This window comes from Mycetocola sp. Y442, from assembly GCF_056898615.1.
Genome location: NZ_JBXHBV010000001.1, coordinates 972803 through 1027801, shown reverse-complemented (window position 1 = coordinate 1027801; position 54999 = coordinate 972803). Strand labels below are relative to the sequence as shown.

Sequence of the window (54999 nt, the reverse complement as noted above, 5' to 3'; positions counted from 1 at the left end):
CAGCTCCCGCCGCTCGACACTGGGGCTGTCCAGGATCGTCCGTCCGAAGTGCGCAGCGTCACCGTCGCTCCCGGGTAGCCCGACCCCTCGAGTAATCCACTCGAGAGCTCCGAGCTGCGGGAGTTGATGGTCGGAGGCAGGAGTACCCGAATCGGCGTGCTCGATGTCGACGGTTCGAATCCGGCCTGGAGCTGGACCGCCGTCAGCCTCACCGCCGGGCCCTGCGGGATCGAGGCCACGGTGCACGAGAAAGTCGTCGAATCGTCGGCGCGAACGATGCAGACGGGGTTGCCGCTGTCGCCGGCGTGCAGCTGGATCGTCGATCCGGCGGCCTTGGTGCCAGACACCGTAAACGGGACGGAGTCGATGAACTGACCGTCAACCGGAGAGATGAGTGTGACCGGGGCTGCAACGGGCGGCGGGGAGGGGGCGGGCGGCGCCGGCTCCGCGAACGCGGGCGCCGGGCCAAGGGCGGCGAAGAGCGAAAGGGTGAGCGAGACGACGATCGTCGCAACGAGTCGCGCGCGTCCCGACCCGGGGGATCGCGGAAGCCGCCCTGTCGACAACGCCGACGAGCCCCCCGGTTGCTGTGTTGCTGAAAAGATCCCCACCTTCCTCCCATTTGAAGCCGATTGCCCCGACAAGTCAACAGCGCCACACCCAGTTGGAGGGCCTTTCTCAGATTGTGCGGCATCCGATTCGCCGGGGTCGGCATACTGGGTATGACGGGGAGGATTCAGATGGCCATAACACTCTCTGCCAACGGGCGCGCAGAGAGCTCGCCCGCCCCCTGGCTCACCCCCGAACTGTTCTGGCCGGAAATCGACGCCGCGACGAGATCGATCGAGACTCCGTCGGGCGTGCTCCACCTTGGCGCGCTTCGGTTCAACGCCCACGACATGGTCCGCCGGGCAGGCGGAAAGCCGATCAGGGTGGCCACCAAATCCGTTCGCGTCCGTTCGGTCATTGATTCACTGCTGGCGACTGACGGGTATCGCGGTGTGCTCGCTTTTACCCTTCCAGAGGCGATCTGGCTCGCGGATGACATAGATGATGTCGTTGTCGGGTATCCGACCATGGACAGACAGGCCCTCGGCCAGCTCGCGTCCGATGAGAAGCTCGCTGCCCGGATCACGCTCATGGTGGACTCCGTCGAGCAACTGGACTTCATCGATGCCTGCATTCCCCCGAACGCGCGCGCTCGCATCCGGGTGTGCATCGAGTTCGATGTCGCGTGGCGGACGGCGGGTCCGCTCGGCACCATCGGGGTCCTGCGATCGCCGATCTGCACCGCCGCCGACGCTGAGCGTTTCGCGCGGGTCATCGTTCGCCGACCGGGATTCGAACTCGTCGGGATGATGGCGTACGAAGCGCAGATAGCCGGACTTGTCGACGACGTACCATCGCGGAATGCGCGCTCTGCGGGAATGCGGTGGCTGAAACAGCGGTCGATCGGTGAGCTCACCGAGCGTCGTGCCGACGCCGTCGCGGCGGTCCGCCGCGTTGCCGACCTCGAGTTCGTCAACGGGGGAGGGACCGGCTCGCTGGAATCGACGAGTGCCGACGATTCGGTGACGGAGATCGCGGCGGGGTCCGGACTGTTCGGCGGCCATCTCTTCGACGACTACAGAAACTTCAACCCAGCGCCGGCCGCGAGCTTTGCGTTGTCGGTCGTGCGGAAACCGAGGGAAGACACGGTGACCCTGCTCGGAGGGGGATGGGCGGCCTCCGGCCCGCCAGGGCGCGATCGCCTCCCGCGACCTGTCTGGCCCGAAGGGCTCAGTATGCTCCCGCGGGAGATGGCGGGTGAGGTCCAGACGCCGTTGGTCGGGCGCCGAGCGGCAGCGCTGCACCCCGGCGACCGGGTCTGGTTCCGGCACACTAAATCCGGCGAGCTGAGTGAGCACCTCAATTCCTTCTCCGTCGTCGACGGCGGTCGGATAATCGACACGCTGCCCACCTATCGGGGCGAGGGGAAGGCCTTTCTGTGACGGCAACCGGAGCCATGTGGCACAACTGGGCGCGGACCGAGAAGGTCGTGCCGCTACGAGTGGAGCGGCCGAGGACGACGGCGGCCCTGCAGCGCGCCGTCCGCGCCGCAGCGGGCAGCGGGATTCCCATCAAGGCGGTCGGGGCCGGGCATTCCTTCACGGGAATAGCAGTAGCCCCCGGCATCCAGCTCGAACTTGAGGACCTGAGCGGGTTGAGCGGAGAGCCGACGGGCGACGGGCTCGTCACCTTCCTGGCCGGTACGCGACTGCACGACATCCCTCGGCTGCTCGCGCCGTACGGACTGGCGATGGAGAACCTCGGTGACATTGCTGCGCAGAGCATCAGCGGTGCAATCTCCACCGGCACGCACGGCACCGGTGCGCGGTTCGGCGGCATCGCCGGCCAGGTGCGCGGGGTGGTTATGGTTACGGCATCCGGTGACCTGCTCGAGATCAACCGCGACTCTCACGCCGACCTGCTTCCCGGCGTTGCACTCGGCCTCGGGGCACTCGGCATCCTCGCCGAGATTACGGTCCAGTGCGTGCCTCGCTTCGTGCTGCACGCTGTCGAGCGACCGGAGCCGCTCGACGACGTGCTTGACACCGTGCTCGACAGGGCCGCGGCCGCCGACCACTTCGAGTTCTACTGGTTTCCGCACACCCGGACGGCGCTGACCAAGACCAACACCCGCATGCCATCCGGGACGCAGGCGAAACCGCTCGGCCGCGTGTCCCGATTCGTGGATGAAACGGTGCTGGCCAACGGCGTCTACCGCGTGACCTGTGCGACTGCTGTCGTCGTGCCTGCCATCATCCCTCGCGTGAATCTCCTGGCGGACAAGCTCACGGGAAACCGGACGTTCACCGATGTGTCCCACCGGGTCTTCACGACCAGGCGGACCGTCAAGTTTCGCGAAATGGAATATGGCATCCCCGCTGAGCTCGTCCCCGCAGCGGTCCGCGATATCGAGGCGCTCATCGAACGCAAGGGATGGCGGATCAGCTTCCCCATCGAGGTGCGATTCGCCGCGGCCGACGAACTGTGGCTGTCGACCGCGTACGGCCGCGCGACCGGCTACATCGCCGTGCACAAGTACTACCGCGAGCGCTCGACGGCATACTTTTCCGCGGTCGAGTCGATCCTCCGTGGCTACGGCGGACGGCCGCACTGGGGAAAGATCCACAGCCAGAATGCCGCCGATCTCGCTGAGAGTTACCCGCACTTCGGTGACTTCCTGGCAGCGCGCGATCGGCTGGACCCGCGCCGGCTGTTCAGCAACCCGTATCTGGAGAGGGTGCTCGGTGCCTGAACGTCCCCGCCGAGGATTTGCCCTGAAAGAGGGCGGATCGTCGGGCCCGGGACAGACGGTCACCGGTAGAATAGAGAGACCAGTCGAGTTCGAACCGCTAGCAAACCTTTAGGAGCACACGCATGGAATGGCTCATTCCTGTACTCATCATCGTCGCGCTGGCGGTTATCGTCGGCATTTACTTCTGGGTCACCTACAACTCACTGGTGTCTCTGAACGTACGCGTTGACGAGGCGTGGAGCGACATCACGGTTCAGCTCAAGCGCCGTGCCGACCTTATCCCCAACCTGATCGAGTCGGTCAAGGGATACGCGGCTCACGAGAAGGCCGTCTTCGAGAATGTGACGCGCGCGAGGGCCGAAACGCTCTCTGCGCAGGGTCCGCACGATGCATCCGCCGCTGAGAACCACATGCAGCAGGCCCTCAAGTCGATTTTTGCCGTGGCCGAGGCCTACCCGCAGTTGCAGGCGAGCCAGAACTACCTGCAGCTTCAGGGTGAGCTGGTCGACACCGAAGACAAGATCCAGGCCTCTCGCCGGTTCTACAACGGTGGCGTTCGCGAACTCAACACGAAGATCAAGGTCTTCCCGAACAACCTCATCGCAAAGAACCTCGGATTCAGCGAACGCGAGTTCTTCGAGGTCACTGACAACGCAGCGATCGCCGAGCCGCCTCGCGTGCAGTTCTAGCGAAGCAAGACTTTATCCTCACAGGGGCTCGGGCGCGGCGGAAGCTGCGCGCTCGAGCCTTTGTTGTATCCACTGACTTTGTCGTATCCGTTGAAAGGACACTGAATGTACAGGGCGATCCGTAAGAACAAGGTGAACACAGTGCTCATCATCCTGTTCTTTCTGCTGATCATCGGCGGACTCGGAGCCCTGGCCGGGTATGTCTACAACAGCCCGAGCATCACGGTACTGACCCTCGTCGGTGCGACGCTGTATGCCGTCTTCCAGTACTTCTTCGCCGCGAGCCAGACCATCGCCATGAGCGGTGGGCGCGAGATCGAGAAGCGGGACAACCCGCGGCTCTACCGGATCGTGGAGAACCTCGCGATCACGACCGGTTCGCCGATGCCGAAGGTCTATCTCATCGATGACCCCGCGCCGAACGCCTTCGCCACCGGTCGCGACCCGGAACATGCGTCGGTAGCCGCCACGACGGGGCTGCTCGAGATTCTCACTGATTCCGAGCTTGAGGGAGTCATGGCCCACGAGCTGGGACACGTGCGCAACTATGACATCAGGGTCTCGATGATCGTCTTCGGTCTCGTGGTTGCCGTTGGTTTTATCGCCGACATGTTCCTTCGCCTCGCGTGGTTTGGCGGGGGCAACCGCAACAACAACTCGGGCGGTAACCCGATCGTGCTGATCTTCGGGCTCGTCGCCATGATCATCGCGCCGTTGCTCGCGAGCCTCGTCCAACTGGCTGTTTCTCGCCAGCGCGAGTACCTCGCCGACGCGACAGCGGCGCTGACGACGCGGCACCCGGATGCCCTCGCGAGCGCGTTGCAGAAGCTTGAGGCGTACGGCAGGCCGATGAGGCGCCAGAACACGTCGATGGCACACCTGTGGATCGCAGACCCGGCAAAGCCGAGCAGGGTCGAGCGCCTGTTCTCGACGCACCCGCCGATTGCGGACCGGGTCGCCCGACTTCGCGAAATCGGCGGCGGTTTCTAACGCCGCTCACAGAAAAAGACGGGACGAGCCTTTCGGCTCGCCCCGTCTTTCTTTTGGTGCTATCGGTTAGTAGACATCCTCGATTTTGACGTCGTCTCCGTCGATGACGATGCTGCCGTTGATCGCCCAGTCGTCCCACGGGTAAACGTAGGTGCCCTGGCCGCCCGGGTAGGACAGTTCGCCCGTTGCTGTTCCGGTGACCTTGCCCTGCTTGGCGGTGAAGTACGCGCCGGACTCATCGACCGTAACCACCGGGTACTTGTCGACCTTGTATGAGAAGGTCGGCTCACCGCTGAAGTCGAAGTAGTACAGGCTGCGAAGGCCACAGTTCTCCGGGTTCGGAACGGTCTGTGTCGCGCAGGTGTCGAGGTAGGCGTTGACCTGCTCCTGGACCGCGGCGGTCAGTTCCTCGGTCGGCGTGAGCTCGAGGTCGATCGAGTCGTAGGACGCCTTCGAACCTGTGGCAGCGACGAAGGTCTGCGCCTCGGCCTCGAAGAAGCTGCTCTCCGGAGCCCCGATCTCGTATGCGGCCGGGTAGGCGAGAAGTTCGTAGTTCTTACCGAAGCTGACGTCGGTGCCGTTGACCGACACCATCTCGCCCTCGTTGGTGTAGACGAAGACGGAGGCCAGCAGTGGCTTGTCGATGGTCCACTTGTCGAAGAAGAGACCCTGCTTGCCGTCCTTGCTGAGCTGCACGATTCCGTCATAGGCGGTGCCGTCGACGCTGTAGCTGACCTCGACGTCCGCAGAGTCGCCCCGGGTGCTGACGTCCACAATCTTCGGGTTCTTCATCAGCGCCTTCGACTCCTTGAGGATGTCGTCGGAGAGAAGGGCTGCTGCGTCCTTCTTGACACCGGGGTCGACGAGCTTGTTTGCGGTCGATGCCTTGCCCTGGCTGATCGCCGTCAGGTAGCTCTTGACGGTCGCCTCTGGGCCGTACTGGCTCTTGTTCACCATGTTGATCACAACGATCGCGATGACGAGCAGAAGAACCAGTGCGCCGGCGATGGCGCTGAAGAGGATGATCTTCTTCTTCTTCTTGGGGTCAGCCGGTGGGCGAGGGCTGCTCTGGGGGAAGGATCCTCCACCCTGTCCGCCGTACGCACCGGGCTGGGGGAACCCGCTCTGGCCAGCGCCCTGTCCATAGGGTTGCTGCGGTGCGGACGCGTTCGGGTCTCCCTGGCCGTATGGCGGTGTAGCCCCCGCTGGTGTCGATGCCGGCTGCCCCGGAGCCTGGCCGTACGCGTTCTGTGCGTAGTTCTGGCCCTGCGAGTACGCCTGGTCCGAGGGGTTGGCTCCCGTGCCATCCGTTGGCTGCTGTGGCGCATTAGGGGTATTCCCGTTCGGCACCGAGCTGTCGCCCCCGTGAGAATCTGGTGTCTTGTCATCCATGACCATTGGGAAAGTGCTGCCTTTCGTCGGAGTGTGATCGAAGCAAACCTAACACCAGTGCGGATGGCCCCGTGGCCGCTTCAGCCGCGAAAACACGCCAAATTATGGGGAGTTGTCCCCATCTGGCCCGACAGGTACGCGGAGTGCGCTGGCGAGACCCCCAGATAGGGTGCCACGCCCCGTGACGGTGACCTGCTCGGCACCCTGCCAGCGGGCAGTTTCGGTGATCAGCGCGGCCAGGCGGTCAGCGGTGTCTGGCGGTGCGCCGGGTTCGAGCCAGGCCGCTTGAACGCGAAGCGTCTTCGACTGGCGGTCGTTCTTGAGATCAACCCGGGCGGCGATGGTGTCGTCGAGGAGGACAGGAAGCACGTAATAGCCGTGGACGCGCTTGTGCCTGGGGGTGTAGATCTCGATCCGGTAATGGAACCCGAACAGCCGCTCGGCCCGCGGCCGTGCCCAGACCACCGGGTCGAAGGGAGAGAGCAGGGCATCCGCTGAGATCGACCGCGGGCGGCGTGCCGCACTCGCGAGCCAGGCCGGTCGCGGCCGGGCACCGCGCATCCAGCCCGGGACCGTGACGGGGACCAGATCGCCCGCATCCTCGAGTTCGGCGACCGCTGTCTTCGCATCGGCGAGAGGCAGCCGGAAGTAGTCGGCGATATCGTCCAGGGTTCCGACGCCGTGGGCGGTGGCCCCCTTCCTCACGAGCTCACGGATAGCGTCGCCGCGACTGACGTCACGGTTGAGGATGCTCTGGGGCAGGATTTGTGAGGCGAGCGCGTACCGCCGCTCGAATCCGGACCGGCCGGCCGACACTATCTCGCCCCAGCGGAACAGTGTTTCGAGCCCGATTTTCACGTCAGACCAGCCCCACCACGGACCGGTTCGCCGGTTCGCGTCGTGCTCGATCTCACTCGCCGCGAGCGGCCCCTTATCCGCCAACTCGCAGCGGAGCCACTCGAGGAACGGCCCGTTGGCATTCGCCCAGCTGTCGGGATCTGCCATGCTCCGCTCTCGAAAGGCGTCCATCCGCCAGCGGAACAGGGGCCAGGAATCCACGGGCATCACTGTCGCCTCGTGACCCCAGTACTCGATGTAGCGCCCCGGTCGAAAAGTGAGCCGATCGAGCGCCTGTTTGTCGTACGCACCGAGCCGCGCGAACACCGGAAGGTAGTGGCTGCGTTCGAAGACGTTGACGGAGTCGATCTGAAGAACCTCCGCGCGCTCGATCACGGCGTTCAGCTGGCGCGTGCCGACGGTAGCGGGCCGCGGACGCCCGAACCCCTGTGCGGCGAGAGCGATCCGGCGGGCAAGAGAGGGTGAGAGCGAGTCAGTCATCGGCACGAGGTTAGCGGTTAGCGCAGACAGCTGTCGCATTCTCCACACGGAAAGCCGAGCGGCATAGACTGATCCGGTGGCCAGGTCGACGGAGGAATCGTGGTGGGGGCGAGTGTTCTCACGGGTATCCGGAGCGCCCGCGGAGAGCGTCGCCGAGCCGGTGGCCGAGCGCGTTGCGGACTCTGCCGTTAGTCCCGCCGGCGGGCAGGCAACTGCCCCGCAGGACCAAACGTCGCTGGCCCTGACGGACGCGCTCGATACAGACAACACCGACAATAACGACGTCCCACGCCCGGTGCGGATAGCGGCCGCATGGGCGTGGCGGTTCCTCGTGATCGCTGCGGCCATCGCTGTGGTTGTCCTCGTCGTCATCCAGCTGCGGCTCATCGTCATTCCACTTTTCATCGCGGTCATCGTCGCGGCCCTGCTCAGCCCGCTCATCACCTTCCTCGTTCGCCATCGGTGGCCACGCGGCCTCGCGATCGCGACGGCTATCCTCGGGGCGATAGCCGTTGTCGGCGGGCTGCTCTGGCTTGCCATCTGGCAGATCACGCGAGATTTCAGCGAGGTACGGACCCGCTCTGTCGAGTCGTTCAACGACCTGCGGACCGCGCTCCTTCAGTCTCCGTTCGGCATCACCGAGACCCAGCTCAACGACCTGATCTCGGATGTCACGCGAAGCGTGCAGGAGGACGGCAGCGCCCTGTGGAGTGGGGCGCTTTCGATCGGTACGACGCTCGGCCACGGCGTCGCTGGGTTGTTTCTCGCCCTGTTCTGCCTGCTTTTCGTGCTCATCGACGGCGACGGTATCTGGCGGTGGATCGTACGGCTCGGGCCGAAGAAGGCGAGACCGGCGATCGACGGCGCAGGCAGGGCGGGCTGGTCCACCCTCACGAACTACGCACGGACGCAGATCCTCGTCGCATCGATTGACGCTTTCGGAATCGGTCTCGGCGCGGCGATCCTCGGCGTGCCCCTCGCCATTCCCATCGCCGTGCTTGTGTTCCTCGGCTCGTTCGTCCCGATCGTCGGTGCCGTGATCACCGGGACGATTGCCGCGTTCATCGCGCTCGTCTACAACGGCTGGGTGATCGCGCTCATCATGATCGGCGTGGTCCTCCTGGTGCAACAGCTCGAGGGGCACGTGCTCCAGCCGCTCCTCATGGGCGCCGCTGTCAAGGTCCACCCGCTCGGCGTTGTCCTCGTCGTCGCCGCCGGCAGCTTCCTTGCCGGCATCCCCGGTGCCCTTTTCGCGGTTCCGCTTGCCGCCATGATCAACGTGATGACGCGATACATCTCCTCGGGCGCGTGGCGAATCACCCCTGGCACGCCACTGGTCTTCAGTGATGTGCTCTGGCAGACCGTCCCTGCCGCCCGCCGCATACGCAAACCGCGCGCCGGCCGCGTCCCACTCTCTCCAGCCCCTTCGCCGCACAACACGACAGACACAGACAAGGTCGACCCGGATGCCTGAAACCTCCCTCGCTGGTCCAACACTCGAACAGCTGGAGGCGGCCAGGCGGCTCGTCAGCCGGGTCGCCGACCAGACACCGATGGAGAGTTCGCGATACCTCGCTGAGTTGCTCGGGGCTCCGGTCTATCTCAAATGCGAGAACCTCCAGAGGACCGGGTCATACAAGATCCGTGGAGCGTATAACCGGATGGCGCAGCTCTCCGATGAGGAGAAGGCCAGGGGAGTGGTCGCGGCTTCCGCGGGCAACCACGCGCAGGGCGTCGCCTTCGCCGCGCGGGAACTCGGGATCGCCGCGACGATCTTCATGCCCGTTGGGGTTCCACTGCCCAAGCTGCAGGCGACCAAAAGCTACGGGGCCGAGGTCGTCCTCCGGGGACACACCGTCGCTGAACCGCTGCTCGCTGCGGCCGAATACGCCGTCGAAACCGGCGCGGTCTTCATCCCGCCGTACGACCACATCGACGTCATCACCGGGCAGGGCACGCTCGGACTCGAAATCTACGACGAAACCCCCGACGTGCAGACAGTGATCGTTCCAATCGGTGGAGGTGGACTCATCTCCGGCGTCGCCGCTGCGGTCAAGCAGCGCGCTGCGGCCGAGGGCAGGACGGTCCGCGTGATCGGAGTGCAGGCAGCGAACGCCTCTGCCTATCCCGCTTCGCTCGAGGCCGGCTACCCCGTCGACGTGGCAATCATGCCGACCATCGCTGACGGCATCGCCGTCGGCCGACCCGGCATCCTCAACTTCGACCTCATCCGCGAACTCGTCGACGAGATCGTGACGGTCAGCGAAGACGACATGGCCAAGGCCCTGCTCGTGCTTCTCGAGCGGGCCAAGCTCGTTGTCGAGCCCGCTGGTGCAGCGGGTGTCGCGGCCATCCTCGCCGGAAAGGTGGCACCGGAGGGACCAACTGTCGTGGTGCTCTCCGGCGGCAACATCGACCCGCTGCTGATGCAGAGCGTCATCAGCCACGGCCTCGCGGCATCCGATCGCTACCTGACGCTTCGGATCCCGCTGCCCGACCGTCCTGGCCAGCTGGCGCGCACCTCCGAGCTCGTGGCACAGGCCAATGCGAACGTCATCGAGGTCCTCCACACACGCCACGGCCACGGCCTGAAGATCGGCGAGGTTGAACTCGAACTCAGTGTCGAGACCAGGGGGCCCGAGCATCGCGACCTCGTCGTGGAGACGCTCCGCGCCGCGGGATACGACCCGCACATCGTCGAGGACTAAAAATGAACAACGCGCCCGGCCGACGAATCGGGCGGGCGCGTTGGGACGTCGCTGACGGCTGGATTCAGCCGGTGTAGGTCTCGACCTTGAGGATCGTGACTGAAATTTCTTTACCGTTCGGTGCGGCGTACGTGGTCGATTCACCGATCTTCATGCCGAGGATCGCGCTGCCGAGCGGGCTCTGCTCACTGTAGACATCGACATCGGAGTCCGCGGCGATCTCGCGGTTGCCGAGCAGGAAGACCTCTTCGCCGCCGGCGACGGTCGCCGTGATGACGGTTCCTGATTCGACGACACCGTGGCTCGTCGGCGCTTCGGACACCGTGGCGTCGCGCAGCAGCTGGGTCAGGGTGCGGATTCGCGCCTCCTGCTTGCCCTGCTCATCTTTCGCGGCGTGGTAGCCGCCGTTTTCCTTGAGGTCGCCTTCTTCGCGAGCCGATTCGATCTTCTTGGCGATCTCTTCGCGTCCGACCGACGACAGCTCTGCGAGTTCAGCGGCGAGTCGATCGTAAGCTTCCTGTGTCAGGAAGGTGACCTGCGTCGTCTCTGCAGCCATGGGAAACTCCTCACTAAAAACGGACGCCCTGACGTGTGAGTCAGGGCGAATCATTCACCCGCGTTGCGGGTATCAGGAGAGCTTAGGCCAGCCAACAGCGATAAATCAAACCCGTATTCGCCAGCTCCGTGGTTCTCAACCCCTCGGTGAGGGTTCTGGTCCGCATCTCGGACGGCGGCACTTCGATAATCTTCCAGCCGACGACGGCGAAGCGTTCATTGAGGGCCTGAACGGCGCAGTACGTCGTCGATTCGGGCTCGACTGTCAGCTGGAACGTCACCTCGACCGAGGTGTCGGAGACCACCGAGTGTGCAACGTCCCTGGTCTCCATTGAGGAACCCGCCGCGTCGAGGCTTGCCCACGTGACCCAGGCGACGAGGACGACGGCAAATGCCGCAGCGACAGCGATGCCAAGTCTCTTCTCGCGCTGGTGAGTACCGGGTGATCGGCCGTATCGTTCCGCGAGGACGTCGGGCTCTCGTGAACTGTCCGAAACCATCAATCCTCTTCTGCGCAACCGTTTAGTCTGTAGGTACAAGGATATCGTCTCCCGCGTGACAAGCGACCGGGCACGGACCTTGCCATTACCCCACCAACTACAAGAAGCAGGCGACACAGTGACTCTCCGGCTCCTGTCGGTCCATGCCCACCCGGACGACGAGTCCAGCAAGGGTGCCGCGACGACCGCGTACTACCGCTCTCGAGGTGTCGACGTTCTCGTCGTCAGCTGCACAGGGGGCGAGCGTGGCGACATCCTCAACGACGCTCTCCCGGATCGCCCACACGCCGAGCGCGACATCGCGGGACTCCGCCGGCGGGAGATGGCCGAGGCCGCACGAATTCTCGATGTCGAGCATCGCTGGCTCGGCTACGTCGACTCGGGAATGCCCAACGACGACGGAAGCCTGCCGGTGAACTCCTTCGCTTCGGTGCCGCTGGAGATCTCGGCCGAGGCCCTCGTGAGGATCGTTCGACGGTTCAAGCCGCACGTCATGGTGACCTACGACGAAAATGGCGGTTACCCGCATCCCGATCACATTCGCAGCCACCAGATCGCCGTCGCGGCTTTCGAGGCTGCGTCTGACGGCGAGGCATACCCCGACGCCGGTGAGCCCTGGCAGGTATCGAAGCTCTATTACGACCAGGTATTCAACTACCAGCGGTTGAAGGCCAACGCAGACACTCTGCTGTCTGAGGACCCCGAGTCGCCACTCGCCGCGCAACTCGAGGAGATGCTGTCGTGGCGGAAAGACAGGCCCGACCGCGCGACGACGCACGTTCCCGCCGGTGATTTCTTCGAGGTGCGCGATGCGGCGCTCCGGGCCCACGCGAGCCAGGTGGCACCGGATTCGAGTTTCTTCTTCTGGTCGAATGACCTGCAGAGGCGTTCCTGGCCGTTTGAAGACTTTGAGCTGGCCCGAAGCACCGTGCCGACCGACGACAACGAGAGCGACCTGTTCGCCGGAATCGAGGACACTGAATGAATGCCGTTCTGAACGTAATGACGGATGCCGCGTGGCGCCTGGCCACGACGCCGTCACCGTCGCCGTCAGGGGTCGACGCGAACGATGTCACCCCGGGCGTGTGGGGGTTTGTGGTCACGTTCCTCATCGCCGGCGCGGTCGTGGCTCTCATCTTCGACATGCAGCGTCGTGTCCGCCGGGTCAACTACAAGGCGGAGATCGACGAAAGGCTGCAGGAAGAACTCGCAGCGCAGTCCGGCCAGCCGACCGTGCCAGGACAGCCGGCGGCACCCCGCCAGCAGGACGGCCCGATGGACCCCGACGACACGACGGGCGATACCGCGCGCCGCTAGGTCAACCGCTGTCCCGCACGGGCGGTCAGTGCGTCGGGGTCGACACCCCAGCTGCGTAGTTTTCTCCGGAACTGCTGTGCCGCGCCAGCGACGTCTCTGACAGCGGCATCCGCCGCCACGAACCCGTCTGGACGAATCAGGTAGAGGCGGCCGGGTTTCAGCGCGGTGGCGCCGACGGTCGAGAAGGTGTGCAGTTCGAGCGGCAGGAGTCGGGCGAATCGCACGAGGGTCCTGGCATCGGCTGGCCCGTAGCTGTGCACCTGCCAGTCGGCAGACCTGAGCACGCCGAAATTCGATCCCGTCCACGGTAGCCGTCTGCCCAGGACGGCATCCCGCCGACCGCTCGCCGCTCGTCGCTCATTGTCGCTCATCCAGTAGTGGATCCTGATCTGGGAAACGTAACCGAACAGTCGCGACGCCACCGGCAGACGCGGCACCACCCGGGCAATGACGGGAACGATACGTCGCGCGCCGACCCTCCGCAGCAGAACAAGTGGGCCGCTGGCACTCGTCACCGCGCCGAAGACACGATCGGTGGTCGCGGTGAGGTGCTTCGCCACCGGGCGGCGCTCGGCCTCGTAGCGCTCGAGGTAACGTTCATCCGCTGTGCCCGACAGCACATCGACGAGCTTGAGTGCGAGGTTGTGCGCGTCCTGGAGTCCGGTGTTCATGCCCTGCGCGCCGACGGGGGAGTGCACGTGCCCCGCGTCGCCGGCCAGGAACACGGCTCCGTCCCTGAACCTGGCTGCCACCCGGTGGTGCACACGGTACGTCGCAAACCATGTCGATGTTCCGTAGTCGACGCTGAAGACGTCTCGCATTTTTGCGCGGGCAGCGACTTCGGTGACGTCGCTCGAGCCGGTCCGGTCTGCGAGCCGGACGGTTCCCAGGAGCCGGTAGTGGCCCCCGGATGCCATCGGAAACGCGAGGAGGAACGCGTCGGTGCCGAATCGAATGCTCACGGTCTGGTTCCGGAGGCCCGTGACGTCGTGGGCGTCTGCAACGTAGAAGATGTGCTCGTTCGTCACCCCGTCGAACGGGATGCCGCGGAGCCTGCGAACGGCGGATGATCCGCCGTCAGCCCCGACGACGTACCGCGCCCGGATCCGGCTGATCCCCGCGGGGCCAGCGACCGTGGCGACGCAGCCACCAGCCGGGTGGTCTGCGAGAGCGGTGAGTTCGGTGAGCCAGTGCACCGATCCGCCGAATCTCCCCAGGCTTTCGACGAGCGCGCGCTCGGTCTTCGACTGCTCGAGCACGAAGATGCCGGGGAATGGGGTGAGGCCTGTGCCCAGTTGGGCGAGCGGGACAGGTGCGTATGACCGGGACTCAAACCCGGGGGCAATGTGTGTCGCTCTGAACGCATCGGCGAGGATCGCTTCCACCACGCCGAGCTGGTCGTAGATCTCCATGGTTCGCGCCTGTACGCCGAGGGCCCGTGACTCGAGCGTAGGTCCCGCCTTGCCATCGAGAGTGACCACACCGACACCGGACTTCTGCAACCAGTTGGCGAGCATCAGCCCGGTCGGACCGGCACCGACGACGAGGACGTCGGTTTCTTCGTGGTTCGACATCTCATCCACGGGACCATGCTAGGCACAACCGGTTGAGGAGTGCACTGCCAGAATCGGTGGCTAAGCTGTGGCGGGGCGCACGAGCGTCCGCGCAGCGCAACGGAGAAAACATGCCGCTCACCGGAGAATATGCACCGTCGACGTCCGAATTCGCCCGCAAACAGGCCGAGGTCTACGAGCAGTCGGGTGGAACAGAGGGCACGATGCTCCACGGGCGACCTGTCGTGATTCTGACCACCGTCGGGGCGCGCTCGGGAAAGCTCCGGAAGACGGCGCTCATGCGGGTGGAGCACGACGGCGACTACGCGGTCGTCGCCTCCCTCGGTGGTGCGCCGAAGCATCCGGTCTGGTACTTCAACATTCTGGCCCAGCCACACGTGGAACTGCAGGACGGTCCGGAGAAGCACGACTACCTGGCCCGCGAGGTCACCGGCGAGGAGAAGCGCGTGTGGTGGGAACGAGCCGTTGAGGCCTTCCCGAACTACGCCGGCTACCAGGAAAAGACCGACAGGGAGATCCCGGTTTTCGTGCTCGAGCGCATGTCGGACGACACCGCGTCCTGACCCGGGCCCGCTGCGCCGGACCTTCTGGCGTCAGCCGGCGTTGTAGACGGGGTTTACCGCGAGCAGCATGATGCCGGTCCAGTGGCAGAGGAACGCGAGAACCGTGCAGACGTGGAAGATCTCGTGGAAGCCGAAATGCCCGGGTACCGGGTTCGGCTTCTTGAGGGCATAGACGATCGCGCCGCCCGTGTAGAGGAGTCCACCGACGATGATGAGTGTCATTGTCACCGGGTTCGCCTCGAAGATGTCGACCAGGAACATCACCGCGGCCCAGCCCAGCGCGATGTAGAGCATGACGTACAGCCAGCGGGGCGCGTGGATCCAGAAGACCCGGAACCCGATGCCGACGAGCGCCCCCGACCACACGAGGATCAGGAGAAGGTTGCCTTTCTCGGGCGGAAGCGCGAGTGTCGCAATCGGTGTGTAGCTGCCGGCTATGAGCAGGAAGATGTTCGCGTGGTCCATGCGCTTGAGCAGGATGCGGGCGCGGGGCGACCAGTTGAGCCGGTGATACAGGGCGCTGATGCCGAAGAGCAGGAATGACGTCAACGCAAACACAGCTGTGCTCAGTTTGGCCGGAGTGCCGTGCGCGAGTGTCACGAGCACGATGCCTGCGATGACGGTGATCGGTGTCGTCGCTGCGTGGATCCAGCCGCGCCACGTCGGTTTGACCTCTGCCTCCGTCGGTACCGAGGCATCGATGACCGGGATGTTTGGCAGGTCAGGTCCACGGGCCTCGTCGGCGCTGACCGCGGCATCTGACGCTGTGTGTGGGTGCCGAAGCGCGTCTGCCGTGTCGGAGACACCGTCGGGGCGCGCGGCCTCTTTGTCGGACATAGAACACAGGATACAAGTCAGTGAGATCGGCCCGTGACGCAAAGTGCACTAACGTAACTGTGTGACGAAGAGTGGGACGAAGCCTGGTTCCGGCTTTCTTTACAACCTGTACCAGAAGCGACTGCGCCGCGGTTTGAACGGTGCGGTGCTGCCGCACCACGTGGCGATGATCATCGACGGCAACCGGCGCTGGGCCAGGCAGCTCGGTTACGAGACCGCAGCGCACGGGCACAGGGCCGGCGCGGCGAAGATGCGCGAGTTCCTCGAGTGGTGCGATGACCTCGGGGTCGAGATGGTCACCCTGTACCTGCTGTCGAGCGATAACCTCACCTCGCGGTCGACCGACGAACTGCACGACCTCGTGGAGATCATCGCGGACCTGGCCGAGGAACTCTCGCACTACCGGGACTGGCGGGTCAAGCACGTCGGATCCACCGATGGACTTCCCGAGCCGCTCGTTGCGACCCTGACCGCGGCCGAGGCCCGCACCGCCAAGAAGGGCGGGCTGCACATCAACCTGGCCGTCGGGTACGGGGGCCGCACCGAGATCGTGGATGCCATGCGAAGCATCGTTGAGGCGCATTCCCGCAAGGGCGGCAACCTGGAGACCCTCGCCGAGCTGTTGACTCCCGATTTGATCGGCCAGCACCTGTACACCGGTGGGCAGCCGGATCCCGACCTCGTGATCCGCACGTCGGGGGAGCAGCGGCTCAGCGATTTCATGCTCTGGCAGAGCGCACACAGTGAGTTCTACTTCGTCGAGGCCCTCGGACCGGACCTCCGGGAAGTGGACTTCCTTCGCGCGGTTCGCGACTACTCCCGACGTCAACGCCGGTACGGCGGGTAAGGATCGCACGTGGCGCCCCTCAGTGATTTTCTCGACGGCTTCGACTCGGAACCCGGATACCTCGACTACGCGAGGGTGGGACCGCTCGCTCGCGCCGTGCAGGCCGAACAATGGATCTCGATCGACGCGCTCGCGCGCGCACGGTTCGGCGGTCTCGACGCCTTCGGCGCGCAGGACGAACGCATGCGCAACGCCGTCGCCTCGCTCACCGGATTCGAGCCATCCCACATCGTTGCGCAGCCGAATACCAGCATGGGTCTCATGCACACGATGTTCGGCATGACCGGCGGTGTCCTTGTCTCGCCGGCAGACTTCCCCAGCGTGACTTTCGCCGCGGTTCGCGCGGCCGAATCGATGCACGTCCTCACCCCGACGTGGCTCGAGACCGACGGTGGCCGGGTGACGCCGCACGCAATCAAGGAACAGCTGACGCCGAGCATCACAGCTGTCGCGGTGAGCCTCGTCGACCCGCGTACCGGCTACCTCGCGGATATCGACGGCATCCGCCAGGTGATCGGCGACCGCCTTCTCGTGGTTGATGCCATCCAGGGCTTCACCGTGGTCGACGCGCCGTTCGAGGTTGCCGACGTTGTGGTGTCCGGTGGGCAGAAATGGGCGAGGGCGGGGTGGGGCACCGGCTTCCTCGCGCTCAGCGACAGCGCACTCGAGCACCTCGTTCCCGTGATGAGCGGATACACCGGCACAGACGAAGACCTGCCGTGGGACTCGGTGCCGCCGCCGAGCTCCGGCGCCGGCGCCTACTCGGTGACCAACCCGGATCCGGCCGCGCAGGCGAGGTTCGCCGCTTCTCTCGAGCAGGTGGCATCCGTTGGTGTCTCCGCGATCTCGGATGCCGTGTCGCAGCGGGTCAGCGAGGTGATCGAGATCGCCGACGAGTTCGGGATCGCCATCGCGTCGTCGCGTGCCGAGAACGAACGCGCGGGCATCGTGGTCCTCGACCCTCCCGATGACCAGGTGAGTCTTCTCGTCGCCTCCCTGCACAACCACGGCGTGACGGCGACGGCTCGCCAGAACCGGATCCGGCTGTCGATCCACGCCGGGACGAGCGATGACACCCTCGGAATGCTGCGCGACTCGCTCGTCTCGTATCAAACGGCTGTCGCGTACTGAGCCCGGGGCATCCCGAACTGGGGGAATTGTTTACCTGCCCGCAATCCAGGCTCTGCGTGTCGCGTTGTTCAGGGCAGTCGGGCAGTCGTAACGTCTCAGTTATCAGGTACCGCACCTGATCGAGACGGCCACATAAGTTCGACTCGAAATCCGTTGTGTGGCTGCTCGTCTGAGAAAACCGGACTCGATGTCCGGCTGGGAGTGGCTATGACCGCGACACGAACCTCAGCACCATCACAGCGACAGGAAAGAGAAGACCCCAGCACACGTCCACACGATTCCACCTCACAGACCGAGCGTACCTATGTCCTGGATACCTCGGTTTTGTTGTCTGATCCAAAGGCGTTCTTCCGGTTTGCCGAACACGCCGTCGTCATTCCCGTCGTCGTGATCTCCGAACTCGAGGGAAAGCGGCACGACCCCGAGATCGGGTATTTCGCCAGGCAGGCCCTCCGGATCCTCGACGAACTGCGGATCGAACACGAGCGGCTCGATTTCCCGGTTCCCGTCGGTGAGGGCGGATCGCTCCGGGTGGAACTCAACCACTCGAACCAGGGTGTTCTGCCAAGCGGACTGCAACTCGGCGATAACGACTCGCGGATCCTCGCGGTGGCGCTCAACCTGGCCAATGACGGGCTCGCGGTCACCGTTGTGTCGAAGGATCTCCCGCTCCGGGTGAAGGCCGCCTCCATCGGCCTCAGCGCCGAGGAGTACCTCGCGGAGCAGGCCGTCGACTCCGGTTGGACAGGGATGGCGGACCTCCGGATCTCACCTGAGGCGATGAGCGACCTGTACGAGAAAGAGGTGGGCGAGTCTGCCGCCGTCGAGGGGCTTCCGCTCAACACCGGGCTCGTCATTCACTCCGACCGCGGCTCAGCGCTCGGGAGGGTCGTCGGGAAGCGAGAATTCAAGCTCGTTCGAGGCGACAGGGACGTCTTCGGTCTTCACGGGAGGAGCGCGGAGCAGAGACTCGCCATCGACATGCTCCTCGATCCTGAGGTGGGCATTGTGTCGCTCGGAGGTCGAGCGGGGACGGGGAAGTCTGCTCTCGCCCTCTGTGCGGGCCTTGAGGCTGTGCTCGAGCGTCAGCAGCACCGGAAGATCATGGTGTTCCGTCCGCTGTACGCGGTCGGTGGTCAGGAGCTGGGCTACCTGCCGGGCGACCAGGGCGACAAGATGAGCCCGTGGGGTCAGGCCGTCTTCGACACCCTCGGTTCGGTGGTGTCGCAAAACGTGCTGGACGAGGTGATCGAACGCGACCTCCTCGAGGTCCTGCCGCTCACCCACATCCGTGGCCGGTCGCTGCACGACGCCTATGTGATCGTCGACGAGGCGCAGTCACTTGAGCGCAACGTTCTCCTGACCGTGCTCTCCCGGATCGGACAGAACTCGCGCGTGATCCTGACCCACGATGTTGCTCAGCGCGACAACCTGCGGGTCGGTCGGCACGACGGCGTTGCATCGGTGATCGAGGCGCTCAAGGGTCACGACCTGTTTGCGCACATCACGCTCACGAGGTCAGAGCGCAGCTCCATCGCCGCTCTCGTGACCGAACTCCTGGAGGGAAACGAACTGGCCTGAGCCCCGGCAGCCGGGCTGTGGATAACCCGCAGGGGGATGCCGCAGCCCGGCTAGCGTTGCGCCATGAGTCTGGCCAGGATCCGGAGCCTGCGGTCGCCGGTGCGCGAGTGGGCGGCGCGTGCGCCCGTCGCCGTCCTCCTTGCGCTGCTCACGGTGCTGGCTGTCGGCATCCGCCCGCTCTCTTTCGGTGTGCTGGCGCTCGCCGTCGCCACAGGCGAGCTGGTGCGGATCGATGTCGCTGAGCATCGATTGCCCAACCGGATTGTTCTCCCGCTGTACCCGGTGGTCCTGCTGGCGGTCGCAGCGGAGTGGGCGGCCGGAGGAGCGGGGCCGCTGACCGCACTCGCCTCGGGCGCGGGGGTGTTCGGGTTCCTTCTCCTGCTCTCGATTGCCGGCGGGATGGGGATGGGCGACGTGAAACTCGGTGGCGTCATCGGCCTGTGTCTCGGCGGCCTCGGTGCCGAGTGGGCGGTCGGCGGACTCGTGTGCGCGTTCCTGTTCGGTTCGATCGGCGGGGTCATCGCCCTGATGGCGCCGGGACGGGCCGGACCGCGTGGGCACATGCGACTGGCATTCGGGCCCTTCCTCCTCGCCGGCTTCTGGCTGGCTGTCGTCGCCTTCGGGCTTGTGGCCGAACCGGGCGGCGGGTAGTCAACCCCAGACGTGTTGTTGCCCGTGCACCTAGTCTGGGGGAATGGAACAACGCATTCTCGGACGAACCGGCCGCCCCGTCTCGATCGTCGGCCTCGGTACCTGGCAACTCGGATCCGACTGGGGCGAGGTGTCGGAGGCCGACGCGCTCGCCGTGCTGGACGCCTCCGTTGAGGCGGGAGTGACGTTCTTCGACACCGCCGACGTCTACGGCGACGGCAGGAGCGAGACGGTCATCGGCCGGTTCCTCGCGGCGAACCCCGGCGTCGGCGTCACGGTCGCCACCAAGATGGGCAGGCGCGAGGAACAGAACCCCGCCAGCTTCACGCTGGCGAAGTTCCGCGAGTGGACGGACCGTTCCCGCAAGAACCTCGGTGTCGACCGGCTCGATCTCGTGCAGCTGCACTGCCCGCCGTCGGTTGTTCTCTCGACCGACGCCGTGTACGACGCTCTCGACACGCTCGTGGAGGACGGCGTCATTGCCAACTACGGCGTGAGTGTTGAAACCACCGACGAAGCCCTCGCAGCGATCGCACGCCCCGGGACGGCATCCGTTCAAATCATTTTCAACGCCTTCCGTCTCAAGCCGCTTGACCGCGTTCTTCCGGCGGCTCGCGAGGCCGGTGTGGGCATCATCGCGCGTGTGCCGCTGGCCTCTGGCCTGCTGAGCGGGAGGTACACGGCAGAAACCCAGTTCGCCGAGAGCGACCACCGCAACTACAACCGCGACGGCAGTGCGTTCGATGTCGGCGAGACGTTCTCCGGAGTCGATTTCGCCACCGGCGTGCGCGCCGCGACCGAGCTGTCGGCGTTCGTCCCCGAAGGGTTGACGCCCGCACAGGCGGCAATTGCGTGGGTCACGCAGCAGGACGGCGTTTCGACGGTGATTCCTGGTGCCAGGTCGATTGCCCAGGCGACCTCGAACGCGAAGGCAGGCACGACCGGACCGCTGCCGCAGGAGTACCTCGACGCGGTCCGCTCCATCTACGACGCTGACTTCCGCGCGGCCATCCACGACCGCTGGTAGCGGGCGCGGCCAGCCGCGCATAACAAGCCGCGCACAACGAGCCGCATCAACAGAAAAGCCGGCCGAGAGGGGATCCCTCCGGCCGGCTTTTCTGTTCTCGGAACTAGCCCGGGTGGGTCATCGACAACAGGTCGAGGGCTGAGTCCAGCTGCTCCTCGGTGATGTCTCCACGCTCGACAAAGCCGAGCGCGACGACGGCCTCGCGTACGGTGACGCCCTCGGCGACGGAGTACTTGGCGATCTTCGCGGCCTTTTCGTAGCCGATGATCTTGTTCAGCGGCGTGACGATCGACGGCGACATTCCCGCGAGTTCCGCGGCCCGCTCGATGTTCGCCTCGAGACCGTCGATGGTCTTGTCGGCGAGCACACGGCTCGCGTTGGTGAGGAGCCGAATCGACTCGAGCAGCGCGGTTCCCATCACGGGGATCTGCACGTTGAGCTCGAACGAGCCCGATGCGCCGCTCCACGCGATGGTTGCGTCGTTTCCGATGACCCGCGATGCGACCATGAGCACAGCCTCGGGGATCACCGGGTTGACCTTGCCAGGCATGATCGATGAGCCCGGCTGGAGGTCGGGAATGTTGAGTTCGCCGAGACCGGTGTTGGGGCCCGAGCCCATCCAGCGCAGGTCGTTGCAGATCTTGGTGATGCTCACGGCGATGGTGCGGAGGGCACCGGATGCCTCGACGAGGCCGTCGCGGTTCGCCTGCGCTTCGAAGTGGTCGGCTGCCTCGGTGATCGGCAGTTCGGTGTCATCGACGAGCAACTGGATGACGAGCTGCGGGAAGCCGGCCGGTGTGTTGATTCCCGTGCCGACCGCCGTGCCGCCGAGCGGAACTTCAGCGACCCGGGGGAGCGCGGTACGGATGCGCTCGATGCCGAGCCGGATCTGACGGGCGTACCCGCCGAACTCCTGGCCGAGGGTGACCGGCGTCGCGTCCATGAGGTGCGTGCGGCCGGATTTGACGGCGCTCTTCCACAGCTCGGCCTTCGCTTCGAGGGCAACGGCGAGGTGGTCGAGCGCGGGGATGAGGTCATCGATGAGAGCGCTCGTGACGGCGATGTGTACCGAGGTCGGGAAGACGTCGTTCGACGACTGCGAGCAGTTCACGTGGTCGTTGGGGTGAACCGGCGATCCGAGTCGGGTTGAAGCGAGGCTCGCGAGGACCTCGTTCATGTTCATGTTCGACGAGGTGCCGGAGCCCGTCTGGTAGACGTCGATCGGGAACTGGTCGTCGTGGGTGCCGGCGATGACCTCGTCAGCAGCGCTGCCGATGGCATCCGCGATGGCGGCATCGAGCACGCCGAGTCGCGCGTTTGCTGCCGCAGCCGCCTTCTTGATCCGGGCGAGGGCCGCGATCTGGGTCGACTCCAGTCCGGAGCCAGAGATCGGGAAGTTCTCGACGGCGCGCTGGGTCTGGGCACCGTACAGTGCAGATCGAGGTACGCGAACCTCACCCATCGTGTCGTGTTCGATGCGGTACTCGGTTGTATCTGACACGGTCAGTCTCCTCGTGGTTGTGACGCTACTTTGCGTCGATGTCGGTGGTTGAGATGTTGCCGATGATGATGTCGGGAACGGCAGTGCCCTCGAGCAGTTTGTAATTCGCGCCGACGATGCCGAGAACGCCACTGGCGACCGCGTCACTAATCATCTCAGAGCGCTCGAGCAGCTCGGCAACCGTGTCCCTGAGGTGTTCGCGGCCTACTTCACTCGCGTCGACCTCGGCGGGGTTCACTCCGTTGCCGCCGGTGACGCGCTTGACAGCGGGGACGATCTGGCGGATCAGGTTGTAGATGTGGTGGGGGAGCGGCGGGGCGTCCGACGCGATCGAGTCGATGGCGGCGCGAACGGCACCGCACTCGTCGTGTCCGAGGACAACGATGAGCGGAACACCGAGCACGCCGACGGCGTACTCGATGGAGCCGACGACCGAGTCAGAGATGACCTGTCCGGCGTTGCGCACGACGAAGAGGTCACCGAGGCCCTTGTCGAAGATGATCTCTGCCGCCAGGCGCGAGTCGGAGCAGCCGAAGAGCACGACGTCCGGCGTCTGTGCGTGCGCGAGGGACTCGCGGCGTTCGACGTCCTGGCGCGGATGCAGCGGCTCACCGGCAACGAAGCGCGCGTTGCCGCGCATCATGACTTCCCAGGCTTTCGTAGGTCGCGTTGTGGGCATCAGCGGTCTCCTGACTCGAGGTTGGCGGTGACATCACCGGAGATGGCTTCGGCGACGGCCCGGAACTCAGCGTCCGATCCCGTGCCGAAGATGAGGAAGGTGCTGTCGCCCGCGACGGTGGTCAGTGCGTAATGCACGTTGCCGTATCCGTCGGTGTCGTCGCGGTTGTCGTAAACGGTCCACTCGATGCCAGCGATCGACTCTGTCGAGGACGCGAGGGACTGTTTGAGCTGTTGGGCGACCCAGGTCTCGTTGGCGTCAAAACCCTGGGTGATCCCAATGAACTGGTCTGACGGTGAGATCAGCCCGATATTCCAGCTGCGCACCCCGTCGGTCTTGCCGACGTCAGCGCGGTTTGACGTCCAGGAACCGGGCAGGTCGGGATTTGCGAGCGGCTGGGGATATGAGTTCTGTGCTTCCTCGGCGACCGAGTTGTAGTCGACGCTCTCGTACACGGGAGTGTCGGACCGTGGGACGGCGAGCACAATGACGACGACAAGGCCGACGGTGACGAGAAGCGAATAGACGAGATTGTTGACCGTTTTGGCACCGCGGTACTTGCGGGAGTTCTCCGCCTTGCGTGCTGCGGTTTCCTCAGGGGTTTCGGGTCTGCCGAGTTCGGCGACGACCCGAGGGGGACGCTGGCGGCTCATTCTGAGGGGTGCCCCGAAGTGCTTGCGGCAGCCCGTGCTGCGTCGAGGCGCGCCTTGGCGCCAATCAGCCAGTCTTCGCAGCGCTGGGCGAGAGCTTCGCCGCGCTCCCAGAGGGCGAGGGACTGCTCGAGGGTCGATGAACCCTGTTCGAGTTCGGCGACGACGCGCATCAGTTCGTCGCGCGCCTGCTCATAGCTGAGGCTGGAAACCTCGGGGTTTTCTGGCATGAGTCCATCCTAACCGCGGGCTGGAGTGCCCAATCCGAGAGCGCCTTCGCTCGACGCGGCGATGGCTCCGTCGGCGAGGGTGAGGGTGAACCTGGTTCCGGTCGGAGCGTCGGCCGCCGATCGTATGACATGGCCGTCGGGGTCCTGGGCGATCGCGTAGCCACGATCGAGGGTGCGCTGCGGCGACAACGCCTTGAGGTGCGCCTTGAGTTCGGCTGTCGTCCGCGATTCGTGGTCGAGGGCCCGCTCGATGAGTTCGGTGCCGCGGGCCACGTACCTGGTGAGTTCCTGCGCGCGGGCGTCGATGATCCACGACGATGACGACAGCGCCGGACGTGAGCGAATGGCGTCCACCCTCGCGGTTTCGTTGCTGAGGAACCCGGTCAGTCTCATCGTGAGGCGGGTGCGGGCCTGCTGGACCCTGGACAACTCTTCGGTGACGTCGGGGACCACGCGCTTGGCGGCATCCGTTGGGGTCGATGCCCTCAGGTCGGCGACGTCGTCGAACAAGGGACGGTCGGCCTCGTGGCCGATGGCGCTCACGATCGGAGTGGAGCAGGCGGCTGCGGCGCGGACGACGCGTTCGTCGCTGAAGCCGAGGAGGTTCTGGAAGTCGCCGCCGCCGCGAGCCACGATGATGACGTCGACCCTCGGGTCGGTATCGAGCGTCTTCAACGCCGAGACCACCTCTGGCACGGTGCGGTCCCCCTGGACGGCGGCGTGGACCACCCGAAAGTCGACGGCAGGCCAGCGCAGCTGCGCGTTGCGGATGACGTCTTTCTCGGCGTCGGAGTCCTTGCCCGTGATGAGTCCGATGCAGTGGGGCAGGAAGGGAAGGCGCTTCTTGCGGCCGGCGTCGAAGAGCCCCTCGCTCGCCAGTTGTCGTCGAAGCCGCTCCAGGCGTTCGAGCATGTCGCCGAGCCCAACGTGCTTCATCTGGAAGACCTGCATCGTGAGGCTGCCGCCCTTGATCCAGTAGTTGGGCTTGATCAGTGCGATGACGCGGTCGCCGTGTTTCAGATCGTCGGGCAGCTTGGCGCGCACCGACGACCAGACGGTGAAGCTCACCGTCGCGTCACCGTCGACGTCTTTGAGCTTGCCGTAGATGTTTCCGCCCGAGATTCCCCACTGGGAAATCTCGCCCTCGACCCAGACAGTGCCGAGCCTGTCGATGTAGTCACGGATCTTGGAGCTGAGCAGCCCCACCGGCCACGGTTTCTCTGCCGTCGCCGGTTCCGTCGCCATCTATTCGCTCCTCAGCCTCATCCAGCCTCTGCACAGTGCGAGCGGCCTAGAATCGTTACGTGAGTAACGTAACTGTCAGCCTGCCCATGCCGAGGATCCCCGGCGTGCGTTCGAGGCTCAAGGATACCCCGGTCGTCGGACACAAGAGGGTGTTGCTCGCTGCTCCACGCGGCTACTGCGCCGGTGTCGACCGGGCTGTCATCGCTGTCGAGAAGGCGATCGAGCACTACGGCGCTCCGGTCTACGTCCGCAAGCAGATCGTCCACAACGTCCACGTTGTGTCGACGCTCGAGGAGCAGGGCGCGATCTTCGTTGAGGAAGTTGACGAAGTACCCGCTGGAGCCCACATCGTCTTCAGCGCGCACGGCGTCTCACCTGCCGTCGTGAACGCAGCGGCCGACCGCGGCCTCAAAGCCATTGACGCCACCTGCCCGCTCGTGACGAAGGTGCACAGGGAAGCCGTCCGGTTCGCCCGCGACGATTTTGAGATTCTGCTCATCGGTCACGAAGGCCATGAGGAAGTCGAGGGCACAGCGGGCGAGGCACCCGAGCACACGACCCTCGTCGGCAGCCCCGATGAGGCAGACACCGTGCAGGTGCGTGACCCCGACAGGGTTGTCTGGCTGTCACAGACCACGCTGAGCGTCGACGAGACCATGGAGACGGTCCGCCGCCTCCGTGCCCGGTTCCCGAACCTGCAGGATCCGCCCAGCGACGACATTTGCTATGCGACACAGAACCGCCAGGTCGCGATCAAGAAAGTCGCCGAGAACGCCGACCTCGTGATCGTCGTCGGTTCAGCAAACTCGTCGAACTCGGTGCGCCTCGTTGAGGTCGCGCTCGAGTACGGCGCGAAGGCGGCATACCGCGTCGACTACGCCAGCGAGATCCGGCAGGAATGGCTCGACGGAGTCGAAACCGTCGGTGTTACGAGCGGTGCGTCCGTTCCCGAGGTACTCGTCGACGAGGTGCTCGCTGACCTGTCGGGTGCCGGTTACCGCGATGTTGAAGAAGTGAAGACGGCTGAGGAGGACCTCATGTTCTCGTTGCCGAAGGAACTTCGAACGAACCTGAAGGGTGCGCGGGAAGAGCGCGCGCTCGGAGGACGGCGCTGATGAGCGACAACGAACGGCCGCGGCCGCAGTTCGGCGAGTACGCGACACCTGAGGCGCAGAGGAACGCGATCAAGGTGCCGCTCGACGACGTCGAGTCGGTCCCCGTCCAGTCGCAGGTGTCTCCCTCGAGCCACATCACGGTTCAGGGCGCGCAGCGTCAGGACACGTCCCGTCACAACGCCAAGTCCCCGGACGCCGCCTCGCGTGGTGCCGGACGAGACGATACCCGACTCAAGGAAGGCGGACGGGTCGTACCGTCCGCTGGTGACAGGTTCGCGACAATCGCGCTGCTCGGCCTCGGCCTGATTACCGCTTTCATGACCCTGCCGGCGCTGATGAACCTGCCGGCGGCCATCGGCCCGGCCTTCACTCAACTGGGGATTGGCGACTTCACCACGGATGACCTCGCGTTTTCCCTCGGCTGGGGTGCGCTCATCACCCAGGTCATTGTCTGGGGACTCGCGCTCTGGCTGTCAGTGCGCACCCTCCGCCGCGGAAAGCTCGCGTGGTGGATCCCTCTCGTCGCTGGAGTGATCGCGAACATCGTCGTTATCGCTGCGATCGCTGTGGCGATGAGCGCCGACCCGGCATTCATGGAGTACGTCAACCAGATGAGTGCCGCCGGCTGACGCACGTTCGTCGTTAACTGACGGATGCCCCGACCAGGTGGTCGGGGCATCCGTCAGTTAACAGCGTTATCTGTTTACTGCACTGTCTAGCGGATCGCGTGTCCGGCTGAACCGAGCTGGCGGGTGGCCTCGACCACGCGTGCAGCCATGCCGCTTTCGGCGACCTTGCCCCAGGCGCGCGGGTCGTAGAGCTTCTTGTTGCCCACTTCGCCGTCGATCTTGAGGACGCCGTCGTAGTTCTTGAACATGTAGTCAGCGATCGAGCGGGTGAACGCGTACTGGGTGTCGGTGTCGATGTTCATCTTGACGACACCGTTGGCGACGGCTTCCGCGATTTCGGCATCCGTCGATCCGGATCCACCGTGGAAGACGAGGTCGAGCGGCTTGGCGGCGGTGCCGTACTTCGCGGCGATGCCGTCCTGGATCTCCTTGAGAAGTTCCGGCTTGAGCTTCACGTTGCCTGGCTTGTAGACGCCGTGCACGTTGCCGAAGGTGAGGGCGGCCATGTAGCGGCCCTTGTCGCCGAGGCCGAGCGCTTCAACGGTCGCGATGGCGTCGTCGAGTGTCGTGTAGAGGTGTTCGTTGATGTCGTGGCTGACGCCGTCTTCTTCACCGCCGACGACTCCGATTTCGACCTCGAGGATGGCGTTGATCGCGCGAGTGCGCTTGATCATGTCCTTGGCGATCTCGAGGTTCTCGGTGAGCGGAACTGCCGAGCCGTCCCACATGTGCGACTGGAAGAGGGGGTTGTTGCCCGCCTTCACTTCTTCCTCGGATGCCTCGATGAGCGGCAGGACGAATCCGTCGAGTGCGTCCTTCGGGCAGTGGTCGGTGTGCAGGGCAACGGTGATGGGGTAGTTCTTCGCCACCTCCGTGGCGAACTTCGCGAAAGCGATGGCGCCGGCGGCGCGGTTCTTGACCGTGTGGCCGGCGAAATAGTCGGCTCCACCTGTGGTGACCTGGATGATGCCGTCAGAGCCGGCCTCGGTCAGGCCCTGCAGTACGGCGTTGATGGTCTGCGAGCTGGACACGTTGAACGCGGGAAAGGCGAAGCCTTTCGCCTTGGCGGTGTCGAGCATCTCGGCGTACTGCTCTGGGGTTGCGACGGGCATAACTGCTCCTTGAGAGAGGGGTTGTCTTCGTTGCTAGCTTACTGAGGGTGCGGGGGTCGCGGCAGATCCGGGCTGTCGTCGAGGGGTTTCGCCGCGCTGCTCGGCCAAAAACGGTCGCCCAACGCGACGACTTACCGCCGTTTGAGGCCGAGCAAAGACGGCCGCAGCCACTTCTGTCCGAGCAGCGCACTCGGGGGCGGGCAGCGCTGCACATTTGCGCGGCTGTGCCCCAGTACCGCGCCGATACCAGTCCTCCCGGTTAGGGTGGAAGGGCACACAGCGAGCCCGCCATCGCAACCACCGCCGTTTTCGATAAAGGACCAATGTGACCGAGACAGACACCGCCCCTCTCTTCCACCACCCCGACAGGAACCTCGCCCTCGAGCTGGTTCGCGCGACCGAGGCTGCGGCCATCCGTGCCGTGCCGTACATCGGCCGTGGCGACAAACTCGCCGCGGACGGAGCCGCCGTTGACGCCATGCGCGTGTTCCTGGGCACCGTGAACTTCGACGGCGTCGTCGTCATCGGAGAGGGCGAAAAAGATGAAGCCCCGATGCTCTTCAACGGAGAACGCGTCGGTAACGGCCAGGGACCTGCCTGCGACATCGCCGTTGATCCCATCGACGGTACGAGCCTGACCGCTGCCGGTCGGCAGAACGCACTGTCGGTCATCGCGGTCTCGGACCGGGGCACCATGCTCGACGCGTCGAGCGTGTTCTACATGGACAAGATCGTCACAGGGCCCGAGGGCATCGGTGTCGTCGACATTCGCAAGCCGATCGGTGAGAACCTGCGCGCGCTCGCCAAAGCGAAGGGCAAGGACGTCGGTGACATGACGGTTGCCGTCCTCGACCGGCCGCGACACGCACAGCTCATCGACGAGATCCGCGCGGCTGGCGCCGGAACGCGACTGATGCTCGACGGCGATGTCGCCGGTGGCATCAACGCTGCGCGCTACGAGACCCGCATCGACATGTGTGTCGGTATCGGCGGGAGCCCTGAAGGCATCGTCACGGCGTGCGCGGTACGCGCGCTCGGCGGGCTGATCCAGGGGATCATGGCGCCGAAGGACGACGTCGAACGCCAGAAGGGCATCGACGCCGGCCTGAAGATGGACTACGTCTACGAAGCGCACGAGCTCGTGAACAGCGACAACACGTTCTTCGTTGCTACGGGAGTCACCGATGGTGGCCTCGTCGAGGGCGTTCGACGGCTGGGACCGATCATCCGGACTCACAGCGTGGTGCTGCGGTCGAAGTCGGGCACGATCCGGCGGATCACCGCCGACCACCTCGCCGCGAAGTGGCTCGAGGAGGAGTAGCCCTTCTGCGCGACGCGCTCTGAACGCGCGCGATTCACTTCATTGCTCACGAAACGCGGTTGCCCCGGGCGGGCAACCGCGTTTTGTGGGAGCCGGCATCCGCGACGCATGAGCGCGGTGCGCGTTCGGTGCGGGATCTCGTCCGTCACGAATGTCGGGGTTGTGGTGCTGAGGTCGGCGTCCGCGACGGATGAGTGCGGCTGCGCGTTTGGTGCGGGTTCTCGCCCGTCACGAATGTGGGGGTTGTGGTGCGGGAGTCGGCATCCGCGGCGGATGAGCGCGGCTCCGCGTTTGGTGCGGGATCTCGTCCGTCACGAATGTGGGGGTTGTGGTGCGGGAGTCGGCGTCCGCGGCGGATGAGCGCGGCTCCGCGTTTGGTGCGGCATTTCGTCCGTCACGAGTGTTGGGGTTGTGGTGCGGGAGTCGGCGTCCGCGACGGATGAGTGCGGCTCCGCGTTTGGTGTGGGTTCTCGTCCGTCGCGAATGTTGGGGTTGTGGTGCGGGAGTCGGCATTGGTGACGGATGAGTGCGGTCCGCGTTTGGTGCGGGTTCTCGTCCGTCACGAGTGTTGGGGTTGTGGTGCGGAGGTCGGCATCCGCGACGGATGAGCGCGGCTCCGCGTTTGGTGCGGGTTCTCGTCCGTCACGAATGTTGGGGTTGTGGTGCGGAAGTCGGCATCCGCGACGGATGAGCGCGGCTCCGCGTTTGGTGCGGGTTCTCGTCCGTCACGAATGTTGGGGTTGTGGTGCTGAGGTCGGCATCCGCGACGGATGAACATTCCGTGGGGTTGTGCCACATTCTGTGGCATACGAGCGGATGCCGCGATGCGGCAACGAAGATCCGCCGCGGCTACTGGCGGTCGGGAGCCTCGGTGAGCGGTGCGTCGGCCGCCCGGTCACGGATGTCTTGCGTGATCCTGCCCTGCTCGAGTTCGAGCTCGCCGAGCAGCTCGAACGCACTGAGGTCGCGCGCCGCGTCTTCCACCTCGGCGAGCGGCGGGATGGTCTTCGACTCATCGAGCACGTTGAGCTTGCGCGCCGACGGCAGCACCTGGCGCTCAAGCGAGCCGACGAACCGGTTGTAGTCATTCACCGTTGCCTTCACCGACCGCCCGAGCTTGTCGATGTGCCCGGCCATCGTGGCGAGCCGCCCGTACAGTTCGCGGCTGAGATCGAACAGCGTCTTCGCTTCTTGCGAGACGACATCCTGCTGCCAGCTGAAGGCAACGGTCTTCAGCACCGACCAGAGTGTGACGGGGGAGGAGAGTGCCACGCGCTTGCTGAACGCGAACTCCATGATCGTGGGGTCGGCCTCGAGCGCACTCGACACAAGCGACTCGCTCGGGATGAACGCGATGACCATCTCGGGGCTCGCGTCGAGCCCGTTCCAGTACGTCTTGCTGCCGAGGGTGACGATGTGGTCGCGCACCGCCTTCACGTGCGCCCGCATCAGTGTGGCGCGACGCGCGAGTTCGGGCTCGGATGCCGTCAGCGGGATGGCGCTCGCCTCGATATATGAACTGAACGGAACCTTCGCGTCCACGGCGATGCTCTTGCCGCCGGGGAGGTAGACAACCATGTCCGGTCGGCCGGCTCCGCTGTCGGAGGTGATGCTCGACTGCACGTCGAAGTCGACCCGCTCCAGCAACCCCGCAGCCTCGACCACACTTCGCAGCTGGGTTTCGCCCCAGACCCCGCGGGTCGAGTTGTTGTTGAGCGCAGATGCCAGCGATTCGGCCGTCGAACGGAGCCGCTCCTCGGACTCGGTGGCACTCCGCAATTGCTGCGCCAGCTCGCCGTGCTGCCTGCTGCGCTGCGCCTCGAGTTCGGTGACCTTGTGCTGCATCTCCTGGAGGCTCTCGCGAACCGGTGCCAGTGCCTGCAGCACCCTGCTCTCGGTGCGTGCCCGCTCGGCATCATCTTCACGCTCACGACGGTGTCGCTCCACGAGATCCTGATATTGCTCGCGCTGGGCGTCGATCCGCTCCTGCAGGGCCGTCGCGCGCGTCTCAGCACGGGCCAGCAACTCGGCAAGCTGGGCGTGGCGCTCGGCCTCTGACGCGTGCACACGGGCCAGTTCGGACTCGTGCCGCGCCTCGGTCACCGGGTCGATCGTTGCCCCTGGCCTGCGGCGGCGGACGAGAACCAGCGTGGCAAGCGCGCCGAGTACCGCGCCCAGTAAAACTCCGAGCAGAAGGGTCGCGAGAGGGTCCATGGCTTCAGTGTGACAGCGGCCGCCGACATGGCCGGGGACGCCAGCCGGATTGTCGATACGATCGGAGAATGGCTTCGTGGCGCGTGTATCTGTTCCTCGTGCTCGCGAACCTGTTCTGGTCGGGCAACTACGTTGTCGGCCATCTGCTCGCCGACGGCCTCAGCCCCCTGCAACTCACCGCGATCCGCTGGGCGATCGCCGCACCGCTCCTGATCGTGTTCGCGATCCTGATCGAGAAACCCAGCTGGCGTGCCGCGCTCCGGGAATGGCCGATGCACCTCCTGCAAGCCGCCCTCGGCCTCGTCGCCTTCTGCCTGTTCAGCTACGAAGCGCTCTCACACACCACCGCGCTCAACGCCGCCCTCGTCGGCGCGACCAACCCGGTACTGATTGCGGTCGTCGCCGCGCTGCTCGTTCGCGAACGGATGCGCGGCGCAAGCATCCTCGGACTGGTCACCTCCCTGCTCGGTGTGCTGCTGATTCTCACCCACGGCAACCTTCTCGAGGTGTTCACCACCGAGTACAACATCGGCGGGCTGTACATGCTCGGCGCTGTGGCTGTGTGGACCGCATATACGATCCTCGGGCGGACGCTGACAACCGCACCAGTGACATCCGCAGCTCTCCAATCGGTGATGGCCGCAATCGCCCTTGCCCCGATCGCGCTCACTGTGGGCGGACCGATCGCGCTCGACGGTGCCGGCTGGTGGGGTGTGCTGTATATCGGGGTGTTCCCGTCGGTGCTGAGCCTCATGCTGTGGAACATCTCGGTCAAGGAAATCGGCGCGGGCAGGGCCGGGATCTACCTCAACCTCATGCCGGTGTTCACCGCGCTGATGGCGCTCGCGATGGGCACACCGATCACGTTCGTTCAGGTGCTCGGCGGTGCCCTCGTCATCGGCGGGGTGTGGCTGACGAGCCGTCCCGCTCGCTTCATTCGTCGCATCCAGGAACCGGCAACGGATGCCAACGCAGGAGCCTCGGAGGCTGGCCCGGTACGATAGACCCTCGTGGCTCTAACTATCGGTATCGTCGGTCTCCCTAACGTCGGCAAGTCAACCCTTTTCAACGCTCTCACCAAGAACGCGGTTCTCGCGGCAAACTACCCGTTTGCCACGATCGAGCCGAACATCGGAGTGGTGAACCTGCCCGACTCGCGCCTTGATGTGCTCGCCGAGATCTTCGGCAGTGAGCGCATCCTGCCCGCAGCCGTGTCGTTCGTCGACATCGCCGGCATCGTCCGCGGCGCCAGTGAGGGGGAGGGGCTCGGCAACAAGTTCCTCGCCAACATCCGAGAAGCGGATGCCATCGCGCAGGTCATTCGCGCGTTCTCCGATGAAGACGTGGTGCACGTCGACGGCGCGGTGAACCCCGCCGGTGACATGGAGACCATCAACACCGAACTCATCCTCGCCGACCTCGAGACGCTGGAAAAGGCGCAGTCGCGGTTCGAGAAAGAGGTCAAGGGCAAGAAGCTTGACCCGATCGTGCTGACCACGGCGAAGGCAGCCAGGGAGTACCTCGACACCGGCAAGCCGCTGTCGAGCTCGGGTCTCGACCTCGAGCCGATCAAGGAGCTCGGTCTCCTGACGTCCAAGCCGTTCATTTACGTGTTCAACGTCGACGAAGCCGTGTTGCAGGACCAGGCCAAGCTTGACGAGCTCGCCGCTCTGGTGGCTCCCGCCAAGGCGATCTTCCTCGATGCCAAGCTCGAGTCTGAGCTCATCGACCTCGATCCGGAAGACGCTGCAGAGTTGCTTGCGTCGACCGGACAGACCGAGTCGGGCCTGAACCAGCTCGCGCGCATCGGTTTCGACACCCTCGGACTGCAGACCTACCTCACGGCGGGCCCGAAAGAGTCACGTGCGTGGACCATTCCGAAGGGTGCGAAGGCACCCCAGGCGGCCGGCGTCATCCACACGGACTTCGAGCGTGGCTTCATCAAGGCTGAGGTCATCTCATTCGATGACCTCGTTGCCGCTGGCTCGGTTGCCGAGGCTCGCGCCAAGGGCAAGGCCCGCATGGAGGGCAAGGACTACGTCATGGCCGATGGCGACGTGGTGGAGTTCCGCTTCAACGTGTAATCGGGTCCTCTGGAGTCGCTGGCTCGGTTAGCGCGGCGGCATAGTTGCGTATCGAGCGCTGATATTGAGGCAGTGCCGCGATTTGCGCCTCGATGGCTACCCGGAGCGCCTCATCTTTGCGGCCCGCGCTATGAAGCGCCAAGGCCAGCACGACACGAGGTGCCGACCCTGTCGATTCGTGGGTCGGGGCGGCGCTCAAGACGGCGATGGCTTCATCGAGTCGGCCGAGGTTGCGCAGAGTCGATCCATACTGCACCGCGAGTTGAGCGTGCCGAGCTTCATCGAGGGTGAGTTCGAGCGCGCGCTCATACTCCGCGCCTGCCTCAGCTTCGAATCCCATCGAGTCGTACATGCTCGCGAGCTCGAATGCGCTCCGGCCGTCGTGCGCTGGGCACGCGTCAGCCAATTCCCGCATGGCCTTGACCCCTTCATGACGGCTGAGGGAGTCGAATCTGGCCCAGAGATCGGCGACGGAGGATTCCCATTGCTTGAGGTCTGCTGTCATGGAATCTAGTTTGTCAGGCAGCGACCTCACGACGTCGGGACACAACTGGTGGGCATCGCTGGTAGAGGTTGCTCGGTAACGTAACCCGGTGGAGTTCCGCTTCAACGTGTGACTGTCGTCGGATGCTATGACGCCCCGCGAGAAGGATTAGCGCTCCGCCGTATCGAACGCGGCTAAGCGGGCCGGGAGTTACGGTGCGGCAGGTGCTTCAACCGCGGGTGCCGCGACTCGCGACCGTAGTCCCACCGCGATGAGGTGGACCGCGAACCAGATCTCGAACGCGAAGACCGGCAGGGCGCACAGGCCGGCGATCGTGCCTCCCTGCGGGATGGCTCCGAACAGCTGTGCCGTGTTGCTCGCAAGCACGGCGGTGCCACCGACGAGACCGAGCACCGCCAGTGCGCGAGGCACGACGCGCGCGTCCAGAAGTAGCCAGCCCAGGATGAGGGTGTTTACGCTAATGACGAGACCCTGCCCCACGAGGAACGCCGCGGTGTGCATAGCGATGAACGCCTGCGCCTGCGGCGCGCTCGCCGCGGTCCACAGCAGCGCCAGCATCGGCAGGGTGCCCGCAGAGATGACGGTGGCTTCGAGAGCGCGGAGCCCCGCGAAGGTGGCGGCACGCATGGCCCCCACATCGCGCAGCAGTAGCCACAGCAACAGGCCGGTGCCGAGGCATCCTGCGGCGAGGATGAGCTCGAGTGCCACGCCCAGAGCGAGGGCGTCGGCCGAGTACGCGGCGACCGCGGTCACCGACGTGACATGGGTGATCAGGTAGAGGATGCCGGCGGTGCGGGCGTAGGTGCGCGGGTGAGTCGTCATGGCGTGCCGATCGTCGTCGGTGTACGCCGTATACCGACGCGGCATCAGTTTACGTATACGCTGTATACGTGTCAACAACCCGTTCACGGCCTCCTCTGGACCGCACGCGCGTACTCGACGGCGCCGTTGCCGTTGCGGACGAGGTGGGCCTTGAGTCCACAAGCATGCGCCGCCTCGCGGACTCGCTGGGGGTCACCGCGATGGCGCTGTACAAGCACGTCGCAAGCCGCGAGGAGTTGATCGACGGCATGCTGGACCGCCTCGTGGCGAGTATCGAGGTGCCCGCCCCCGGTCTGACCTGGAAACTCGCGTTGCGCGCCCGCATCCGTTCGGCACGGAACGTCCTGTCCGCGCACACGTGGACCCAGGCGGCGATCGAGACGCGGACCAGCGCCAGTCCCACCATCCTCGCCTACATGGACTCCCTCATGGAGATCATGTTCGAGGGCGGATTGTCCGCCGACCTCGTGCACCATGCGATGCACGCCCTGAGTACGAGGATGTGGGGGATCACACGCGATGTGTTGCCCACCCCGAGCGTCCCGGAGGACCCTGACGAGCGGGCTCAGGCGATGGTCGAGTTCGCGGTCGCCTATCCGGCGATCGTTCGCATGGCGACGACCGCGCCGCACGCGGGGGAGAGCTGCGACGAGGATGAGGAGTTCGCGTTCGCGCTCGACATCCTCCTCGACGGTTTCGAGCGCAAACACGAACAGCGGTGGGCGTCCGTTCCCTGACCAGGGCCTCCGTGGCGCTGATTGTCGGTCCAGTCATTCTTTGCGGCCGTCGAGTCCGGGCCAATCTGCTCCAGCCCCGGCGCAATGTCCGGCCGACTGCAGAGGGACCGTTCGAATCCACATGCATGTCGCCTAGCCAGCCGGCGGTGGTACGTCAGCGACGAGAAAAACACGAGCATTGATCGGGGCTCCGTCCTGCCCCATGGTCCTATGGGGAGTTTCCCTTGAGGAACTGATTCACCGCCGCCTCGGTCAGCTCGTCCAGTTGTTCCGCGTCAACGAGCCGGCTGTTGACGAGGGTGGCGAGACCGTTGATCGTGGCATAAAGAACGATTCCGATTTTTTCGTGGGGACCAGCCTGAAGGACGCCACTGTCCTGGCCTTCGTGAATCAGGTCGACAAGGGGTTCGAAGGCTCTCTCCGCGGAGAGTCGGACCCCTGCCTTCTCCGGCTGGTGCTTTGTCGCATTCATCAGGTCCAGGAGCGCCGGGTTCTCCGTCGCAAAGTTAGCGAACGCTGAGGTCGCGCGACTGACCCGGGAGGTGAAGTCGGCGTCTCCGTCCGCGACGGCGTGGCGGATGGCCTCGCCGAGACGACGGAATCCTGACTCTGCCAGCGCATCGAGCAGATCCTGGCGCTCCGGGAAGTGCCGCCGCGGGGCGCCGTGGCTCACTCCCACCTCCCGGGCGAGATCGCGCAGGGAGAGCTGCTCAGCGCCTCGTTCGCGCAGGCTGCGCTCGGCAGCCTCGAGGAGGGCTGCGTGCAGTCCTCCGTGATGGTACCGGCGCTGTTCTGTCTGCTCGCTCATGGGACCACGATAACCGGGGGCCGTAGGCATTGACAACATTAGTAGTCGGTGCCTACATTGGGGTCCATGACAGTTCAGGACGGTGCACTGTGGTGACTACGACGGCAGAGGAGCTGATCGTCGTCTCCGGTGCCTCGACAGGGATCGGGGCTGCCACCGCCCGCGAGCTCGCTTCTCGTGGTTACCACGTCCTCGCCGGGGTCAGGCGAGACGAAGACGCTGACGCGATCCGGGCTGAGCGTATCGAGCCTGTGATGCTGGACATCACCGTTGCCGAACACGTCGACGCGCTCGCCGCCCGAATCGCCCTCGATCCTCAGAGGCGACTGCTGCGTGCGCTGATTAACAACGCCGGGATCGAGATCAACGCTCCTATCGAGGTTCTCCCACTCGACCTGTGGCGGGAGCAGTTTGAGGTCAACCTCTTCGGACACATCCGGGTTATCCAGGCGTTGCTGCCCGCGCTGCGGCACAGTCGGGGCCGCGTGGTAAACATCAGTTCTGTCGGCGCGGAGGCCACTCTGCCCATCTACGGCGCGTATGCCGGCTCCAAGGCCGCGTTGGAGTCCGCCAGCGATGCCTTGCGCCGGGAAGTGGGTTCGCAGGGCATCCAGGTCGTGATCGTCCAATCCGGCGGCGTGAAGACCCCGATGGCTGCCAAGAGCGGGCCGCTCTCTCTCAAACTCGCTGAGGGGATGAACATCGAGCACACACGCCTCTATGGTCGCTTGATCTCTTCGACCGTGAGCTTTCAGTCCTCGTTTCTGCAGCGGGCGATTACGGCCGACCAGGCCGCGAAGAAGATCACGAAGATCACCACCACCAAGCGTCCTCGCACCCGATACAGCCTTGGCCCGGATGCTGCCTTCACACTGCCAATGGCGCGGTTCCTGCCTGCACGCCTCATGGATCGAGTCGTCCCGCGATAGCTCCTGCACTACCCAGAAGATCCCCTTTCACGCACGACCCTCATTTGTTCACCTCACCGTCTAGGCTTTCGAAGCATGACGAGCCAGATGGATGTGCCGACCGCATGAGCTTTCACTCGTTTCACCTCGCGCACATGCCGCCGCTGGCTGCAATCCGAGTGCTGCTGCGGGCACCCAAGGCCAACGGCCTTCGTCACATCGAAGTGCTCGCCGGCATGAAGTTGGGGGCCGCAGTGGTTTCCCCGCGCCGGATGCAATTGCGGCGAGTAGCTGTTTTCGCCGAGTGGGAGGACGAGGCGGCACTCGTCGACTTTCTCGCCGGGCACCCATTTGGCCGGCAGTTGGACAAGGGCTGGCACGTCAGGCTTGAGTTCTTGCGCCGATGGGGTCACATTCGCGAGCTGGACGGGCTGCCGGAGATGACGGAACGAGCGAATCTCGATGAGCCGGTCGTCGCCGTTACCCTGGCCCGGATGCGGCTGCCCGAGTTGGCACGATTCATCCACTGGGGCCGCCCCGTCGAGCGTCAGGTCCGGGACCATCCCGAAGTGACGCTCGCGCTGGCGGGCATCCGTTTGCCGCGGACGGTTTCAACGTTCTCGATCTGGACCAGCGCCCGAGCGATGACGGGGATGGTGTTCGGCCGCGAGGATGGTGAAGGTGCGCGCCGCCATGCTGAGGCGATGACCGAACGCGACCGTCGGAACTTCCACCACGAATTTACGACGCTGCGTTTTCGGCCGCTGTCCGAGCACGGCGCGTGGGACGCCCGGGCTCACTGGGTGCCGCGGCCCGCGGAGGTCGCGTAGCGAGGAAAGGCATCCGATAGCGTGTGGCCCTGGCGATTTTCGAACACCTGATGCGTTCGGTATGTTTGCGCCATGACACCAGAGGAACACCGCTTCAATGCTCTCGTCCTGATGTTCGCCAACCTCCAGCGCCTGATGGTTTTTCACAATGCCATCGCGGTCAGTGAAGGCAGGGAAATTGATTCCCAGCTGAGGGAAGAGCTGACGTCCCGGCTCGACCTCGTTGGTGATGCGCTGCGGCGCTCGAGTGAAAACGCCGCGGTAAGCGACGCTGATGTGGATGCCGTCCAACCGGTTGTGGACTATCTCCAGCGGGAAATTCGTGCATACTTCGAGACCAAGCTGGACGGAGACCTTGGCGCGCAGGCCGCCCTCGGTGCTGGGGTCGTGTACGCGGCCTCCTACCTCAATGACGGCACCGTGCAGATGGGGCAGGTGTTTGATCGTCCGCACTGGGTCGACCGGGAAATGCAGAGTAAGCCGATGCTCATAGCCTTGCGAAATCGAGCGGACGCCGCGGTCGCTTCAGCAACACAAGGCGAGGTCTCTGCCGAGGTCCGCGGAGACATCGACTACCACGTGCGTGTCGCACTCGGCGATCGTCAGCTCGTCCTGGCGCAGGTCGACGGATTGCCGACGATGTTGCAGGGGCGCGACGCCCGCGAGAACGTCGGGGCCTGAGCAGCGAGATGCCCATTTTCGATCATCTCGGCGTCACCGTGAACGACGTGCCTCGTGCGGTGACACAGTTCGATCCCATCCTGTCGGCGCTCGGTTTTACCCGGACCGACGCTGACGAATCTGTGTCGTGGTACGCCGACGGCGAGACAGAGTTCATTGTGATGCCGGCTCGGGATCCCGGCACGGGGCCGCACCGCCACGGGCGGGTCGGCTGGCAGCACCTGGCATTCGCCGTCGACTCACGCGGGGACGTTGACCGCATGCATCGGATCGCGACGGATGCCGGATGGACGGTCGTGCGGGACCCGAAGGAATACCCTCGCTTCACCGACCGCTACTACGCCTCTTTTCTCGAGGACGACAACGGCATCCGGATCGAGTTCATGCACAACCCGCCGCGCGAGAGCGACTGATGGCCTCCGCGATGGCATTCCTAGGGGATGGATCGCTGGGGAGTAAGCGTGGTGGGTTCCGGTTCAACACCCCCGAGACACGTTGCACATGACGAGGTTCGCCGACAGATCACCCGCCTCGCTGTGGCAGCCCGACCAGTACCGCGGCCAGAGGTCGTTGGACGTTGTTGCAACCCAGCTCGCGGATCGAGGGCTAACTCCGTCGGCGCAACGTCGCGTCTTGCAGGACTGGATTGATTTCTTCGCGAACGAACGAACGCGGACACGACGACTCAGCCTGAGTTCGCGAGTGCCGCAGCCCCTTTTGGACTCTCTGGCCGGCCAGCCACAACTGGAAGCGCTGGACATCAAGTGGGGCAGCTATTCGGATCTTTCGGCGGTGGCCGGTCTGCCGAACTTGAGGCGGCTGACGCTCGGGGGCGCCCGATCGGTCACCGACCTGACGCCGCTCGCACCGCTTTCGAAACTCCGGACGCTCGTGGTCGACGGCGCTTTCCTCGTAACGGACCTGACCCCGCTGAGTTCGCTCGGAACCCTCCGGGAACTCGTCTACGGGAACTGCTCTCTCGGTTCCGATAAGACCGTGGAGGTGCGGGACTTTGTCTGGATTCGGCCAATGACAAATCTGAGAACGCTGCAGATGCCGGGATCGAGGCTCTCCGGGACGGACCTGTCGGACCTGTTGACACTGCCCAAGCTGTCACAACTCAACCTTCCACTGAGGCGGGCCTACAAGAAGCAGGTCTTCGAGTTCGCCTCCCGCAGCAAGGCCTTTGCGGGGCTCGCGCGCGCTTACGACGAATATGACGAGATGCGAACTGGCTAACCCGTGTGAGACGAACTACGGAAATACGAGGTTCTGGTGCCCGTCGATGAGCTCACGCACAATGTCGAGGTGACCGGCGTGCACGGACGTCTCGTTGAGAACTCGGAAGACCACCGCGCGCCCGTCCGCCAATTCAGGAGCATCGAAGATGCTGGTGGGCGGCGTCCACGCCGGAGGGGCATCCAGGTCGACGCGTGCGAGGACCTCGTCGCTTCGAGCGATCTGCCGTTTATAGATGTCGATCGCCTCTGCGCCGGTCATCGGGTCGGACGCCCAGCCGTCGTGCAAATCCTCAATGGCTCGCCGGTCGCCACCCAGTACCGCCGATATCCAGAACATCTCATCGTCGAAAGTGAGGTGATTGAGAAGTCGGGTGATCGTCCAGCCTGAGGGAACAACCGAGCGATGCATCTCGTCCTCGGTCAGGCCGCTGACGGCCCGGAGAACGTGGTCCCGCTCACCCTCGAGCTGAGCGATCAGCTGTGCGTCGCTCACTGCTTTTGGGTGGTGAAGGAAGGTTTGAGAAGAGGAGCAGTCACGCCGCCAGCATATCCACGCCACTCATCGGCCAACAGGGTGAGGTGAAGGCCGCACCCAGTTCGGGGCAGTTCCACCGGACGCGGCTTGGGCGCCAATACGATCACCCTATGCCCCGATTTCTTGTTTTGCTCGAAGGAACGAGCGCCGGTCGAGTCCGCCTGCGGCTGTCTGCCGGAGGGATGTTGTGAAGCGGCTCCTGCTCGTTGCCATCGCCGCCGCGGTGGCTGCCGCGCTGACCGGGTGTGTCACGCTGTTCCTGCCCAGCGAATCGGAATCTGCGCCTGAGCTTCGGGAACCCCAAACCCCCGCCGGCGAACCGGAAGACTGGGTGATCGTATTCTACGAATCTGGCTCCGACGACGAGGCGCTGGCTGCCATGGATGCTCTTTTGGACACGGAGTTGGCGGCCGACGAGGCGCTCGTTGCAGATGGCCTGGGCTGGATAGACGGCAATGAATTCGGGCAGGGATCTTATGACCTCTATTTCATCGGGTACGACCACGATGAGATGTGGGCTGTTCTCGAACCGATTCTGGCCACCGCACCAGTGAAGTGGACGCGAGTGGAATTTTGGGACGACCTCGACGGTTCGGCAACAGCGGAACTGACCCAGTGAGCAGGAAGGGTCCAGCGCCGGAAAAAGTCCTTATCCTCCGTCCGCTTGGCGTCACGCGTGTGCTGAACGCCGCCGTCCCTCTCATTGTGGTGATCCCATTCGCTGTTTTGTCTGAGTTGCCGATTACGCAGCGGGCACTTCTGTTCTCTCCCCTTCTGGTTCTCGCGGCGGTCTTGTCGATTCGATTCTGGCGTCTCTCGGTCACCCTCTACCCGGATCGTGCCGTGGTGCGGGGGTATCTGTGGAGTCGGACCGTGAGGCGTGACCAGGTGACGGAGGTATCAGACTTCGCCTGGCTGGCGTGGACGACTGCAGCCGGACGGCGGCGGCGGACCCCGCTTGCCGCGCTGTGGGTCAACGGCTCGGCGCTACCGCGATACGCGAAACACGCCGCCAAGTGCCTTCAGCGCGCCCAGATGTGGGCGCGCTAGTCGCAGCTGACGGAGGTGAGCTCGGCGTAGTCCCCGTCCGTTGGCGTGGCATCCACAAGAATGGAGGTCACCCGTTCGATCGTGGCGGTTTGTGTGATTTCGCGCTGCGGTTCGGCGTACAGGTCGTCCCAGATTCCGACGGTGACCGTCGCCGTCGTGCAATCCGGTTGCGTGACCAACAGCCATTCCCAGCAGTACTCGTTGCCGCATTCCGCTCCGCCCTCCTCGACGTAGACCACGTCCACACCGTCGACGGTCCACACCTCGGAGAGCACGGTGGCGGGTCGGTCGCCCAGAACGCCGGATTGCGCGACCGCGTCCACGACCAGGGGGACGGCGAAAATAATGCCCTGGACCATCATCAGGATGAGCAGTATTACCGTCGCTGTCCACTCGCCAGCGACGAGCCAGCGGGGTGGCTTCATTGCCGCTAGCCGTTGTGTGGTCGGCGCCGTGAGCGGTGCCGGGTAACCGGGATACCACGGTCCACCCGGATTGGTCGGTCCGGTCGGGTATGCCGGAACGGCGGGGTCTACTGCGAACGGATGCGGGGAGAACGGATGCTGGACGGGAACGGGCCGCGTATCGTGCCCGTCGTCGGCGGAGTGCTCGGTGTTCACTGAACGCTCTGCGCGCGCGGCAGTCGTCCGACTGGAGGGTGCAACTGGGGCATAGCCACAGAGTATTGACCGGTAGGCGTGCGCACTCCACCCACTTCGGGGCCGGTCGCCCTGGGCGAGGCTGCACATGCAAGATCAGGCGCTGGCCCTCAGAGAGCCGCGCTCTTTCCCGCCCACGGGTCGTAATCGACCTCGAGTTCTGCCTGTTCCGGGCGTGCGCCCTCAGGCACATGCTGCAGGTTCACGCGGATCCGATACCAGAGCGAACTCGAGCCCCGCATCCCGTCGACGAGAACATCGGCCGGTTCGAGGAGCTTGACGACGTCGGGATGCTTTGACTTCCACCGCTCGAGTCCCTCCAGGGCCTCCGGCTTCGTCTTGGCACGGGCTACCTCCACGAGGGGCATCGTTGAGGTGCGCCGGCCCGATCCGTCCGACGCTCTCGGTGGTTTCTCGGCCGGGCCCAGTTCTTTTGCCAGGGCGAGCAGGCCGTCGAGACTGCCTGCGGCGTCATCGATTCCGGATGCCGCGTCGCCACGGTCTCCGAACCGCTTCAGTACCGAGCGCACCGTGAAATCCTCCGGGCGGCATCCGGGCACTTCGTCCCAGTCCAGCGGTGTCGATACGCGGGCGTCCGGCAGAGCCCGGACCGAGTACGCCGATGCGACCGTGCGGTCCTTCGCGTTCTGGTTGAAATCGACGAAGACGCTCTCGCCACGCTCTTCCTTCCACCACTTCGCGGTTGCGAGTCCCGGCGCCCGTCGCTCGATTTCGCGCGCCAGGGTTTCAGCCGCGAGCCGTACCTGGCGGTGGTCCCACCGCGGTTCGATGCGGGCGTAGATATGGATGCCGCGGGAACCGGATGTCTTCGCCCAGCCAACGAGGCCGTAGTCGCTGAGCACCTCCCTCGCGATCATCGCAACGTCGACGATCTGTCGCCAGTCGACTCCGGGCATGGGGTCAAGATCGACCCGCAGTTCATCGGGATGATCGAGGTCCTCGGCGCGAACCGGGTGCGGATTGAGGTCGATGCAGCCGAGGTTCACCACCCAGGCGAGTGCAGCGGCATCCCGAACGACAACTTCTTCGGCCGAATTGCCCGATGCGTACTGCAGGGTAGCGGTTTCGATCCACTCGGGGCGTTTCTCCGGTGCGCGCTTCTGGAAGAACGCCTCCTGGTCGATGCCCTTCACGAATCGTTTGAGAACCATGGGCCGCCCGGCGACACCGCGAAGCGCACCATCGGCGACCGCCAGGTAGTACTTCACCAGCTCGAGTTTGGTGATGCCGGGCTCGGGAAAAACCATCTTGTCGGGATGCGAAACATGCACCTCGCGTCCGTCGATCTCCAGCACCTCTGCCTGGCTCGCCTGTGCGCTCACGCACTCACCATAAACCTGCGGGTCGGTGCGCGTCTGCCCCCCCCGAGGCATCGACGCGAGGCTCTAAACCCGCGCCGCGAGATGCCCCAACCGACCCGTCAGAGAGCTGGGGGAGGCTCTGCCGCCATATAACAAATTGGCGGCTCGTCGAATCGCTGGTCATGCTCCACCTCGTATTGGCATTCGCCGCAACCATCAGTCGGGGTCGCGCCGAATGCTCCTCCCCAATGCTCGCGCCAGTCGTGGTGGCACACCGGGCAGGTTCCGTAGAAGCTGACCCTGTCGCGTTCGATCGCCCGCCTTTGCTCCAGCCAGGCGTGTACGAGCTTCGGCACCCGGAACGATGGGAAAAGTGGCATCACGAGTGCGCGCTCGTGTCAGATACCGGCTCACTCATGGGACGGAAACCCGCGCACAATGTCCGGCGAGAACGCCGCGACGAGCTGCCGGCTCAGCTTCTTGCCCCTCTTCCACTCGGTTGGGTCACACTCGGTACTTCGTCCCCAACGGTCAAGGAGCACCACACAGCCACACTCTCGATGCCCCACCAGAACGATGTCGCCATGTTCGATCGACGTCAGTCGGTTTCCTTCTCGCCGGAGGATATGGGTGTCGGTGACCCACACTTCGTCCTTCGACGCCTTCGCGCGCCAGGGTTCATGCCCCGCCCGCAACGCCCGGTGGCGTTGCACGCTCTCGCGGTCCTTGTGCCTGGTCCAGATCCTCTGGCGGTCAAGCGGCAGCTTCAGTTCTCTACGCAGCTTCGCGGGAAGGTGGGCATCTTCATGGACCGCAACAAGAAGGGTCGGGATGCTCTTTTTCAGAGTATGGGTCAGCATCCCTGAGGTCAACGTTTCACCGATTGTGAGCGTCTCCGCGGGAGTGACAGTGCGGCGGAGCAAGAGACCGTCGATCGCCAGATCGTCCAGATAGGCGGGCCCAGCCTCTGTGTCCGAGTGGACGTAGGAACTAATGATGGAGCGGGCTGAGTCCGTTGCCTGAGCGCTGAAGCCGCTCTCGGCCACGTCCTTTATTGCGCGCACGCCGGCGCGAAGCGCGGCAACGAGGTTCCGGTCGAGAGGGTCCAAAACGAGGTCCAACTGCGAGGAATCGTCGTCGATTCGTGTCGTGAAATGGTCCACGGAGTAGATCAGGCCCTTGGCCTGACGGAGCCGGATAAATAATTCATCACTCAACGCAGCGCTGAGAAACGCTTGTAGCTCGATCGGCACGACGAGCGAGAACGCCACGCCTGCTTTGCCCGAGGTCACCAGTCGCGGTGTCTCACGTGCCGACGGCACCGGTGCGTGGATTACCGCTGGCCCCGACGGAAGTCGGACGTCAAGGGCGGCAGGCACTTCACCGGTGAACGACAGTGCAGCGTTTTCCCGTGTGAGCCAGTGTTGTGCCCACTCGATCACCTCGGTTCTCGACAGCGCCCCGGTTGTTGGTGCACCGAGAGCGGCGGCTCCGAGGCCCCGGACTCCGAACCGGTTGGCCAGCAGGCCCGGCGAGATGAAACGAAATGCGTACGGCCTCTCCGCCTCAATGATGTCCTTCTCGAGCTCGAGGTCCTCGGCTGTGACGCGCTGCACGTTCGCGATCGCGGATGCCACCGTATTGAGGAAGTGCGCGACGGCATCCGCTGTGCCCGTCGCGAAGAACTCGACCGAGTCCTCTTTCACGGTGCCTCCGTGGGCATCGGGCACCGGCTGGGTCAGGCGAAGAACGACGTGTTCCACAAGATGGGTGACCCCGGCCATGGTCGGAGGTTCATCTCTCATTCCGACTCCGAAAGTCAGCGTTCCTGTCGCGACGCCCTCGCGACAGAGCGAGTAGGTGGCCACGCCGTTGTGGGAGGAGGTGGTCACCGGAGTCATAGGGGGAGTCTGGCAGAGCAGTCGCCGCGGACAGGGTGTTCACGGCCGGTTTATCTTCGCACTACTGCCCCGAGTTGTAGGGGCAGCGGACGTGACGCGGCAACGGTCCGTCTAGCCGGGATGACCCGGAAGGTGCATCGCCGCGAGACGCTCGGGGTCACGCAGCGAGATGATATCGACGATGCGATCCCCGACAACGGTGCATCCCATGACGCCGATCGGCATGCCGGTTGTGCTCCACGCGACCATGCCCGGATCGCCATTGACGAGCACACGATGTCCCCGTCCTCTCGCGCGCGCTCTGCGCTGTGCAATGGCTGCCACAGCAGTCGCTCCCACCAGCACCTCCACACCATGCGCCGTGTGCGTGCGCCAGGTCACATCCGGATCGAGCACGCGCAGCAGCCGCTCGAAGTCCCCGTCCCTGGCCGCCGCGAGGAATGCGTCGACCACCGACCGCTCGCGCCGTCTCTGCTCGGCTGGACGCGAGGAGCCCTGTACTTTCTGGCGAGCCCGGCTGGCGAGCATCTTGCTCGCGTTCGCGGACTTCCCAATGATCGGGCCGATCTCCTCGAAGGTCACAGCGAACATGTCGTGCAGCACAAACGCCAGTCGCTCGGCAGGGCTGAGAGTATCGAGCACAACGAGCAGTGCCAGACCCACCGATTCCGCGATCGCCGCTTCGTCCTCGGGTGCGCCGTGGCTGTCGTCTGTGACGAGCAACTCCGGCACCTGATCGTCATATGCCACCTCGCGCCTGGCCTTGCGTGAGCGAAGTATGTCGATACAGACCCGGCCGACGACCGTGGTGAGCCAACCGGCGAGGTTGTCGATCGTTGTCGCGTCCTGGCGGGACAGCTTCAGCCACGCCTCCTGGACCGCGTCCTCGGCATCCGCCCGCGAACCGAGCATCCGAGAGGCGACAGCAATCAGGCGGCCGCGCTGTTCGTCGAATGCCCGCGCAATGACCTCGTCGGAATCGGATGCCGCCATGGTGTTACCTTCCTCCCTCGAGTGCCGTCATAGGTAATGACGGCCCGCGACGGGTCGAGGTAACGACAGGGAGAATAATCATGAACCTCGCTCTGTGGATCACCGCCGGGTTGCTAGCCGCTGTATTTCTCCTCGCAGGCGCCAACAAGGTGTTCATCCCTTACGAGAAACTGGTCAGGTTTCCCGGTGCCGGATGGGCCAATGACTTCAGTGCCCGGTTCGTCAAGGGACTGGGAACCCTCGAGATACTGGGTGCCATCGGTCTCATTCTGCCCGCGTTAGTCGGAATCGCACCGGTCCTGGTGCCGATGGCGGCCGCCGGTCTGGCGGTCATCATGGCCGGTGCAACGGTCGTGAGCTTCCGCCGCGGCGAGATGCTGCACGCTGCGTTGGATTTGATCTACCTCGCGCTGGCCCTGTTCGTTGCGTGGGGCCGATTCGGTCCCGAGCCTTTCGGATGATTGGCGGTGCGGCGGCGTCACCGGCTCACCATAAACCCGAGGGCCGGTGCGCGTCAGCCCCCGTGCTCAGTCTGCTCACTGACACGAAAAAGTGTGGCGCACAACCGTTGCTGATCAATAGGATCTCCCGCATGTACATCGTGCTCTCGGCCCTCACGTTCCTGCTCGTGATTGCAGCCCTTGTCGACGTCATCACGCGGCAGGACTGGCAGGTGAAGCACATGCCCAAGATGGTCTGGGTGCTGCTCGTCATCTTCCTTCCCCTGATCGGCAGCGTCCTGTGGTTTCTCATCGGCCGTGAATACGACGGGAGCCAGAACATCATCGACCGGCCGGTGCGGCGCGCGCGACCGCAGCGAGCGTCACAGGCACCGACTGATGTCCAAGGGCCCGGGTACAGTGCACGCTCGCGGACGACGGAGGAGCAGCTCGCGGACCTCGAGCGCGAGATCGAGTTTTACGAGAAGCAGGCGCGCCTTCAACAGCTGAAGGCCGAGACCGAGCGCCGCCGTGAGCCAGACGGAGTGAACTGAACCCCGCGTGATGCGCGCAGGCGCTGAGTGGCGCTAGTGTCATGCAAATGTACGAACGTGACCACGTGGCATCCCTCCTGAATACTGAAGAGCGTCTCTCTGCGCCTGCGACCTCGCCTGTGAGGGGCGACAAGTGAGCTTCGACCACAGGCGGGCGACCGCCAGACTCATGGTCATCGACGTCGATGGCTCGCCGCTCAGGGACGCGGATATCGTGCTGGAGCAACGCAGTCACGAGTTCGCGTTCGGCAACATCGGGTTTGATTTCATCCCGCTGGCCAACGAGGAGAGCGAAACTCCCTCCCGCCGCGATGGGTTCGCGAGCGCGTCGACCGAAGGCCTCGCCGGATTAGCCGATCTCTGGCTTGACGTCTTCAACACGGCGACGCTTCCGTTCTACTGGCGAATCTTCGAGCCGGTCGAGGGGGAACCGGACACCCAGCGACTCCGCGCCGCTGCTGCCTGGTTCGCCGAACGCGGGGTCACCGTGAAGGGGCATCCGCTCACCTGGCACACGCTCGCGCCGGAGTGGCTGGGAGGCAGGACGGAGAACGAGATCGAGGCGCTCCAGCGAGGCCGGATCCAACGGGACGTCGCCGACTTCGCAGGACTCATCGATACGTGGGATGCCATCAACGAGGTGGTGATCATGCCCGAGTTCACCGCGGAGGAGAACGGTATTTCTCGACTCGCGAAGAAGATCGGGAGGGTGCCGATCGTCCGGCTCGCTTTCGAGGAGGCGCGACAGACCAACCCATCGGCGACGCTGATTCTCAACGACTTCGATCTGTCGCCCGCCTATGAGCGCCTCATTGAAGTTGTCCTGGATGCCGGCATCCGCGTCGACGCGATCGGCCTCCAGACGCACATGCACCAGGGCTATTGGGGAGAGGAAACCATGCTCAGGATGGTCGATCGGTTTGCCCGCTTCGGGCTGCCGCTCCATCTGACCGAAACCACCCTCGTCTCGGGCCACACCATGCCGCCGGAGATTGTCGACCTCAACGATTACCAGATCGCGTCGTGGCCATCGACGCCGGAGGGAGAGGCCCGTCAGGCCGATGAGATCGAGCGGCACTACCGCTCCCTCGTCGGGCACCCGGCGGTGCAGGCAATCACCTACTGGGGGATCACCGATGACGGTGCCTGGCTCGGTGCCCCCGCTGGGCTCGTGCGATCGGACGGCACACCGAAGCCCTCCTACGATGCGCTCAAATCGCTCATCAAAGGGGAGTGGTGGCTGTCGAGAACCGAGGTCCGGACGGACAATCACGGAACCGTGCCGCTGTCGGGGTTCTTCGGTGAATACACGGTGCAGGCGAAGGGGAAAACCGCGACTGTCTCGCTCGCTTCAGGCGTCGACGAGGCAGTGGCACGGCTGGCCTGACGCTGTGCCGGCCTGGCCTAACGCTGGCCTGCTTAACGCGGGCCTGACGCGGCGCTGGCCGCAGCGGCCAGCGCCGTCACGCATCTAGGCGACCGCGGTAGCCTCATCGGTTGCACCCGGGGTGGTCGGCTCCGCCGCGGAATCCGGCGCGAGGGCCTTGTGCAGCGCTGCCTCTGCCTCTTCTACACCGATCTCGAGCGAGAGAGCGATCTCGGTGACGAGCGGGCCCTGCGCGTGACGCAGGAGCTCGCGCTCAGCGAGGGAGAGGCCACGGTCGTCGCTGCGCCTGGTCAGGTCACGGACGACCCCGGCAATGGTCAGGATGTCACCGGCCTTGAGCTTTTCCTGGTTGTCTTTCATCCGGCGCGACCACTTGTCTTCCTCGTCGATCGTCGGTGCCCGGAGGACGTCGAACAGGGCCTTCGTCTCATCGGGACTCAGAACGGCGCGAATACCGACCTGTTCGGCGCTCGCAACGGGAACGCTCACGGACAGCTTGGAATCGTGGACCTCGAGCTTGAGGTATTGAACCTCGTTGCCCTTGACGGTCCTGGAGAATATCGAGGTGATTGTGGCGGGACCATGGTGCGGGTAGACAACGATCTGGCCTTCGGAAAACTGCATGGGATGTACCTCCGGGTGCGCATGAGCGCCTTACTCAACCTCGCGCGAAGCAGGAACCGAAGTTCGTACGACACCCGACAGTCGACCCAATTCCCGGCGGGCGATGCAGTCGTTCGCCGGATTCCATGGGCGCGCGGGCAGGCAATTCCACAGGGGCGGATCTGCCTGGCACCGCGAGCTTGGCTGAGTCAATTATCTCACAGAGGGCCGACATCTACCTGAGTGAGCGGGCCGAGCGGGGGTGCGGCAGATGTCCTGGCGACGTCAGCGGAGCATCCGTCGCATGACGATTCGGGGGATTCCACCCGACACGGACCGGGTGTCAGCGACCCAGGAGAACCCCGCCTGTTCGAACATGGCCCTGGTGCCCACGAACGCCATGGTCTGGTCTACTCGCTCGCCGTGGTTGTCGACCGGATACCCTTCGACAGCCGGCGCACCCTGGCCACGGGCGTAGTCCACGGCCCCCTCGATGAGGGCGGCGGTGATGCCTCTCTTGCGGTAGCCGGGACGAACCCGCATGCACCAGAGCGACCACACCGGCAACTCGTCGACGTGGGGAATCCTGCGGGAGTGTTCGATCGGGTGCAGCTCCCTCCGTGGAGCAATGCCTGCCCAGGCAACGACGTCATCGCCGAGGTACGCGAGCACACCGGGTGCGAGATCGCGGGCGCACAGTTCGCGGACTTTGTCGGCTCGGTCGGTGCCGACCAGCGTCCGGTTCTCGGCGGATGACAATCGCCAGGACAGGCACCAGCACACCGACGACGAGGGATTCTTCGGACCGAGCATCGTCGCCATGTCGTCAAACGAGTGCGCCGGCTTCACGGTGATGCCGTCCGTGTGGGCGGCGTTCGCTACCTTGTCCTCCACGACCATCACCTCCGCGTGAGTTGCCCCGTGGGTCCCATCGTGACATCGGGCCGGTACCGCCGGAAGGGGCAACGGGACCGGTGTCAGGATGGATGCACAGCCGTTGATCACCCTGCTTTGGTACCCTCGACGAAGGCCGCCAACACGGCCCCGGACGAGGGATCAGTACCCGGAACGCGACAAGACTGGCCAGAAACGAACAGTCATGTTGTGGGTAGTACTCATCCTGTCCGGTGTCCTCGAGGCCGTCTGGGCAACCGCCCTGGGCAAGTCGGAGGGCTTCACGAAGCTCTGGCCGACCGTCATCTTCGGTGCGGCTCTCGCGCTCAGCATGGCGGGACTCGCCTGGTCGATGCGCGGCATCCCCATCGGTACCGCGTATGCGGTCTGGGTGGGCATCGGTGCAGCGCTCACCGTGGCCTGGTCGATGATCACCGGCGACACGAGCATCTCGTGGATCAAGATCGCCCTGCTGGTCGGTCTCATCGGCTGTGTCGTCGGACTCAAGCTGGTGGACGACACACATTAGCCGCCGGTTCTCCTCGGCTACGGTAGGAGAACACATGCGTTCAATGCCGGGTGGGCCTTGTGCGATATTTCACCCGGAAGGAACGCAGGCATGAGCCTCATTCGACTGAACGACGTCACCGTCCGCTTCGACCAGATGCAGGTGCTGCGCGAGGCGTTCTTCCGTCTTGAAGCCGGTGATCGGGTCGGCCTGATCGGCCGTAACGGTTCGGGAAAATCGACCCTGATCAAGCTGGTGCTGGGTCAGGTGTCAGCGGATGCCGGAACGGTCGCTGTCGAAGACGGCATCCGTTTTGGATATTTCTCGCAGTTCTCGGAACTCGATGGAAGCGCGACGATCACCGAGGTGCTCAACGATGTCTTCGTCGATATTCGCGCGGTGGAAGCCGAGCTTGCGTCGATCGATGCGGCAATCGCTGCCGATCCCACCGCTGACCTGGATCCGCTGATCTCACGCCAGGGTGTGCTTTTCGAGGAGATGGACCGCCTCGACGGGTGGGACTACACGCGGCGAATCGACGAGGCGCTCACCAGGCTCGGTTTCGAGGACGCCCACCGCATATGCCCGATCGACAGCCTCTCCGGTGGATGGCGCAACCGCGCGGCGCTCGCCAAGCTCATTCTCGAGCGACCCGACGTGCTGCTTCTCGACGAGCCCACCAACTTCCTCGACGTTGCCGGTGTTGAGTGGCTCGAGGCCTGGTTCCGTGATTTCAAGGGCGCGGCGATCATCGTCTCCCACGATCGCAAATTCCTCGACTCGGTTGTCACCCGGATCGTTGAGCTCGAAAACTTCCACCTGCACGAGTACCCGGGCAACTTCGCTGAGTACGTGGTGCAGAAGCAGTTCCGGTTGAAGACCCTCGAGGCGCAGTTCGTGCATGAATCCGAGCTGCTCGCGTTCGAAGCTGAGGGCATCGCCGATCGACGTGAGGCCGCGAAAGCAGCGAGCAGGGGACTCGACAAGAAGCTCTCAGGGATCAAGAAATCCCGTGCGCCGCGGCCGGTCGACCAGATCATCACGGAGATCTACGGTGGGCTGCACGTCAAGGATGTGCTGTGCCGCGTGACGGGGCTCTCGAAGTCGTACGGCGACAAAGTGCTGTTCAACGATCTGACGTTCGAGTTGAGGCGCGGCAACCGGGTCGTGGTGCACGGCTCGAACGGAAGCGGCAAGTCGACGCTTCTCCGTGTGCTCACCGGCGAGGAAAAAGCTGATTCGGGCGAGGCTGTGTGGGCGAAGGGTGCCGGGGTTGTCTCGTACAACCAGATGCTTGCCGACCTCGACGATGACGACACGATCACCCACGCGGTCAATGCCGCACCGGGGAGCCTCGCGTTTGCCGCGACCCGGAAGTCGGTCGGTCGTTTCCTCGCGATGTTCCAGTTCTCCGAGGCCGACCTCAAGCAGCGGATCGGAAACCTCTCCGGCGGTCAGCGGGCCCGCGTGGCGATGGCGCAGTGCCTGTTGTCCGGTGCGTCGGTGCTCATCCTCGATGAGCCGACAAACCACCTCGACATGGCAAGCACCCAGGTTATGGAGCGGGCCCTGGTGCACTTTCCCGGTGCTGTCATCGTCGTCAGCCACGATCGTTTCTTCAGCGACAAGGTCGCCAACCGCAAGATCGTGTTCGGCAGTGAGGGTGCCGAGGCGGGCGAGCTTGAGGTCCGCGCGGCGTAGGTCGGGTAGGTCGGCCCTCTGGGGAGTTCGGGGTGACGGCGTCTGCGGTCGGAGATACCGTTTCTTCATGGTGACAGGCGTCGAGGTGGGGTGTTGAGCAAGATGAACCCGTTGGACTCGCATTGCGCGGTCGCGGTTTCAGACGGAGAGGTGTGCGACCGTCCCGTTGACGCGGATGCTCCGGTGAACCTCTGCGCGCACCACCTTCTCGTGGCGTACGAGTGGGTCGCTCGTGATGTGGGCGTGACCGACACTCTCGAGTCGCCGTGCCTCGCGTGCGGCTCGCGGCTGGGCGTCCGTTATCCCTCCGGCTGGCTTTGCGCTGTTTGTGAGTGGAAGGTCGGCGAGATCCCTGATTCGGATGCCGTGCGGGCTCGGGTGGACGTTGTCTACTACCTGCGTTTCGGAGACCGCATCAAGATCGGAACCTCGTCGAACCCTCGGAGCCGGCTGGCGAACATCGTTCACGACGAGCTCCTCGCCTTCGAACCGGGTGGACGTCTGCTTGAGCAGGCGAGGCACGCGCAGTTCGCGAGCCACCGGCTGCACCGCAGTGAGTGGTTCAGTGTGCACGAGGCGTTGCTGCGCCACATCCGCGTCGTGAATACCGGGGTCGACGATCCCTGGCAGACCTACAAGCGCTGGGTGAGCGAGCAGGTCGCGCTGCACGGGTAGCGGCTACTGCGCTGGGCGACCGGGTCGGTCTGGTGGTGTGTTCACTGTTGACGGCATCCGTCATCGAGGTCAGGGTGGCGGCTGCGGCTGGTCGCGATCAGCCGCGCTGCAGCGGGCTGGCCGGGTGAAGGCGATTTGGATGTGCTGGCTACGCTGCGGGCGAGCGGGCGAGCGGGCGAGCGGGCGAGCCATTCGAGCGGACGCCGGGGGAGTTGTCTGCGTCAACGATGGTTACGACCGGGGCGATGACCAAGCGAGTTGATCGGCCGGCGGAGGCCGGGCTGGTGACCAAGCGCAGGAGTGACGTCGACGGGCGAGGTCGAGTTGTGGCGCTCACCGATAAGGGTCGTCGGCTCATCGATGAGGCGCTCACCGATCACGTGGCGAATGAGCATCGACTGCTTGAGGCGCTGACCGAGCGGGAACGGGACCTGTTGCGGGGTGTGTTGTCCAAGTGGTTGCGTGAGTTCGAGTCGGGGGACTCGGGCGGGCCGCTGAAGGTACCCGTGCGGGAGGCTGCGTATGCAGGTGTCGGTTGGGCTTGCCTGATGTGGGCGCTGCTCCTTCGGGCGTGGGTGCGGGTGGTCGGTGTGGGTCTCGCTTGACCTGCCGCGACGTGTGTGGTGGGTTTGGTCGGGCGGTTTCGCCATCTCCGCATGCAATCCGCTTATTGGAAGTATGGTTTGCGGCGGATCCATTCGGCGATGGTGACTTTCGGTTTGCCGTTCACCATCGTGACCGTGAAGACTCCGGTGTCGACCATCCGATGGTGGAACCAGCAGAACAAGACTCCGTTATCGAGATGGGTGGGCCCGCCTTCGGAGTGCGGGATGATGTGGTGCGCTTCGCAGCCGGTGGCAGGGATCTGACAGTCCGGCATCGCGCAGGTGGGACCGTCGCGGGCGATCATTCCCATTCGTTGGGTCCGGTTGAACCCGCGTTGGTCGTTTCCGAGGGCGACGACGGTGCCGTCGGGGTCGATGAATACCGGGATGATGCTCGCGTCACAGAGAATCTGGCTGATTGTTGACGCCGCCACCGGGGCGTTCACTCCCACGATCTGTCCGGTGCCGGTCTTGGAGTCGATGACGTCCGCATTGACCGTGACGACGACGGTCGGTGCAGCACCGGTAACACTGGGTGCGTCGGTGGAGCGGGCGAGGGCGTCGATCATCGCGGCGAACACGTCCGCGCGTTGCTGCCCCGCGGTCCGCCGGGCCCGGATGGGTTCGCTGAACTCCGCAGCGGGGTTCCCGTCGGTACCTTGCGTCGCGTCACCGGTGTCTGGGTCGGGGCCGGTCACGGTTGGCGACGCGCCGGATCCGAAAGCGCCCGTGTCGCCGGAGGCGAAAACGCCTGTGTCGCCCGTTCCGGGTCCGGTTCCACCAGCTCCGCCGCCGGTTCCCTCACCAGAGCCCGCGGCGGCGTCAGTGGCGGTTGGGTCGTATCGGTCCGCGGTCTTTG

Annotated in this window: 59 protein-coding genes and 1 riboswitch (2 of these 60 only partly in view); of the genes, 34 read left to right on the top strand and 25 right to left on the bottom strand. The window is 64.8% G+C overall.

The genetic code is table 11. The annotated features are described in order from the left end of the window. On the bottom strand, positions 1-611 hold the 5' end (the start) of the coding sequence (locus tag AC1X6S_RS04905; protein ID WP_483404655.1) for a hypothetical protein. Its footprint begins 1534 nt before the window's first position; the window shows 611 of its 2145 coding nt (coding positions 1-611); it begins with the start codon at positions 609-611; its stop codon lies off the left edge, out of view. A 129-nt stretch (positions 612-740) separates the two neighbouring features. Between AC1X6S_RS04905 and AC1X6S_RS04900 the strand changes: the two genes are divergently transcribed. The 4 genes from AC1X6S_RS04900 (at position 741) to AC1X6S_RS04885 (ending at position 4980) form a co-directional block, all read left to right on the top strand. Then, positions 741-1991, top strand: a complete 1251-nt coding sequence (locus AC1X6S_RS04900; RefSeq protein WP_483404654.1) for an amino acid deaminase/aldolase — start codon at positions 741-743, stop codon at positions 1989-1991. Then, positions 1988-3301 carry a D-arabinono-1,4-lactone oxidase gene (locus tag AC1X6S_RS04895; protein WP_483404653.1) on the top strand — a complete coding sequence of 438 codons (1314 nt, stop codon included), beginning with the start codon at positions 1988-1990 and terminating at the stop codon, positions 3299-3301. The genes AC1X6S_RS04900 and AC1X6S_RS04895 overlap by 4 nt, the downstream gene beginning before the upstream one ends. A 122-nt stretch (positions 3302-3423) precedes the next feature. After that, positions 3424-3990 carry a LemA family protein gene (locus AC1X6S_RS04890; protein WP_108391541.1) on the top strand — a complete coding sequence of 189 codons (567 nt, stop codon included), beginning with the start codon at positions 3424-3426 and terminating at the stop codon, positions 3988-3990. Positions 3991-4095: 105 nt separating this feature from the next. Beyond that, positions 4096-4980 carry a M48 family metallopeptidase gene (locus AC1X6S_RS04885; protein WP_483404652.1) on the top strand — a complete coding sequence of 295 codons (885 nt, stop codon included), beginning with the start codon at positions 4096-4098 and terminating at the stop codon, positions 4978-4980. 66 nt (positions 4981-5046) lie between these two features. On the opposite strand, the gene AC1X6S_RS04880 is transcribed toward AC1X6S_RS04885, so the two are convergent. Continuing rightward, positions 5047-6372, bottom strand: coding sequence for a hypothetical protein (locus AC1X6S_RS04880; protein WP_483404651.1), 1326 nt, complete (start codon positions 6370-6372; stop codon positions 5047-5049). A gap of 102 nt (positions 6373-6474) precedes the next feature. Then, positions 6475-7710 carry a winged helix-turn-helix domain-containing protein gene (locus AC1X6S_RS04875; protein ID WP_483404650.1) on the bottom strand — a complete coding sequence of 412 codons (1236 nt, stop codon included), beginning with the start codon at positions 7708-7710 and terminating at the stop codon, positions 6475-6477. A gap of 76 nt (positions 7711-7786) precedes the next feature. On the opposite strand from AC1X6S_RS04875, the gene AC1X6S_RS04870 reads away from it, so the two are divergent. Further along, positions 7787-9184 carry an AI-2E family transporter gene (locus AC1X6S_RS04870; protein WP_483404649.1) on the top strand — a complete coding sequence of 466 codons (1398 nt, stop codon included), beginning with the start codon at positions 7787-7789 and terminating at the stop codon, positions 9182-9184. Then, entirely contained in the window at positions 9177-10418 is a 1242-nt protein-coding gene (gene ilvA / locus AC1X6S_RS04865) for a threonine ammonia-lyase (protein ID WP_483404648.1), read from the top strand. Before AC1X6S_RS04870 ends, ilvA begins: the two co-directional genes overlap by 8 nt. A 64-nt stretch (positions 10419-10482) precedes the next feature. Here the strand turns inward: ilvA and greA are convergent, their stop codons facing one another. After that, the gene (greA, locus tag AC1X6S_RS04860) at positions 10483-10974 is read right to left on the bottom strand and encodes a transcription elongation factor GreA (protein ID WP_108391536.1); all 492 of its coding nucleotides are present in this window, start codon (positions 10972-10974) and stop codon (positions 10483-10485) included. Between the two features lie 82 nt (positions 10975-11056). Then, positions 11057-11473, bottom strand: a complete 417-nt coding sequence (locus AC1X6S_RS04855) for a DUF4307 domain-containing protein (protein WP_483404647.1) — start codon at positions 11471-11473, stop codon at positions 11057-11059. Positions 11474-11591: 118 nt separating this feature from the next. Between AC1X6S_RS04855 and mca the strand changes: the two genes are divergently transcribed. Together mca and AC1X6S_RS04845 are read left to right on the top strand one after the other, a co-directional pair. Next, the gene (gene mca, locus AC1X6S_RS04850) at positions 11592-12458 is read left to right on the top strand and encodes a mycothiol conjugate amidase Mca (RefSeq protein ID WP_483404646.1); all 867 of its coding nucleotides are present in this window, start codon (positions 11592-11594) and stop codon (positions 12456-12458) included. After that, on the top strand, positions 12455-12790 hold the full coding sequence (locus AC1X6S_RS04845) for a hypothetical protein (protein ID WP_483404645.1): 336 nt from the start codon (positions 12455-12457) through the stop codon (positions 12788-12790). The genes mca and AC1X6S_RS04845 overlap by 4 nt, the downstream gene beginning before the upstream one ends. Here AC1X6S_RS04845 and AC1X6S_RS04840 read toward each other — a convergent pair. Beyond that, a complete protein-coding gene (locus tag AC1X6S_RS04840; RefSeq protein ID WP_483404978.1) occupies positions 12787-14364 on the bottom strand; it encodes an FAD-dependent monooxygenase in 1578 nt (525 codons plus the stop codon). The two genes, AC1X6S_RS04845 and AC1X6S_RS04840, sit on opposite strands and share 4 nt — an antisense overlap. Before the next feature lie 110 nt (positions 14365-14474). Between AC1X6S_RS04840 and AC1X6S_RS04835 the strand changes: the two genes are divergently transcribed. Next, the gene (locus AC1X6S_RS04835; RefSeq protein WP_483404644.1) at positions 14475-14927 is read left to right on the top strand and encodes a nitroreductase family deazaflavin-dependent oxidoreductase; all 453 of its coding nucleotides are present in this window, start codon (positions 14475-14477) and stop codon (positions 14925-14927) included. Positions 14928-14957: 30 nt separating this feature from the next. On the opposite strand, the gene trhA is transcribed toward AC1X6S_RS04835, so the two are convergent. Then, the gene (gene trhA / locus AC1X6S_RS04830) at positions 14958-15764 is read right to left on the bottom strand and encodes a PAQR family membrane homeostasis protein TrhA (RefSeq protein WP_483404643.1); all 807 of its coding nucleotides are present in this window, start codon (positions 15762-15764) and stop codon (positions 14958-14960) included. Between the two features lie 61 nt (positions 15765-15825). On the opposite strand from trhA, the gene AC1X6S_RS04825 reads away from it, so the two are divergent. The 5 genes from AC1X6S_RS04825 (at position 15826) to AC1X6S_RS04805 (ending at position 21001) form a co-directional block, all read left to right on the top strand. Further along, a complete protein-coding gene (locus AC1X6S_RS04825) occupies positions 15826-16611 on the top strand; it encodes an isoprenyl transferase (RefSeq protein ID WP_483404642.1) in 786 nt (261 codons plus the stop codon). Between the two features lie 9 nt (positions 16612-16620). After that, complete coding sequence (locus AC1X6S_RS04820; protein ID WP_483404641.1) at positions 16621-17742, top strand: aminotransferase class V-fold PLP-dependent enzyme; 1122 nt, start codon at positions 16621-16623, stop codon at positions 17740-17742. Positions 17743-17949: 207 nt separating this feature from the next. Continuing rightward, the gene (gene phoH2, locus AC1X6S_RS04815; RefSeq protein ID WP_483404640.1) at positions 17950-19323 is read left to right on the top strand and encodes an RNA 5'-3' helicase PhoH2; all 1374 of its coding nucleotides are present in this window, start codon (positions 17950-17952) and stop codon (positions 19321-19323) included. A gap of 63 nt (positions 19324-19386) precedes the next feature. Next, positions 19387-19974, top strand: coding sequence for a prepilin peptidase (locus AC1X6S_RS04810; protein ID WP_483404639.1), 588 nt, complete (start codon positions 19387-19389; stop codon positions 19972-19974). Between the two features lie 43 nt (positions 19975-20017). Further along, positions 20018-21001: an aldo/keto reductase gene (locus tag AC1X6S_RS04805; protein WP_483404638.1), complete on the top strand. Its 984-nt coding sequence runs from the start codon at positions 20018-20020 to the stop codon at positions 20999-21001. A 103-nt stretch (positions 21002-21104) separates the two neighbouring features. Here AC1X6S_RS04805 and AC1X6S_RS04800 read toward each other — a convergent pair whose 3' ends face one another. The 5 genes from AC1X6S_RS04800 to xseA are packed head-to-tail and all read right to left on the bottom strand — an operon-like array spanning position 21105 to position 25306. Beyond that, positions 21105-22502, bottom strand: coding sequence for a class II fumarate hydratase (locus AC1X6S_RS04800; RefSeq protein ID WP_483404637.1), 1398 nt, complete (start codon positions 22500-22502; stop codon positions 21105-21107). A 25-nt stretch (positions 22503-22527) separates the two neighbouring features. Next, the gene (locus tag AC1X6S_RS04795; protein ID WP_483404636.1) at positions 22528-23181 is read right to left on the bottom strand and encodes a carbonic anhydrase; all 654 of its coding nucleotides are present in this window, start codon (positions 23179-23181) and stop codon (positions 22528-22530) included. Continuing rightward, positions 23181-23834, bottom strand: a complete 654-nt coding sequence (locus AC1X6S_RS04790) for a DUF4245 domain-containing protein (protein ID WP_483404635.1) — start codon at positions 23832-23834, stop codon at positions 23181-23183. Before AC1X6S_RS04790 ends, AC1X6S_RS04795 begins: the two co-directional genes overlap by 1 nt. Next, a complete protein-coding gene (locus AC1X6S_RS04785) occupies positions 23831-24061 on the bottom strand; it encodes an exodeoxyribonuclease VII small subunit (protein WP_483404634.1) in 231 nt (76 codons plus the stop codon). The genes AC1X6S_RS04790 and AC1X6S_RS04785 overlap by 4 nt, the downstream gene beginning before the upstream one ends. A 9-nt stretch (positions 24062-24070) precedes the next feature. Beyond that, the gene (gene xseA / locus AC1X6S_RS04780) at positions 24071-25306 is read right to left on the bottom strand and encodes an exodeoxyribonuclease VII large subunit (protein WP_483404633.1); all 1236 of its coding nucleotides are present in this window, start codon (positions 25304-25306) and stop codon (positions 24071-24073) included. Positions 25307-25392: 86 nt separating this feature from the next. Between xseA and AC1X6S_RS04775 the strand changes: the two genes are divergently transcribed. Continuing rightward, positions 25393-26421 carry a 4-hydroxy-3-methylbut-2-enyl diphosphate reductase gene (locus tag AC1X6S_RS04775; RefSeq protein WP_483404977.1) on the top strand — a complete coding sequence of 343 codons (1029 nt, stop codon included), beginning with the start codon at positions 25393-25395 and terminating at the stop codon, positions 26419-26421. Then, positions 26421-27050 (top strand): DUF6264 family protein, encoded by a 630-nt coding sequence (locus tag AC1X6S_RS04770; RefSeq protein ID WP_483404632.1) that lies wholly within the window; start codon positions 26421-26423, stop codon positions 27048-27050. Before AC1X6S_RS04775 ends, AC1X6S_RS04770 begins: the two co-directional genes overlap by 1 nt. An 86-nt stretch (positions 27051-27136) precedes the next feature. Here AC1X6S_RS04770 and fbaA read toward each other — a convergent pair whose 3' ends face one another. Next, positions 27137-28162 carry a class II fructose-bisphosphate aldolase gene (fbaA, locus tag AC1X6S_RS04765; protein ID WP_483404631.1) on the bottom strand — a complete coding sequence of 342 codons (1026 nt, stop codon included), beginning with the start codon at positions 28160-28162 and terminating at the stop codon, positions 27137-27139. A gap of 325 nt (positions 28163-28487) precedes the next feature. Between fbaA and glpX the strand changes: the two genes are divergently transcribed. Continuing rightward, complete coding sequence (gene glpX, locus AC1X6S_RS04760; protein ID WP_483404630.1) at positions 28488-29483, top strand: class II fructose-bisphosphatase; 996 nt, start codon at positions 28488-28490, stop codon at positions 29481-29483. An 849-nt stretch (positions 29484-30332) separates the two neighbouring features. Here glpX and AC1X6S_RS04755 read toward each other — a convergent pair. Then, on the bottom strand, positions 30333-31697 hold the full coding sequence (locus AC1X6S_RS04755; protein ID WP_483404629.1) for a DNA recombination protein RmuC: 1365 nt from the start codon (positions 31695-31697) through the stop codon (positions 30333-30335). A gap of 68 nt (positions 31698-31765) precedes the next feature. Here AC1X6S_RS04755 and AC1X6S_RS04750 point away from each other — a divergent pair, with 68 nt between their 5' ends. Together AC1X6S_RS04750 and ychF are read left to right on the top strand one after the other, a co-directional pair. After that, complete coding sequence (locus AC1X6S_RS04750; RefSeq protein ID WP_483404628.1) at positions 31766-32701, top strand: DMT family transporter; 936 nt, start codon at positions 31766-31768, stop codon at positions 32699-32701. A gap of 6 nt (positions 32702-32707) precedes the next feature. Then, on the top strand, positions 32708-33781 hold the full coding sequence (gene ychF, locus AC1X6S_RS04745; protein WP_483404627.1) for a redox-regulated ATPase YchF: 1074 nt from the start codon (positions 32708-32710) through the stop codon (positions 33779-33781). On the opposite strand, the gene AC1X6S_RS04740 is transcribed toward ychF, so the two are convergent. Both AC1X6S_RS04740 and AC1X6S_RS04735 read right to left on the bottom strand, forming a co-directional pair. After that, complete coding sequence (locus AC1X6S_RS04740; RefSeq protein WP_483404626.1) at positions 33771-34286, bottom strand: tetratricopeptide repeat protein; 516 nt, start codon at positions 34284-34286, stop codon at positions 33771-33773. The two genes, ychF and AC1X6S_RS04740, sit on opposite strands and share 11 nt — an antisense overlap. A 189-nt stretch (positions 34287-34475) precedes the next feature. Beyond that, on the bottom strand, positions 34476-35153 hold the full coding sequence (locus AC1X6S_RS04735) for a DUF4386 domain-containing protein (protein WP_483404625.1): 678 nt from the start codon (positions 35151-35153) through the stop codon (positions 34476-34478). 23 nt (positions 35154-35176) lie between these two features. Between AC1X6S_RS04735 and AC1X6S_RS04730 the strand changes: the two genes are divergently transcribed. Then, complete coding sequence (locus AC1X6S_RS04730; protein ID WP_483404624.1) at positions 35177-35845, top strand: TetR/AcrR family transcriptional regulator C-terminal domain-containing protein; 669 nt, start codon at positions 35177-35179, stop codon at positions 35843-35845. A gap of 208 nt (positions 35846-36053) precedes the next feature. Here AC1X6S_RS04730 and AC1X6S_RS04725 read toward each other — a convergent pair whose 3' ends face one another. Beyond that, complete coding sequence (locus tag AC1X6S_RS04725; protein ID WP_483404623.1) at positions 36054-36653, bottom strand: TetR/AcrR family transcriptional regulator; 600 nt, start codon at positions 36651-36653, stop codon at positions 36054-36056. 92 nt (positions 36654-36745) lie between these two features. On the opposite strand from AC1X6S_RS04725, the gene AC1X6S_RS04720 reads away from it, so the two are divergent. From AC1X6S_RS04720 to AC1X6S_RS04700, 5 genes are all read left to right on the top strand, one after another. Then, complete coding sequence (locus tag AC1X6S_RS04720; protein WP_483404622.1) at positions 36746-37582, top strand: SDR family NAD(P)-dependent oxidoreductase; 837 nt, start codon at positions 36746-36748, stop codon at positions 37580-37582. Between the two features lie 104 nt (positions 37583-37686). Continuing rightward, on the top strand, positions 37687-38391 hold the full coding sequence (locus AC1X6S_RS04715) for a hypothetical protein (protein WP_483404621.1): 705 nt from the start codon (positions 37687-37689) through the stop codon (positions 38389-38391). 111 nt (positions 38392-38502) lie between these two features. Further along, positions 38503-39072: a hypothetical protein gene (locus AC1X6S_RS04710; protein WP_483404620.1), complete on the top strand. Its 570-nt coding sequence runs from the start codon at positions 38503-38505 to the stop codon at positions 39070-39072. A gap of 8 nt (positions 39073-39080) precedes the next feature. Next, a complete protein-coding gene (locus tag AC1X6S_RS04705; RefSeq protein ID WP_483404619.1) occupies positions 39081-39485 on the top strand; it encodes a VOC family protein in 405 nt (134 codons plus the stop codon). Between the two features lie 304 nt (positions 39486-39789). Next, on the top strand, positions 39790-40311 hold the full coding sequence (locus tag AC1X6S_RS04700) for a hypothetical protein (protein WP_483404618.1): 522 nt from the start codon (positions 39790-39792) through the stop codon (positions 40309-40311). 15 nt (positions 40312-40326) lie between these two features. Here AC1X6S_RS04700 and AC1X6S_RS04695 read toward each other — a convergent pair whose 3' ends face one another. Beyond that, complete coding sequence (locus tag AC1X6S_RS04695; protein ID WP_483404617.1) at positions 40327-40806, bottom strand: mycothiol transferase; 480 nt, start codon at positions 40804-40806, stop codon at positions 40327-40329. A gap of 229 nt (positions 40807-41035) precedes the next feature. On the opposite strand from AC1X6S_RS04695, the gene AC1X6S_RS04690 reads away from it, so the two are divergent. After that, positions 41036-41467 (top strand): hypothetical protein, encoded by a 432-nt coding sequence (locus AC1X6S_RS04690; RefSeq protein ID WP_483404616.1) that lies wholly within the window; start codon positions 41036-41038, stop codon positions 41465-41467. Continuing rightward, positions 41464-41898 carry a hypothetical protein gene (locus tag AC1X6S_RS04685; RefSeq protein ID WP_483404615.1) on the top strand — a complete coding sequence of 145 codons (435 nt, stop codon included), beginning with the start codon at positions 41464-41466 and terminating at the stop codon, positions 41896-41898. Before AC1X6S_RS04690 ends, AC1X6S_RS04685 begins: the two co-directional genes overlap by 4 nt. Here the strand turns inward: AC1X6S_RS04685 and AC1X6S_RS04680 are convergent. The 4 genes from AC1X6S_RS04680 to AC1X6S_RS04665 all read right to left on the bottom strand — a co-directional run bounded on the left by AC1X6S_RS04680 (position 41895) and on the right by AC1X6S_RS04665 (position 46773). Next, positions 41895-42518, bottom strand: a complete 624-nt coding sequence (locus tag AC1X6S_RS04680; protein WP_483404614.1) for a hypothetical protein — start codon at positions 42516-42518, stop codon at positions 41895-41897. The genes AC1X6S_RS04685 and AC1X6S_RS04680 overlap by 4 nt on opposite strands. Before the next feature lie 149 nt (positions 42519-42667). Next, the gene (gene ligD / locus AC1X6S_RS04675) at positions 42668-43900 is read right to left on the bottom strand and encodes a non-homologous end-joining DNA ligase (protein ID WP_483404613.1); all 1233 of its coding nucleotides are present in this window, start codon (positions 43898-43900) and stop codon (positions 42668-42670) included. 389 nt (positions 43901-44289) lie between these two features. Continuing rightward, entirely contained in the window at positions 44290-45780 is a 1491-nt protein-coding gene (locus tag AC1X6S_RS04670) for a peptidase M16 family protein (RefSeq protein ID WP_483404612.1), read from the bottom strand. A gap of 111 nt (positions 45781-45891) precedes the next feature. Next, the gene (locus AC1X6S_RS04665; protein ID WP_483404611.1) at positions 45892-46773 is read right to left on the bottom strand and encodes a sigma-70 family RNA polymerase sigma factor; all 882 of its coding nucleotides are present in this window, start codon (positions 46771-46773) and stop codon (positions 45892-45894) included. Positions 46774-46853: 80 nt separating this feature from the next. Here AC1X6S_RS04665 and AC1X6S_RS04660 point away from each other — a divergent pair, with 80 nt between their 5' ends. The 3 genes from AC1X6S_RS04660 to AC1X6S_RS04650 all read left to right on the top strand — a co-directional run bounded on the left by AC1X6S_RS04660 (position 46854) and on the right by AC1X6S_RS04650 (position 49154). Continuing rightward, a complete protein-coding gene (locus AC1X6S_RS04660; protein ID WP_483404610.1) occupies positions 46854-47234 on the top strand; it encodes a DoxX family protein in 381 nt (126 codons plus the stop codon). Between the two features lie 131 nt (positions 47235-47365). Then, positions 47366-47767, top strand: coding sequence for a PLD nuclease N-terminal domain-containing protein (locus AC1X6S_RS04655; RefSeq protein ID WP_483404609.1), 402 nt, complete (start codon positions 47366-47368; stop codon positions 47765-47767). A 133-nt stretch (positions 47768-47900) separates the two neighbouring features. Next, on the top strand, positions 47901-49154 hold the full coding sequence (locus AC1X6S_RS04650; RefSeq protein ID WP_483404608.1) for an endo-1,4-beta-xylanase: 1254 nt from the start codon (positions 47901-47903) through the stop codon (positions 49152-49154). Positions 49155-49238: 84 nt separating this feature from the next. On the opposite strand, the gene AC1X6S_RS04645 is transcribed toward AC1X6S_RS04650, so the two are convergent. After that, positions 49239-49778: a CarD family transcriptional regulator gene (locus AC1X6S_RS04645; RefSeq protein ID WP_483404607.1), complete on the bottom strand. Its 540-nt coding sequence runs from the start codon at positions 49776-49778 to the stop codon at positions 49239-49241. Positions 49779-50042: 264 nt separating this feature from the next. Continuing rightward, complete coding sequence (locus AC1X6S_RS04640; protein ID WP_483404976.1) at positions 50043-50579, bottom strand: GNAT family N-acetyltransferase; 537 nt, start codon at positions 50577-50579, stop codon at positions 50043-50045. A 201-nt stretch (positions 50580-50780) separates the two neighbouring features. Then, positions 50781-50845: riboswitch (guanidine-III (ykkC-III) riboswitch) on the top strand. An 11-nt stretch (positions 50846-50856) separates the two neighbouring features. Here AC1X6S_RS04640 and AC1X6S_RS04635 point away from each other — a divergent pair. From AC1X6S_RS04635 to AC1X6S_RS04620, 4 genes are all read left to right on the top strand, one after another. Continuing rightward, positions 50857-51180 (top strand): DMT family transporter, encoded by a 324-nt coding sequence (locus AC1X6S_RS04635; protein ID WP_108391497.1) that lies wholly within the window; start codon positions 50857-50859, stop codon positions 51178-51180. Positions 51181-51270: 90 nt separating this feature from the next. Further along, positions 51271-52860, top strand: a complete 1590-nt coding sequence (locus AC1X6S_RS04630; protein WP_483404606.1) for an ABC-F family ATP-binding cassette domain-containing protein — start codon at positions 51271-51273, stop codon at positions 52858-52860. Positions 52861-53010: 150 nt separating this feature from the next. Next, positions 53011-53535, top strand: a complete 525-nt coding sequence (locus tag AC1X6S_RS04625; protein ID WP_483404605.1) for a GIY-YIG nuclease family protein — start codon at positions 53011-53013, stop codon at positions 53533-53535. A 227-nt stretch (positions 53536-53762) separates the two neighbouring features. Further along, positions 53763-54140: a MarR family winged helix-turn-helix transcriptional regulator gene (locus AC1X6S_RS04620; RefSeq protein ID WP_483404604.1), complete on the top strand. Its 378-nt coding sequence runs from the start codon at positions 53763-53765 to the stop codon at positions 54138-54140. A gap of 62 nt (positions 54141-54202) precedes the next feature. Here the strand turns inward: AC1X6S_RS04620 and AC1X6S_RS04615 are convergent, their stop codons facing one another. Then, a protein-coding gene (locus tag AC1X6S_RS04615) for an HNH endonuclease signature motif containing protein (protein ID WP_483404603.1) crosses the window boundary here: on the bottom strand, positions 54203-54999 show its 3' portion. 781 nt of this gene lie beyond the right edge of the window; only the last 797 of its 1578 coding nucleotides appear in the window; the start codon falls outside the window, past its right edge; it ends in the stop codon at positions 54203-54205.

What these genes read in the sequence shown, in the direction of transcription:
- AC1X6S_RS04900 (WP_483404654.1), top strand. Translation starts at nt 741, where the DNA reads ATGGCCATAACACTCTCTGCCAACGGGCGCGCAGAGAGCTCGCCCGCC.
- AC1X6S_RS04635 (WP_108391497.1), top strand. Translation starts at nt 50,857, where the DNA reads ATGTTGTGGGTAGTACTCATCCTGTCCGGTGTCCTCGAGGCCGTCTGG.
- AC1X6S_RS04660 (WP_483404610.1), top strand. Translation starts at nt 46,854, where the DNA reads ATGAACCTCGCTCTGTGGATCACCGCCGGGTTGCTAGCCGCTGTATTT.
- AC1X6S_RS04725 (WP_483404623.1), bottom strand. Translation starts at nt 36,653, where the DNA reads ATGAGCGAGCAGACAGAACAGCGCCGGTACCATCACGGAGGACTGCAC.
- AC1X6S_RS04655 (WP_483404609.1), top strand. Translation starts at nt 47,366, where the DNA reads ATGTACATCGTGCTCTCGGCCCTCACGTTCCTGCTCGTGATTGCAGCC.
- AC1X6S_RS04790 (WP_483404635.1), bottom strand. Translation starts at nt 23,834, where the DNA reads ATGAGCCGCCAGCGTCCCCCTCGGGTCGTCGCCGAACTCGGCAGACCC.
- AC1X6S_RS04840 (WP_483404978.1), bottom strand. Translation starts at nt 14,364, where the DNA reads ATGTCGAACCACGAAGAAACCGACGTCCTCGTCGTCGGTGCCGGTCCG.
- AC1X6S_RS04640 (WP_483404976.1), bottom strand. Translation starts at nt 50,579, where the DNA reads ATGGCGACGATGCTCGGTCCGAAGAATCCCTCGTCGTCGGTGTGCTGG.
- AC1X6S_RS04770 (WP_483404632.1), top strand. Translation starts at nt 26,421, where the DNA reads ATGAGCGACAACGAACGGCCGCGGCCGCAGTTCGGCGAGTACGCGACA.
- AC1X6S_RS04775 (WP_483404977.1), top strand. Translation starts at nt 25,393, where the DNA reads ATGCCGAGGATCCCCGGCGTGCGTTCGAGGCTCAAGGATACCCCGGTC.
- AC1X6S_RS04750 (WP_483404628.1), top strand. Translation starts at nt 31,766, where the DNA reads ATGGCTTCGTGGCGCGTGTATCTGTTCCTCGTGCTCGCGAACCTGTTC.
- AC1X6S_RS04890 (WP_108391541.1), top strand. Translation starts at nt 3,424, where the DNA reads ATGGAATGGCTCATTCCTGTACTCATCATCGTCGCGCTGGCGGTTATC.
- AC1X6S_RS04855 (WP_483404647.1), bottom strand. Translation starts at nt 11,473, where the DNA reads ATGGTTTCGGACAGTTCACGAGAGCCCGACGTCCTCGCGGAACGATAC.
- AC1X6S_RS04740 (WP_483404626.1), bottom strand. Translation starts at nt 34,286, where the DNA reads ATGACAGCAGACCTCAAGCAATGGGAATCCTCCGTCGCCGATCTCTGG.
- AC1X6S_RS04805 (WP_483404638.1), top strand. Translation starts at nt 20,018, where the DNA reads ATGGAACAACGCATTCTCGGACGAACCGGCCGCCCCGTCTCGATCGTC.
- AC1X6S_RS04620 (WP_483404604.1), top strand. Translation starts at nt 53,763, where the DNA reads ATGGTTACGACCGGGGCGATGACCAAGCGAGTTGATCGGCCGGCGGAG.
- AC1X6S_RS04835 (WP_483404644.1), top strand. Translation starts at nt 14,475, where the DNA reads ATGCCGCTCACCGGAGAATATGCACCGTCGACGTCCGAATTCGCCCGC.
- fbaA (WP_483404631.1), bottom strand. Translation starts at nt 28,162, where the DNA reads ATGCCCGTCGCAACCCCAGAGCAGTACGCCGAGATGCTCGACACCGCC.
- AC1X6S_RS04880 (WP_483404651.1), bottom strand. Translation starts at nt 6,372, where the DNA reads ATGGATGACAAGACACCAGATTCTCACGGGGGCGACAGCTCGGTGCCG.
- AC1X6S_RS04630 (WP_483404606.1), top strand. Translation starts at nt 51,271, where the DNA reads ATGAGCCTCATTCGACTGAACGACGTCACCGTCCGCTTCGACCAGATG.
- AC1X6S_RS04875 (WP_483404650.1), bottom strand. Translation starts at nt 7,710, where the DNA reads ATGACTGACTCGCTCTCACCCTCTCTTGCCCGCCGGATCGCTCTCGCC.
- AC1X6S_RS04795 (WP_483404636.1), bottom strand. Translation starts at nt 23,181, where the DNA reads ATGCCCACAACGCGACCTACGAAAGCCTGGGAAGTCATGATGCGCGGC.
- AC1X6S_RS04715 (WP_483404621.1), top strand. Translation starts at nt 37,687, where the DNA reads ATGAGCTTTCACTCGTTTCACCTCGCGCACATGCCGCCGCTGGCTGCA.
- AC1X6S_RS04670 (WP_483404612.1), bottom strand. Translation starts at nt 45,780, where the DNA reads ATGACTCCGGTGACCACCTCCTCCCACAACGGCGTGGCCACCTACTCG.
- AC1X6S_RS04845 (WP_483404645.1), top strand. Translation starts at nt 12,455, where the DNA reads ATGAATGCCGTTCTGAACGTAATGACGGATGCCGCGTGGCGCCTGGCC.
- AC1X6S_RS04785 (WP_483404634.1), bottom strand. Translation starts at nt 24,061, where the DNA reads ATGCCAGAAAACCCCGAGGTTTCCAGCCTCAGCTATGAGCAGGCGCGC.
- AC1X6S_RS04735 (WP_483404625.1), bottom strand. Translation starts at nt 35,153, where the DNA reads ATGCCGCGTCGGTATACGGCGTACACCGACGACGATCGGCACGCCATG.
- AC1X6S_RS04705 (WP_483404619.1), top strand. Translation starts at nt 39,081, where the DNA reads ATGCCCATTTTCGATCATCTCGGCGTCACCGTGAACGACGTGCCTCGT.
- AC1X6S_RS04665 (WP_483404611.1), bottom strand. Translation starts at nt 46,773, where the DNA reads ATGGCGGCATCCGATTCCGACGAGGTCATTGCGCGGGCATTCGACGAA.
- trhA (WP_483404643.1), bottom strand. Translation starts at nt 15,764, where the DNA reads ATGTCCGACAAAGAGGCCGCGCGCCCCGACGGTGTCTCCGACACGGCA.
- AC1X6S_RS04755 (WP_483404629.1), bottom strand. Translation starts at nt 31,697, where the DNA reads ATGGACCCTCTCGCGACCCTTCTGCTCGGAGTTTTACTGGGCGCGGTA.
- xseA (WP_483404633.1), bottom strand. Translation starts at nt 25,306, where the DNA reads ATGGCGACGGAACCGGCGACGGCAGAGAAACCGTGGCCGGTGGGGCTG.
- ilvA (WP_483404648.1), top strand. Translation starts at nt 9,177, where the DNA reads ATGCCTGAAACCTCCCTCGCTGGTCCAACACTCGAACAGCTGGAGGCG.
- AC1X6S_RS04810 (WP_483404639.1), top strand. Translation starts at nt 19,387, where the DNA reads ATGAGTCTGGCCAGGATCCGGAGCCTGCGGTCGCCGGTGCGCGAGTGG.
- AC1X6S_RS04645 (WP_483404607.1), bottom strand. Translation starts at nt 49,778, where the DNA reads ATGCAGTTTTCCGAAGGCCAGATCGTTGTCTACCCGCACCATGGTCCC.
- AC1X6S_RS04885 (WP_483404652.1), top strand. Translation starts at nt 4,096, where the DNA reads ATGTACAGGGCGATCCGTAAGAACAAGGTGAACACAGTGCTCATCATC.
- phoH2 (WP_483404640.1), top strand. Translation starts at nt 17,950, where the DNA reads ATGACCGCGACACGAACCTCAGCACCATCACAGCGACAGGAAAGAGAA.
- AC1X6S_RS04710 (WP_483404620.1), top strand. Translation starts at nt 38,503, where the DNA reads ATGTTCGCCAACCTCCAGCGCCTGATGGTTTTTCACAATGCCATCGCG.
- greA (WP_108391536.1), bottom strand. Translation starts at nt 10,974, where the DNA reads ATGGCTGCAGAGACGACGCAGGTCACCTTCCTGACACAGGAAGCTTAC.